Annotated in this window: 51 protein-coding genes (1 of these 51 running past the window's edge); 28 read left to right on the forward strand and 23 right to left on the reverse strand. The window is 67.7% G+C overall.

The window, feature by feature from the left end; genetic code table 11:
* The first annotated feature begins 58 nt into the window (after positions 1-58).
* From ACSUZJ_RS10175 to ACSUZJ_RS10235, 13 genes are all read left to right on the forward strand, one after another.
* Complete coding sequence (locus ACSUZJ_RS10175; protein ID WP_499415721.1) at positions 59-742, forward strand: TorD/DmsD family molecular chaperone; 684 nt, start codon at positions 59-61, stop codon at positions 740-742.
* Positions 735-1,019, forward strand: a complete 285-nt coding sequence (locus tag ACSUZJ_RS10180) for a twin-arginine translocation signal domain-containing protein (protein ID WP_499415723.1) — start codon at positions 735-737, stop codon at positions 1,017-1,019. Before ACSUZJ_RS10175 ends, ACSUZJ_RS10180 begins: the two co-directional genes overlap by 8 nt.
* Positions 1,020-1,038: 19 nt before the next feature.
* Entirely contained in the window at positions 1,039-3,873 is a 2,835-nt protein-coding gene (locus ACSUZJ_RS10185; RefSeq protein ID WP_499415725.1) for a formate dehydrogenase subunit alpha, read from the forward strand.
* A gap of 36 nt (positions 3,874-3,909) precedes the next feature.
* Positions 3,910-4,593 (forward strand): formate dehydrogenase FDH3 subunit beta, encoded by a 684-nt coding sequence (gene fdh3B, locus ACSUZJ_RS10190; protein ID WP_499415727.1) that lies wholly within the window; start codon positions 3,910-3,912, stop codon positions 4,591-4,593.
* Positions 4,590-4,805 (forward strand): hypothetical protein, encoded by a 216-nt coding sequence (locus ACSUZJ_RS10195; RefSeq protein ID WP_499415729.1) that lies wholly within the window; start codon positions 4,590-4,592, stop codon positions 4,803-4,805. Before fdh3B ends, ACSUZJ_RS10195 begins: the two co-directional genes overlap by 4 nt.
* Positions 4,806-4,818: 13 nt before the next feature.
* The gene (locus ACSUZJ_RS10200; protein ID WP_499415731.1) at positions 4,819-5,940 is read left to right on the forward strand and encodes a formate dehydrogenase subunit gamma; all 1,122 of its coding nucleotides are present in this window, start codon (positions 4,819-4,821) and stop codon (positions 5,938-5,940) included.
* Positions 5,941-5,948: 8 nt separating this feature from the next.
* Complete coding sequence (locus tag ACSUZJ_RS10205) at positions 5,949-6,401, forward strand: hypothetical protein (RefSeq protein WP_499415733.1); 453 nt, start codon at positions 5,949-5,951, stop codon at positions 6,399-6,401.
* Positions 6,402-6,409: 8 nt separating this feature from the next.
* Entirely contained in the window at positions 6,410-6,994 is a 585-nt protein-coding gene (locus tag ACSUZJ_RS10210; RefSeq protein WP_499415735.1) for a hypothetical protein, read from the forward strand.
* On the forward strand, positions 6,991-7,431 hold the full coding sequence (locus tag ACSUZJ_RS10215) for a DUF3305 domain-containing protein (RefSeq protein WP_499415737.1): 441 nt from the start codon (positions 6,991-6,993) through the stop codon (positions 7,429-7,431). The genes ACSUZJ_RS10210 and ACSUZJ_RS10215 overlap by 4 nt, the downstream gene beginning before the upstream one ends.
* A 9-nt stretch (positions 7,432-7,440) precedes the next feature.
* Positions 7,441-8,145, forward strand: a complete 705-nt coding sequence (locus tag ACSUZJ_RS10220) for a DUF3306 domain-containing protein (RefSeq protein ID WP_499415739.1) — start codon at positions 7,441-7,443, stop codon at positions 8,143-8,145.
* Positions 8,142-9,818, forward strand: a complete 1,677-nt coding sequence (locus ACSUZJ_RS10225) for a 4Fe-4S binding protein (RefSeq protein WP_499415741.1) — start codon at positions 8,142-8,144, stop codon at positions 9,816-9,818. The genes ACSUZJ_RS10220 and ACSUZJ_RS10225 overlap by 4 nt, the downstream gene beginning before the upstream one ends.
* A gap of 374 nt (positions 9,819-10,192) precedes the next feature.
* Positions 10,193-11,872, forward strand: a complete 1,680-nt coding sequence (locus tag ACSUZJ_RS10230) for an AMP-binding protein (RefSeq protein WP_499415743.1) — start codon at positions 10,193-10,195, stop codon at positions 11,870-11,872.
* Between the two features lie 156 nt (positions 11,873-12,028).
* Positions 12,029-12,523: a VOC family protein gene (locus tag ACSUZJ_RS10235; protein ID WP_499415745.1), complete on the forward strand. Its 495-nt coding sequence runs from the start codon at positions 12,029-12,031 to the stop codon at positions 12,521-12,523.
* A gap of 82 nt (positions 12,524-12,605) precedes the next feature.
* Here ACSUZJ_RS10235 and ACSUZJ_RS10240 read toward each other — a convergent pair whose 3' ends face one another.
* The 3 genes from ACSUZJ_RS10240 to ACSUZJ_RS10250 are packed head-to-tail and all read right to left on the reverse strand — an operon-like array spanning position 12,606 to position 14,705.
* Positions 12,606-13,460: a helix-turn-helix domain-containing protein gene (locus ACSUZJ_RS10240; RefSeq protein WP_499415747.1), complete on the reverse strand. Its 855-nt coding sequence runs from the start codon at positions 13,458-13,460 to the stop codon at positions 12,606-12,608.
* Positions 13,457-14,335 carry an alpha/beta fold hydrolase gene (locus ACSUZJ_RS10245; protein ID WP_499415749.1) on the reverse strand — a complete coding sequence of 293 codons (879 nt, stop codon included), beginning with the start codon at positions 14,333-14,335 and terminating at the stop codon, positions 13,457-13,459. The genes ACSUZJ_RS10240 and ACSUZJ_RS10245 overlap by 4 nt, the downstream gene beginning before the upstream one ends.
* Before the next feature lie 10 nt (positions 14,336-14,345).
* Positions 14,346-14,705: a nuclear transport factor 2 family protein gene (locus tag ACSUZJ_RS10250; protein ID WP_499415751.1), complete on the reverse strand. Its 360-nt coding sequence runs from the start codon at positions 14,703-14,705 to the stop codon at positions 14,346-14,348.
* 220 nt (positions 14,706-14,925) lie between these two features.
* On the opposite strand from ACSUZJ_RS10250, the gene ACSUZJ_RS10255 reads away from it, so the two are divergent.
* From ACSUZJ_RS10255 to ACSUZJ_RS10270, 4 genes are all read left to right on the forward strand, one after another.
* Positions 14,926-15,414 carry an SET domain-containing protein gene (locus ACSUZJ_RS10255; RefSeq protein WP_499415753.1) on the forward strand — a complete coding sequence of 163 codons (489 nt, stop codon included), beginning with the start codon at positions 14,926-14,928 and terminating at the stop codon, positions 15,412-15,414.
* A 22-nt stretch (positions 15,415-15,436) separates the two neighbouring features.
* Complete coding sequence (gene pncB / locus ACSUZJ_RS10260) at positions 15,437-16,642, forward strand: nicotinate phosphoribosyltransferase (RefSeq protein WP_499415755.1); 1,206 nt, start codon at positions 15,437-15,439, stop codon at positions 16,640-16,642.
* Positions 16,639-17,193 carry a hypothetical protein gene (locus ACSUZJ_RS10265; protein ID WP_499415757.1) on the forward strand — a complete coding sequence of 185 codons (555 nt, stop codon included), beginning with the start codon at positions 16,639-16,641 and terminating at the stop codon, positions 17,191-17,193. The genes pncB and ACSUZJ_RS10265 overlap by 4 nt, the downstream gene beginning before the upstream one ends.
* 85 nt (positions 17,194-17,278) lie before the next feature.
* Positions 17,279-17,731 carry a DUF4019 domain-containing protein gene (locus tag ACSUZJ_RS10270; protein WP_499415759.1) on the forward strand — a complete coding sequence of 151 codons (453 nt, stop codon included), beginning with the start codon at positions 17,279-17,281 and terminating at the stop codon, positions 17,729-17,731.
* Here the strand turns inward: ACSUZJ_RS10270 and ACSUZJ_RS10275 are convergent.
* The 5 genes from ACSUZJ_RS10275 to ACSUZJ_RS10295 form a co-directional block, all read right to left on the reverse strand.
* Positions 17,721-18,809 (reverse strand): L-dopachrome tautomerase-related protein, encoded by a 1,089-nt coding sequence (locus ACSUZJ_RS10275; protein ID WP_499415761.1) that lies wholly within the window; start codon positions 18,807-18,809, stop codon positions 17,721-17,723. The genes ACSUZJ_RS10270 and ACSUZJ_RS10275 overlap by 11 nt on opposite strands.
* Before the next feature lie 22 nt (positions 18,810-18,831).
* Positions 18,832-19,974: a DNA topoisomerase IB gene (locus ACSUZJ_RS10280; protein ID WP_499415763.1), complete on the reverse strand. Its 1,143-nt coding sequence runs from the start codon at positions 19,972-19,974 to the stop codon at positions 18,832-18,834.
* Between the two features lie 83 nt (positions 19,975-20,057).
* On the reverse strand, positions 20,058-21,689 hold the full coding sequence (locus ACSUZJ_RS10285; RefSeq protein WP_499415765.1) for a Na+/H+ antiporter: 1,632 nt from the start codon (positions 21,687-21,689) through the stop codon (positions 20,058-20,060).
* A gap of 131 nt (positions 21,690-21,820) precedes the next feature.
* Positions 21,821-24,055, reverse strand: a complete 2,235-nt coding sequence (locus ACSUZJ_RS10290) for a hybrid sensor histidine kinase/response regulator (protein ID WP_499415767.1) — start codon at positions 24,053-24,055, stop codon at positions 21,821-21,823.
* Positions 24,052-25,206: a pyridoxal phosphate-dependent aminotransferase gene (locus ACSUZJ_RS10295; RefSeq protein ID WP_499415769.1), complete on the reverse strand. Its 1,155-nt coding sequence runs from the start codon at positions 25,204-25,206 to the stop codon at positions 24,052-24,054. The genes ACSUZJ_RS10290 and ACSUZJ_RS10295 overlap by 4 nt, the downstream gene beginning before the upstream one ends.
* 192 nt (positions 25,207-25,398) lie before the next feature.
* Between ACSUZJ_RS10295 and ACSUZJ_RS10300 the strand changes: the two genes are divergently transcribed.
* The 5 genes from ACSUZJ_RS10300 to ACSUZJ_RS10320 are packed head-to-tail and all read left to right on the forward strand — an operon-like array spanning position 25,399 to position 30,682.
* Positions 25,399-27,780 carry a bifunctional salicylyl-CoA 5-hydroxylase/oxidoreductase gene (locus ACSUZJ_RS10300; RefSeq protein ID WP_499415771.1) on the forward strand — a complete coding sequence of 794 codons (2,382 nt, stop codon included), beginning with the start codon at positions 25,399-25,401 and terminating at the stop codon, positions 27,778-27,780.
* Between the two features lie 20 nt (positions 27,781-27,800).
* Entirely contained in the window at positions 27,801-28,655 is an 855-nt protein-coding gene (locus ACSUZJ_RS10305) for an enoyl-CoA hydratase family protein (RefSeq protein WP_499415773.1), read from the forward strand.
* Positions 28,656-29,870 carry an acyl-CoA dehydrogenase family protein gene (locus ACSUZJ_RS10310; protein ID WP_499415775.1) on the forward strand — a complete coding sequence of 405 codons (1,215 nt, stop codon included), beginning with the start codon at positions 28,656-28,658 and terminating at the stop codon, positions 29,868-29,870.
* 8 nt (positions 29,871-29,878) lie between these two features.
* A complete protein-coding gene (locus ACSUZJ_RS10315) occupies positions 29,879-30,283 on the forward strand; it encodes a RidA family protein (RefSeq protein WP_499416501.1) in 405 nt (134 codons plus the stop codon).
* A gap of 57 nt (positions 30,284-30,340) precedes the next feature.
* Positions 30,341-30,682, forward strand: coding sequence for a hypothetical protein (locus ACSUZJ_RS10320; RefSeq protein ID WP_499415777.1), 342 nt, complete (start codon positions 30,341-30,343; stop codon positions 30,680-30,682).
* A gap of 307 nt (positions 30,683-30,989) precedes the next feature.
* Here ACSUZJ_RS10320 and ACSUZJ_RS10325 read toward each other — a convergent pair whose 3' ends face one another.
* Both ACSUZJ_RS10325 and ACSUZJ_RS10330 read right to left on the reverse strand, forming a co-directional pair.
* Complete coding sequence (locus ACSUZJ_RS10325) at positions 30,990-33,230, reverse strand: xanthine dehydrogenase family protein molybdopterin-binding subunit (RefSeq protein ID WP_499415779.1); 2,241 nt, start codon at positions 33,228-33,230, stop codon at positions 30,990-30,992.
* Positions 33,227-33,706, reverse strand: coding sequence for a (2Fe-2S)-binding protein (locus tag ACSUZJ_RS10330; RefSeq protein WP_499415781.1), 480 nt, complete (start codon positions 33,704-33,706; stop codon positions 33,227-33,229). The genes ACSUZJ_RS10325 and ACSUZJ_RS10330 overlap by 4 nt, the downstream gene beginning before the upstream one ends.
* A gap of 212 nt (positions 33,707-33,918) precedes the next feature.
* Here ACSUZJ_RS10330 and ACSUZJ_RS10335 point away from each other — a divergent pair, with 212 nt between their 5' ends.
* Entirely contained in the window at positions 33,919-34,566 is a 648-nt protein-coding gene (locus ACSUZJ_RS10335) for a zinc ribbon domain-containing protein (RefSeq protein ID WP_499415783.1), read from the forward strand.
* Positions 34,567-34,593: 27 nt separating this feature from the next.
* On the opposite strand, the gene ACSUZJ_RS10340 is transcribed toward ACSUZJ_RS10335, so the two are convergent.
* The 8 genes from ACSUZJ_RS10340 to ACSUZJ_RS10375 form a co-directional block, all read right to left on the reverse strand.
* Positions 34,594-35,934: an erythromycin esterase family protein gene (locus tag ACSUZJ_RS10340; RefSeq protein WP_499415785.1), complete on the reverse strand. Its 1,341-nt coding sequence runs from the start codon at positions 35,932-35,934 to the stop codon at positions 34,594-34,596.
* 13 nt (positions 35,935-35,947) lie between these two features.
* The gene (locus tag ACSUZJ_RS10345) at positions 35,948-37,084 is read right to left on the reverse strand and encodes an SRPBCC family protein (protein ID WP_499415787.1); all 1,137 of its coding nucleotides are present in this window, start codon (positions 37,082-37,084) and stop codon (positions 35,948-35,950) included.
* Complete coding sequence (locus ACSUZJ_RS10350; RefSeq protein WP_499415789.1) at positions 37,081-37,812, reverse strand: phosphoribosyltransferase; 732 nt, start codon at positions 37,810-37,812, stop codon at positions 37,081-37,083. The genes ACSUZJ_RS10345 and ACSUZJ_RS10350 overlap by 4 nt, the downstream gene beginning before the upstream one ends.
* A gap of 127 nt (positions 37,813-37,939) precedes the next feature.
* The gene (locus ACSUZJ_RS10355; RefSeq protein WP_499415791.1) at positions 37,940-38,413 is read right to left on the reverse strand and encodes an Hsp20/alpha crystallin family protein; all 474 of its coding nucleotides are present in this window, start codon (positions 38,411-38,413) and stop codon (positions 37,940-37,942) included.
* Positions 38,414-38,625: 212 nt separating this feature from the next.
* Positions 38,626-39,465: an S-formylglutathione hydrolase gene (gene fghA, locus ACSUZJ_RS10360; RefSeq protein ID WP_499415793.1), complete on the reverse strand. Its 840-nt coding sequence runs from the start codon at positions 39,463-39,465 to the stop codon at positions 38,626-38,628.
* 221 nt (positions 39,466-39,686) lie between these two features.
* Positions 39,687-40,274: a chromate transporter gene (locus ACSUZJ_RS10365; RefSeq protein ID WP_499415795.1), complete on the reverse strand. Its 588-nt coding sequence runs from the start codon at positions 40,272-40,274 to the stop codon at positions 39,687-39,689.
* Positions 40,271-40,846 (reverse strand): chromate transporter, encoded by a 576-nt coding sequence (locus ACSUZJ_RS10370; protein ID WP_499415797.1) that lies wholly within the window; start codon positions 40,844-40,846, stop codon positions 40,271-40,273. Before ACSUZJ_RS10370 ends, ACSUZJ_RS10365 begins: the two co-directional genes overlap by 4 nt.
* A 35-nt stretch (positions 40,847-40,881) precedes the next feature.
* The gene (locus ACSUZJ_RS10375) at positions 40,882-41,058 is read right to left on the reverse strand and encodes a hypothetical protein (protein ID WP_499415799.1); all 177 of its coding nucleotides are present in this window, start codon (positions 41,056-41,058) and stop codon (positions 40,882-40,884) included.
* A gap of 191 nt (positions 41,059-41,249) precedes the next feature.
* Between ACSUZJ_RS10375 and ACSUZJ_RS10380 the strand changes: the two genes are divergently transcribed.
* From ACSUZJ_RS10380 to ACSUZJ_RS10390, 3 genes are all read left to right on the forward strand, one after another.
* On the forward strand, positions 41,250-41,468 hold the full coding sequence (locus tag ACSUZJ_RS10380) for a hypothetical protein (RefSeq protein ID WP_499415801.1): 219 nt from the start codon (positions 41,250-41,252) through the stop codon (positions 41,466-41,468).
* A 454-nt stretch (positions 41,469-41,922) separates the two neighbouring features.
* A complete protein-coding gene (locus tag ACSUZJ_RS10385) occupies positions 41,923-44,025 on the forward strand; it encodes an ATP-dependent helicase (protein WP_499415803.1) in 2,103 nt (700 codons plus the stop codon).
* 386 nt (positions 44,026-44,411) lie between these two features.
* A complete protein-coding gene (locus ACSUZJ_RS10390) occupies positions 44,412-44,729 on the forward strand; it encodes a Dabb family protein (RefSeq protein ID WP_499415805.1) in 318 nt (105 codons plus the stop codon).
* A 4-nt stretch (positions 44,730-44,733) separates the two neighbouring features.
* Here the strand turns inward: ACSUZJ_RS10390 and ACSUZJ_RS10395 are convergent, their stop codons facing one another.
* Both ACSUZJ_RS10395 and ACSUZJ_RS10400 read right to left on the reverse strand, forming a co-directional pair.
* A complete protein-coding gene (locus ACSUZJ_RS10395) occupies positions 44,734-45,564 on the reverse strand; it encodes an SIR2 family NAD-dependent protein deacylase (RefSeq protein WP_499415807.1) in 831 nt (276 codons plus the stop codon).
* Complete coding sequence (locus ACSUZJ_RS10400) at positions 45,557-46,192, reverse strand: phosphohydrolase (RefSeq protein WP_499415809.1); 636 nt, start codon at positions 46,190-46,192, stop codon at positions 45,557-45,559. Before ACSUZJ_RS10400 ends, ACSUZJ_RS10395 begins: the two co-directional genes overlap by 8 nt.
* A gap of 232 nt (positions 46,193-46,424) precedes the next feature.
* On the opposite strand from ACSUZJ_RS10400, the gene glpD reads away from it, so the two are divergent.
* Positions 46,425-47,963 carry a glycerol-3-phosphate dehydrogenase gene (gene glpD / locus ACSUZJ_RS10405; protein WP_499415811.1) on the forward strand — a complete coding sequence of 513 codons (1,539 nt, stop codon included), beginning with the start codon at positions 46,425-46,427 and terminating at the stop codon, positions 47,961-47,963.
* A gap of 25 nt (positions 47,964-47,988) precedes the next feature.
* Here glpD and ACSUZJ_RS10410 read toward each other — a convergent pair whose 3' ends face one another.
* Positions 47,989-50,670, reverse strand: coding sequence for a M1 family metallopeptidase (locus ACSUZJ_RS10410; RefSeq protein WP_499415813.1), 2,682 nt, complete (start codon positions 50,668-50,670; stop codon positions 47,989-47,991).
* A gap of 187 nt (positions 50,671-50,857) precedes the next feature.
* On the opposite strand from ACSUZJ_RS10410, the gene ACSUZJ_RS10415 reads away from it, so the two are divergent.
* Positions 50,858-51,484: a glutathione S-transferase family protein gene (locus ACSUZJ_RS10415; RefSeq protein ID WP_499415815.1), complete on the forward strand. Its 627-nt coding sequence runs from the start codon at positions 50,858-50,860 to the stop codon at positions 51,482-51,484.
* A 153-nt stretch (positions 51,485-51,637) separates the two neighbouring features.
* On the opposite strand, the gene ACSUZJ_RS10420 is transcribed toward ACSUZJ_RS10415, so the two are convergent.
* On the reverse strand, positions 51,638-52,504 hold the full coding sequence (locus tag ACSUZJ_RS10420; RefSeq protein WP_499415817.1) for a CheR family methyltransferase: 867 nt from the start codon (positions 52,502-52,504) through the stop codon (positions 51,638-51,640).
* Positions 52,492-55,308 carry the 3' portion of a response regulator gene (locus ACSUZJ_RS10425; protein WP_499415819.1) on the reverse strand. 2,100 nt of this gene lie beyond the right edge of the window, so the window shows 2,817 of its 4,917 coding nt (coding positions 2,101-4,917); its start codon lies beyond the right edge, outside the window; its stop codon occupies positions 52,492-52,494. Before ACSUZJ_RS10425 ends, ACSUZJ_RS10420 begins: the two co-directional genes overlap by 13 nt.

A 55,308-nucleotide genomic window follows, 5' to 3' on the forward strand; every position in this document is an offset into this window, starting at 1 on the left:
TGCGGGGTGAGGGTCTACACTTTCGATAAAGATTTATTAACGGAGCGCCTCAGTGTCCATGCAGTCTGCATTACCCGAACACACCTCCACTCCGGCTAATGACGCCGTCAGCGCCCTGATCGCCGTGGTGCATCCTTTGTCCAGCGAAGACCAGGCCCGTGCCGACCTGTATGCCCTGGCCGCGCGACTGCTGCTGGCGGCGCCGGGCGAAGTCCTGCTGGGGCAGCTTGCCGCGGCCGACCCCATCCTCGCCGAAGGCGGCGAGCCGGGCCTGGAGCGAGCCTGGGAGAAGCTGGTGCTGGCCTCCGGCGTGATGGATGCCCAGGGCGTGGCCGAGGAGTTCGACACCCTGTTCGTCAGCGACGGCACGCCGACCCTGAATCCCTACGGTTCGCTCTACCTGTCCGGCTTCATGAACGACACCCCGCTGGCGGAGCTGCGCAGCGACCTGGCGCGCTTCGGCATTGGCCGGGTGCGCGGCGTCGCCGAATTCGAGGACCATCTCGGCGCGCTGTGCGAGACCATGCGCGTGCTGATCGCGGGCGGTCCGGGCATCCGGCGCCAGCCCCTGCACGAGCAGAAGGCCTTCTTCGATGCGCGCATCGCGCCCTGGTACGAGCGCTGCCTGGACGACATCCGCAATGCGCAAGGCGCGAATTTCTACAAGGTGGTGGCCGACTTCGTGGAGGCCCTGCTGGAGATCGAAGCCGTGGGCTTCGCGGTGGAAGAACTCGATGATTAACCCAACCCAGCGAACCGAGGACGATGCGATGGAACGCGATCACGCAGACGTACAAGCACACGCACAAGCGGTGCAGCACGCGGCCGATGGAAAGCCCGACCCGGCGCGCCGCAATTTCCTGAAGGCCGCGCCGCTGGGCGCGCTGGCCGCGGTGGCCGGCGGCGCCGAGGCCAAGCCCGAAATGAAACCTGCCGAGGCCGCCAAGCCCCAGGTCAAGCGCGGCTACCACGAGACCGAGCACATTCGCCGTTACTACCAAACCGCCGCCTACTGGTGAGCGATCCCGGAGAGCAGACATGTCGTTAGTGAAGAGTTCGAGCAAGGAAGGCGCCGTTCGGGGCCTGAAGCGGCGCAAGTTCCTGGTCGGCGCCGGTGTCGCGGCCGGGGCCGGCGCACTGGCGCGCCAGCTGCCGTTGAACGTCATCGAACCGGCCCAGGCCGCCGATCCGGTGGCCGACGCGCCGGTCAAGACCGAGATCAAGCACACCGTCTGCAGCCACTGCTCGGTCGGCTGCTCGGTCGAGGCGGTGGTGGCCAACGGCGTCTGGGTGCGCCAGGAAGCGGCCTTCGATTCGCCCATCAACATGGGCGCCCACTGCGCCAAGGGCGCCTCGGTGCGCGAGCACGGCTTCGGCGAACACCGCCTGCGCTACCCGATGAAGCTGGTGAACGGCAAGTACACCCGCATCTCCTGGGACCAGGCGATCAACGAGATCGGTGACAAGCTGCTCGAGCTGCGCCAGAAGTCCGGCCCCGACGCCCTGATGGTGATCGGCAGCTCGAAGCACAACAACGAGCAGGCTTACCTGCTACGCAAATGGGTCTCGTTCTGGGGCTCGAACAACTGCGACCACCAGGCGCGCATCTGCCACTCGACCACCGTCGCCGGCGTGGCCCAGACCTTCGGCTACGGCGCGATGACGAACTCCTTCAACGACCTGCACTACAGCAAGGCCGTGCTCTTCATCGGCTCGAATCCGGCCGAAGCCCACCCGATCTCGATGCTGCACTTCCTGCACGCCAAGGAACTGGGCGCGAAGATGATCGTGATCGACCCGCGCTTCACGCGCACGGCGCGCTTCGCCCACCACTACGTGCGCGTGCGTCCGGGTACCGACATCCCGCTGGTCTGGGGCATCCTCTGGCACATCTTCAATAACGGCTGGGAAGACAAGAAATTCATCGCCGAGCGCACCTACGGCATGGACGACGTGCGCAAGGAAGTGGCCAAGTGGACGCCGGACAAGGTATCCGACATCACCGGCGTGCCGGAAGCGACGGTGCGCACTGCGGCCGAGATGCTGGCCACGAACCGTCCTTCGTCCGTGGTCTGGTGCATGGGCATTACCCAGCACCACGTCGGCACCGCCAACGTGCGTGCGCTCTCGATCCTGCAGCTGGCACTGGGTAACATTGGCGTGCCCGGCGGCGGCGCCAACATCTACCGCGGCCACGACAACGTGCAGGGCGCCACCGACGTCGGCCCGAACGGCGACTCGCTGCCCGGCTACTATGGCCTGGCCGAAGGCGCCTGGAAGCACTTCGCGAACGTCTGGGGCGTCGACTACAACTGGATCATGTCGCGCTTCGGTTCCAAGGAACTGATGGAGAAGCCAGGCATCACGGTGTCGCGCTGGTTCGACGCGGTAAACGAGCAGAACCAGTACATCGACCAGCCGAGCAACCTGCGCGCCGTGTTCTACTGGGGCCACGCGCCGAACAGCCAGACCCGCCTGCCCGACATGAAGGCGGCCATGCAGAAACTCGACATGCTGGTCGTGATCGATCCCTATCCGAGCATGACCGCGTCGATGCACGGCCGCACCGACGGCGTCTACCTGCTGCCGGCCGCCTCGCAGTTCGAAACGCAGGGCTCGTGCACGGCCTCGAACCGCTCGATCCAGTGGCGCGAGCGCGTCATCATGCCGCTCTTCGAGTGCAAGACCGACCACGAGATCATGTACCTGTTCGCGAAGAAGCTCGGCTTCCACAACGAACTGTGCAAGAACATCAAGGTCGTGCACAACGAGCCGGTGGTCGAGGACATCCTGCGCGAGATCAACCGCTCGTGCTGGACCATCGGCTACACGGGCTGCTCGCCCGAGCGCCTGAAGCTCCACATGGAGAACAAGCACACCTTCAATCCGACCACGCTGCGCGCCGACCATGGCCCGTGCAAGGGCGACTATTACGGCCTGCCGTGGCCGTGCTGGGGCACGCCGGAAATGAAGCACCCCGGCACCCCCATCCTGTACGACCTGAACAAGAGCGTGGCCGAGGGCGGCCTGCCGTTCCGCGCCAACTGGGGCGTGGAGCACAATGGCGTGAGCCTGCTGGCGGCCGACGGCTCGACCAACAAGGACAGCCAGCTCGACGTCGGCTACCCCGAGTTCGACCATGTGTTCCTGAAGAAGCTGGGCTGGTGGAACGAGCTCACGCCGGCCGAGCAGGCCATGGCCGAAGGCAAGAACTGGAAGACCGACCTGTCCGGCGGCATCATCCGCGTGGTCATCTCCCACGGCTGCGCGCCCTACGGCAATGCCCGGGCCCGCTGCAACGTGTGGAACTTCCCGGACCCCGTGCCGACCCACCGCGAGCCGCTGATGTCGCCGCGCCGCGACCTGGTCGCCAAGTACCCGACCTACGACGACAAGGCCAACTTCCTGCGCCTGCCTACGCTCTACAAGTCGGTCCAGGCGATGGATTACTCGAAGGACTTCCCGCTGATCATGACCTCGGGCCGCCTGGTCGAGTACGAGGGCGGCGGCGAGGAAACCCGCTCCAACCCATGGCTGGCCGAGCTGCAGCAGAACATGTTCGTCGAGATCAACCCGAAGGACGCGGCCCAGATCGGCGCCCATATCGGCGACTTCGTCTGGGTCGAGACCCCGACCGGGGCGCGCCTGAAGATGATGGCGATGGTCACCGAACGCGTACCGATCGGCCTGGTATGGGCGCCGTTCCACTTCGGCGGCTGGTGGATGGGCGAGGATCTGGAAAAACACTACCCCGAGGACGGCGCGCCGACGGTGCGCGGCGAAGCCATCAACACCGGCTGGACCTATGGTTACGACGCCGTGACGATGATGCAGGAAACCAAGGTATCGATGTGCCGCGTGGTGCGGGCATGACAGGCAAACCAGGAAATCAGAGCAGAGGAGGCTGACATGGCCGCGAGGATGAAGTTCATTTGCGATACCGAGCGTTGCATCGACTGCAACGGCTGCGTTACCGCCTGCAAGAACGAACACGAAACGCCCTGGGGCGTGAACCGCCGCCGCGTGGTCACGATCAACGACGGGGTGCCCGGTGAGCGCTCGGTGTCGGTCGCCTGCATGCACTGCACCGACGCGCCCTGCCTGGCGGTGTGCCCGACCAACTGCATCTACCACACCGAAGACGGCATCGTCCTGCACAGCAAGGACCAGTGCATCGGCTGCGGCTACTGCTATTACGCCTGCCCCTTCGGCGCGCCCCAGTTCGCCGGCAGCGGCCTGTTCAACCACCGCGGCAAGATGGACAAGTGCACCTTCTGCGCCGGCGGCCCGGAGCCGGACACCTCGGAAGCCGAGTTCAAGAAATACGGCCGCAACCGCATCGCCGAAGGCAAGCTCCCGGCCTGCGCCGAAATGTGCGGCACCAAGGCCCTGCTCGGCGGCGAAGCCAACCTGATCGCCGACATCTACCGCCAGCGCGTGGAAACGCGCGGTTACGGTCCCGAACTGTGGGGCTGGAAGATCGCCTACGGCCGCCCGAAACGCGGCGGCGAGATCAAGGCCAAGGGCGACCTGCCGCGCGAGAACCAGGATTCCGGCGACTTCCAGAACGGCGGCGGGAGGTTCAAGCAATGAAGAAAGCGACCTACCTCATCCTGTTGCTGCCGCTGCTGCTGACGGGCTGCCTGGAAGTCGACCAGCACCCCGAGTGGATCCGCGGCGAATACGCCGGCAAGGACGACAACCGCCATTTCCAGACGCATTTCCACAATGACCGCCTGGCCTGGTCGGCGACGATCCAGAACCGCAACCAGAAGCAGAACGAGTATAACCGCGCCAACCCTTGAGGAGCCACATTCCATGCGAGCGAACCTGTTTCACCTGCGCGCCAGGCTGGCCCCGTTGCTGGCGCTGCCGCTGCTGATCCTTCTCTTCGCGCTGACCCTGTCCAGCGCCTGGGCCGCGGTGCCGAACGAGCGCGCCCAGCCCGCGTATGCCGAAGAACAGACGATGCTCCAGATCGAGGGCGATGCACGGGCACGCGAACCGGGCCTGATGTCCCCGGAATCCGGACGTGTGCACATGGACCGCCATTACCTCGGCCAGTACGGCCAGAGCGAGGGCAACGTCATCGTCCAGCGCGGCGGCAATACCTGGCGCGTCCTGCGTAACGGTCCAATCGCTTCGATCGCCGGCACCATCCTGATCGTCGTGCCACTCCTGATCATCCTGTTCTACAAGACCATCGGGCCGGCGCGCGAGGAGCCGCAGTCCGGGCGCAAGCTGCAGCGCTTTACCAGGTGGGAACGCCAGGTGCACTGGGCCACGGCAATCAGCTTCATCCTGCTGGCCATTTCCGGACTGATTCTCACCTTCGGCAAGAAAATCATGCTGCCCTGGATGGGTCACGATTTTTACTCCTGGGTCGCCTACATCCTGAAGTACGTGCACAACTTCATCGGACCGCTGTTCGTCCTGTGCTCGATCGTGATGTTCATCACCTTCGTGCGCCGCAACTTCTACAACCGGACCGACTGGCAGTGGGTGAAGGAGGGCGGCGGGCTGATCTCCCATAAACACGTGCCGGCCGGCTACTTCAACGCCGGCGAGAAGAGCTGGTTCTGGTTCGGCGTGACCCTGCTGGGCCTGGTGATGTCGATTACCGGCCTGGTCTTGAACTTCGTGAATTTCGGCCAGACCCGCTACATCCTGCAGGTTGCCAACTACCTGCACATCATCGGCGCCACCCTGTATGTCGCGGCGGCGATGGGCCACATCTACATCGGCACCTGGGGCACGCCGGGCGCCTACGAGGCGATGCGCCATGGCACCGTCGACGAGAACTGGGCCAAGGCCCACCACGGCCTGTGGTACGAGGACCTGAAAGCGGGTGTTCCGGGAACCCCGGGACTGGCCCCGGATGCCGCGCCAGGCGCGCCGCGTACGCCGCCGCCGGCGCCTCGTCCAGGTCCCGCACATTGAGGATTGCAATGAAACGACACATTTTCCTGACTCCCTGCATGCTGGCGGCAGCGGTGCTGCTGGCGGCAGGTTGCAGCCGCCACAACGCACCCGCCAGCAATGGCGTGATCCAGACCAAGTTCCCCGGGCAAGTCACCTCCGGTGGCGGCACCAGCGGCGAAGTCATCGCCCGCACCTCGCGTCCGGTGACCGACGCCACCTATGCCGGCGGCACCCCGGGCATTGCCGGGGGCTCCGGCGGCAACACCTCGGGCGCCGAGACCGGCGGCACCACGCGCGAAACCGGCCAGGGGCCGACCTCGGGCGTGACGGCGCCCTCGGGCGCGATGCAGGGAACGCAGACGCAGCCGGGCGATACGGGCCAGCCGAGCGGACCGTCGGCACAGGACCTGAACAAGGGCTCGGCCACGAACGCGGCGCCGCAAGGCCCGGCGGCACCGGACAAGATGGGGAACAAATGATGAAACGTATGATCTTGCTGAACAGTGCGCTTGCGCTCAGCCTCGGGCTGGGGCAGGGTGCCTGGGCGGCGCTGCCGAAACCGGCGCTCACGCCCGAGCAGCAGCAGGCAGCCGCCGCCAAGAAAGCCGACGCTGACGCCAAGGCGGCCAAGGACAAGGAAGCCCTGGCCGCTTCGATGGACGCGGTCAGCGCGCGCTGGCGTTCGCAGGCGGCCAGCCACGGCTGGAAGCTCAATCCGCCGACGGCCATCGCGGCCCAGGCCCCCGCACCCGGCATCCAGGCGCCCGGCACCGCCGCGCCCGCGGCGGGTGCGCCCGGCGTCGGCTCGTCCGGCGTGACCCCGCCGAGTGCCGGCGTGGCCGCGGCGGCCCCGGCGGGCGCCGCCCCAGGTACCTCCGCGGCTGCCCCGGGCCGTGGCGCCGCGCCGCTCAGCCCGCAGGCCCTGCAGTCGGCGAACGTGCCGATCAAGAGCGAGAAGCTGGGCACCGCGGCGCCGAGCGCGGACGTCAAGCAGGGACCGACGAAATCGGTGCCGAAAGGCGCTTCGCCGGCCGTGGACAAGGGCAACGCCGACGCGGCGCAGAACCGATGAAGATGGCCAGCATGCCGATCGCGGTGATCATGCAGCGCCGCGCCGTCCAGCACCGCTGGGTGGACGAAGCCTGGGCCGCCGTGGGCGTCGTGCCCGACCGCGGCAAGCTGCCGCGGCTGCAGGTGCTCAGCGAAAGCCCGGAGCGCGACTACTACCTCGTTTCCGGCCTGGAGCTCGAGCTCTACACCGACGAGAACGAAGGCTACTACGAGAACGCCATGGCGCCCGAATCGAAGGTGTTCGTGCTGTGGCGTATGGAAGAGGGCCGCGCGATGCCGGTGCGCGCCTCGGTCAGCTACGTCGAGGGCACGCGCATGTTCGACTCCGGCGAGTCCGCCGACGGCGTGACCATGCCGGCCGAGATCTACGCCTGGGTCGCCAGCTACCTGCGCGAGCACTACCAACCGAAGCCGCGCCGCGGGCGCCAGCACGGCTGAGGGGGGCGGATGGCCGAAGAAGGATTCCTGCGGCGCTGGGCGCGCATGAAGGCGAGCGGAGGCGAGGTGGCCGAGGCGCCGCCGCGCCGGCCCACGCTTGCGCCGCCCGCTGCGCCGACGCCCGCTACGTCCACTGCGACGCCTGGGACGGCGCCGGCACACGCGGCTGCACCTCAGAACAAGACGCCGCCGCCGACGCTGGAAGACGTGGCGCGCCTGACACCCGAATCCGATTTCTCCGCCTTCGTCGCCCAGGGCGTCGATAAATCGGTCCAGCGCCTGGCGCTCAAGAAGCTGTTCGCCGATCCTCACTTCCGCGTGATGGACGGCCTGGACATGTACATGGACGACTACAACAAGCCCAGCCCGATGTCGGCGGCCATGCTGGCCGCGCTCGAGCACGCGAAAAGCGCGCTGCGCCCGTCGGAACCGCACAAGCCGCAGGCGCAGGTAGTAGCGGCGCAGGTCCCCGACGCCGCGGCCGCGCCGGAGCCGGCTGCAACCGATGGGGTGGACGCCACCCCGGCGCCGGAGCCGCAGGCCGAGCCGGAGACCGTGGCCGCAGGCGAAGCCACTTCCGCCGGCGAAACCGCTCCCGGCATCGGCGCGCCGCGCTCCGCCCCCGAAGAAACCGGCGACCCATACGCCCCATCAGCCCCACCAGCCTGCATCCAGACAGGCATACACCCGCAATCCCTGCAAGGACAAGCATGAACATCCGATTCCTAGAAGGGCAGGCCGGCGATCCGCTGCAGGAACGCCGCAATGCCCTCGCCAAGACCGCCGCGATCCTGGCGGCCGACGCCATTGCTCCCATCGACGCCGTCAGCTCGGTGAGTTACCGCTCGCTCGGCCGCACCCTGGTCGTCGGCAGCGCCGCCCAGGCCCTGCCATGGGCCGACCACCTGGCGGCCAGCCTGCCCGTCACCGTGCTCCTGCTCGACGGCATCGAGGCCGCCGGTGCACGCGCCTATCCCGTCTTCGCGGCCCCATCGGTGGCGGTGGCCGGCTGGCTGGGCGCTTTCGAAGCGCGCTGGCAGGGTCCCGGCCAGGCGCCGCAGCAGGCGAAGTTCGACCTCGTGCTCGACCTGTGCCCGAGCCCCCTGATCGGCAGCCACCAGAGCCCGCACGGCTATTACGCGCCCGGCCCTGACGAGGCCGCGCGCCGCGCCGCCGCGGCCGAACTGGTCGAGATGATCGGCGAATTCGAGAAGCCGAAGTATTTCAGCTACAAGGAGCGCCTGTGCGCCCACAGCCGCAACGGCCAGACCGGCTGCAACGCCTGCATCCAGATCTGCTCGGCCAAGGCGATCGCCGGCGCCGGCGACAAGATCCGCGTCAACCCCTACCTGTGCGCCGGCTGCGGCGCCTGCACCACCGTCTGCCCGACGGGCGCGCTCGGCTATGCCTATCCACCCGCAAGCCATACCGGCAGCCGCATCAAGGCCGCCCTGAACGCCTACCGCGAAGCGGGCGGCGAGGACCCGGTCCTGTTGTTCCATAGCGAAGCCGGCGCCGGCCTGCTCGAAGCGCTGCAGGCGGAAGCGGTCGACGCCATCCCGGGGCGGGTGATCCCGATGGCCCTGCACCACACGGCCTCGACCGGCATCGACGTCTGGTTCTCGGCGCTGGCCTATGGCGCCGCCGGCGTCACGGTCCTGATGACCGGCGAAGAGGCGCCGCAGTACACGGCCGCGCTCGACCACCAGATGGGCATCGCGCACACCGTGCTCGATGGCCTGGGCTACGCCGGTCCGCACTTCCAGCTGTTGCGTGTCAGTAACCCCGAGGAACTCGGCCTGGCCCTGCGTCACGCGCCGCGCGGCGAGGCGCCTGCCCAGGCGGCGACCTTCAACCTGGCGCAGGACAAGCGCAACACCCTGGATTACGCGCTCGAGCACCTGCAGCGCCATGCGCCGCAGCAGCCGCAGCAGGTAGCGCTGCCGACCGGGGCGCCGTTTGGTGCGATCGCGGTGGATACGAAGAAGTGCAGCCTGTGCATGGCCTGCGTCGGCGCCTGTCCGTCCTCGGCCGTGATGGACACGCCGGACCTGCCACAACTGCGCTTCGTCGAGCAGAACTGCGTGCAGTGCGGCCTGTGCGCCAACACCTGCCCGGAGAATGCGATCGCGCTGGTGCCGCGCATGACTTTCGGCGAGGCGCGCCGCAAGACCGTGATCCTGAACGAATCCCAGCCTTTCCATTGCATCCGCTGCAGCAAGCCCTTCGGCACCCTGCACATGGTCGAGAACATGCTCTCGCGCCTGTCGCAGCACAGCGCCTTCGCCGGCAACCTCGACCGGCTGCGCATGTGCGGCGACTGCCGCGTGATCGACATGATGCAGCCGGAAGGCGAGTTCGCGGTCCCGCTGCGCAGGCCGAAGTAATCAACCAGCCTGAACCGTAGCGTGGGCACTCTGTGCCCACGCCGGAACGTTGCGTCCCGTTGGCAAAGTTTGACGCGGCGGCGGGGAATGGTCGACACATTCCGAATGCTCATCCGGAAACGCCAACACTTGCCCGCGGACCGGGTCCGGGAGACGTGAACGCGACGCAGGTTTCCGCGTGGGCACGGAGTGCCCACCCTACGGTCCTCGCCATTACTTATCCACGATGTGCATGCCCGTGTTGTGCTGCACGATCACCACGACCGCAAACCGAACACCTGCGCACACCCTCGCGACCCATGGCACAATGTGCGCAAACAGACAACAAACGGCCGCTACACGGCCATCACCAGCAACAGCGCACAGGAGACACCATGACGCCATACCAGCGCTTCGCCCAAGCGCGCGACTTCCTGCAACAGCACCGTACCGACTACGACACCGCCTACGCCGGCTACCAGCCGCCCCAGCTCGACGAGTTCAACTGGGCGCTCGATTTCTTCGACGTCGAAGCGAAGGACAACCACGCGCCTGCGCTGTGGGTGGTCGAGGAAGACGGGCGCGAGCAGAAGATCTCGTTCGCCGACATGGCTTCGCGTTCGAACCAGGTTGCGCAATACCTGCAGCAATGCGGCGTCGAGCGCGGCGACCGCGTGTTGCTGATGCTGCCGAACCGCGTCGAACTGTGGGAGATCATGCTGGCCTGTATCAAGCTCGGCGCCGTGCTGGTGCCGACCACCATGCTGGTCTCGAACGCCGACCTGCAGGACCGCATGGATCGCGGCGGAATAAGCCATGTGATCGCCCAGGTCTCGGAAGCCCACAAGTTCGAGGGACTGTCCGGCAACTTCACCCGCATCGCCGTCGGCGGCAGCCTCGACGGCTGGCACGACTTCGACGACTGCCGCCGCGTGCTCTCGGTGTTCACGCCGAAGGGCATCACGCGCGCCAGCGACCCGCTGCTCCTGTACTTCACCTCGGGCACGACCGCGCGTCCTAAGCTGGTGCTGCACAGCCACCAGAGCTACCCTGCCGGCCACCTGTCGACCATGTACTGGATCGGCCTGCAGAAGGGCGACGTCCACTGGAACATCAGCTCGCCCGGCTGGGCCAAGCACGCCTGGAGCTGCTTCTTCGCGCCCTGGAATGCCGGCGCCACCGTATTCGTCTACAACTACGAGCGCTTTTCCGCCAAGGCGGCGCTGGAAACGGTGATGCGTTGCGGCGTCACCTCGCTGTGCGCGCCGCCCACGGTCTGGCGCATGCTGATCAAGGAAGACCTGGCGCAGTGGAAACCGCCGCTGCGCGAGCTGGTCGGCGCCGGCGAGCCACTCAACCCCGAGGTGATCGAGCAGGTCGAGCGGGCCTGGGGCATCCGCATCCGCGACGGCTTCGGCCAGACCGAGACCACGGCCCAGATCGGCAATCCCCCGGGCCAGCTGGTGAAACCCGGCTCGATGGGCCGCCCGCTGCCGGGCTACCGCATCGCGCTGCTCGACCTCGACGACCAGCCGGCACAGGAAGGCGAGATCTCGGTGCGTCTCGACGCAAAACCGATCGCCCTGATGCTGGGCTACGAGGGCGACGAGGACAAGACTGCCGAGGTCATGCGCGCCGGCCACTACCACACCGGCGACACCGCCACCGTCGACGAGGACGGCTACTACTTCTACGTCGGCCGCAACGACGACGTCTTCAAATCCTCGGACTACCGCATCAGTCCCTTCGAGCTGGAGAGCGTCCTGATCGAGCACGAGCAGGTGCTGGAAGCGGCGATCGTCCCGAGCCCCGATCCGGTGCGCCTGTCGGTGCCGAAGGCCTTCATCACCCTGCGCCAGGGGGTCGAACCTTCGCGCGAGCTGGCGCGAGACATCTTCGCCTTCGCCCGCGAGCGCCTGGCGCCCTACAAGCGCATCCGCCGCATCGAATTCCGCGAACTGCCCAAGACCATCTCGGGCAAGATCCGCCGCGTCGAGCTGCGCAAGGAAGAAGCGGGACGGAACGACGCCGCGCCGTCGGGTATTGAGTTCCGCGAAGAGGACGTCGGCAACTGAAGGCGGGAAGCCGCGGTCGAATCGGGATAATCCAGAGCGGCCGAGGAGGCCGCCAGGGCAAGGCGCGTCGTCGAAGACAGTACGAGCGTACGGTGAGACGATGCAACGCCGCCATGGCGGTTTTGTCAGCCGCTCGTCACCCGAGGAGACCGCAGCATGACTACTTTGTCGAGAATCACTCCCTGCCTCTGGTTCGACCAGCAGGCCGAGGAAGCGGCCAACTACTATGTCGGCATTTTCCCGAACTCGCGCATCACCGGCCTTTCCCGTTATGGCGAGGCCGGGCGCGAGGTGCACGGCATGGCGCCCGGCACCGTGCTGACGGTCGCCTTCGAGCTCGACGGCCAGGCCTTCACGGCGCTCAATGGCGGCCCGGTCTTCACCTTCAACGAGGCGGTGTCCTTCCAGGTGCTGTGCGACACCCAGGAGCAGATCGACTTCTACTGGGACCGCCTGGGCTCCCAGGGCGACCCGGCCGCCCAGCAGTGCGGCTGGCTGAAGGACCGCTATGGCGTATCCTGGCAGATCGTGCCGCGCCAGCTGAACAGCCTGATGACGAGCCCCGACCAGGCGCGCGTGGACCGCGTGATGACGGCCTTGCTCCGGATGAAGAAGCTGGATGTCGACGCGCTCGTCCATGCGGCCGGCTGAGAGGCCGGTTGAGCGCGCGTAGGAAAGGCTCGCTCTTGCCCGAAAGACGAGGCGGGTGATTGTCCAGGAGCCGGCCCGATCCTCAGGCCGTCGACAGGAACCACTGCCTGCTTGCCTCGTCCGCCGGAAAGAAGCTTTCCAGCCGCAGTTCGTGCACAGTCACGTCGTGCGGCGTCCCCAGCGTCGTAATCGTCGTGAACAAATTCAGTTCGACCCCGTCCTTGCTCAGCTTCATCGGCAGGAAGGGCAGGGCGGCGCGCTCCAGGTTGGGCTGGCGCGCCGCCGCGTCGATGCCGGGCAGGGCCATCAATTCGTCCAGCAGCCGCGTCGCTTCGCTGCCGGGACCGTCGCCCATGGCTTCGCGCTGCACCCATTGCAGCAAATCGGCCGCGACATCTTCCCAGTTGCGCAGCCAGGGGCGCAGGCCGTTCGGAGCCAGCGTCAGTTTGAGGACATTTACCGAGCCGTCGCGCGGGATGGCCGCATCGCGCGGCATGTCCAGCAACCAGCGCATCATGCGCGCCGCGGGGGCGTTGTGCATGACCAGGTTCCACAGGCGGTCGACCACCAGCGCCGGGTAGGGCGCCTGCTGGGCCAGCATGAAGTCCAGCGCCTGCTTCACCGCGCCCATCTCCGGGTCGGACAGGGCGCGCTCGCGGTAGGCCGGCGCGAAGCCGGCCGCGAGCAGCATCGCGTTGCGCTGGCGTAGCGGGATGTCGAGCACGATGCCGAGCCTGAGGATCAGGTCGCGCCCCGGCTGGGCGCGTCCGGTCTCGAGAAAGCTCAGGTGGCGCTGCGAAATACCGCTGTCCACCGACAGCCGCAGCTGGCTGATCCCGCGCTTGCCGCGCCAGTAACGCAGTGCCGCGGCGAAGTCGCTGAAATAATGACTGCCTGCCGCGCCCGCCTCGACCTCGGTCATGCCTTTGTCCATCATGCCTCCTTCGCCCATTGCTGGCGATTCTGCGCGATCGTCCCCACGAACTCAAGCAGGTCGCGCTTGACCCGGGCCATGTCGGTGATGAACATGCCGTGCGGCGCACCGTCGTACACGCGCAAGGTCGCGTTCGGAATCAGACGCGCAGTGGGGCGCGCGGTCAGCTCGAGCGGCGCGCTGGCGTCGTTCTCGCCCGCGATCAGCAGGGTCGGTACATCGATGCGTGCCAGCTCCTGCCGGAAATCCGTGTTCGCCAGCGAGCGGTTGCATGCGACCAGTGCCTGCAGCGAAGCGCCGAGCGCCATCTGCCTGACCCAGGCCTTCATGCCTGTCGGCGTCTCGGGATGGACGAAGGGAACCATGTTGTCATCGATCCACTGCGGGAAGTCGCGCATGAGCTGCTCGCGAAAGGCCTCGAAGAAGCTGGCATCGATGCCGTCCGGGTTGTCCTGCGTCTTGAGCACGAAGGGCCTCACCGTCCCCAGCAGCACGGCGCCGGCCACCCGCGCGCTGCCATGCCGGGTGAGGTAGCGCACGATCTCGTTGCAGCCCATCGAGTGGCCGACCAGTACGGCGTCATGCAGGTCGAGGGCCGCGAGCACGGCCGCGATGTCGTCGGCCAGGGTGTCGAAGTCGTAGCCGCCGCCGGGGTCGGTCGAGCGGCCGTGGCCGCGCCGGTCGAAGGCGATCGCCCGGTAGCCGGCTTCAAGCAGGGCCAGCATCTGGTAGCCCCAGGAATCCGAGGGCAGGGACCAGCTCGCGACGAAGACCACCGGACGGCCCGCGCCCCAGTCGCGGTAGAACAGCTCGACGCCGCCGGCGCTGTGGATGAAACCGGGCCGGGCGATCGTGGCCTGGTGAGTGGACGCGTGCATGACGTCCTCCTCAGGCGGCGTGGTCGAGGAAGCCGGTGACGCTGGCCAGGCGTCCGTCGCCGGCGACCGTGGCGACGTCCAGCCCGCGCGCAACCTGCTGGCCGTCCGGCGCATGCAGGGTCCACGAAAAACGCAGCACCTCGTGGTGGCCGTCGGGCGTGCCGGCCAGCTCGAAGCGGTGGCCGGGAAAATGCTGCTGGGCGGCGGCGATCAGGGCATCGATGCCGTCGTGGCCGGCGCCGCCCATCATCGGGTCGAGGTAGCGTGCGTCGAGCGTGAACAGGCGCGCCACCAGGGCGCGGCGTGCGGGGGCATGGCGTTCGTTCCAGGCTGCGAGGTACTGGCGGGCGAGCGAATCAGCGCGTTCCATGATGTTCTCCGTTTCGGTTGGGGTGGATGACGGAACCCATTCTGCGCCGCGCAAGCGGAGGCGGCGATTACCAGCCAGGTAATGGAGGCACGGCGGAAGGCAGGGCGCACTTGCCATGACACGCGCTCAAGTGCGGCACGCAAGGTAAAATCGTAGAATAATGGTAATCATGCAATGCCCGTAACATGCACCGATCCGCCGTCAGACTCTCGAAACCTACATGCCCACCACGACTGCAGCCAAGGCCGACCCGGCCTATGAAGTGAAGAAGTCTCCGATCCACGGCAACGGCGTCTTCGCCCGGCGCCACATCGACGCCGGCGAGCGCATCATCGAATACCGCGGCGAGCGCATCAGCTGGGATGAGGCGACCGAGCGCGCGGCCAGGGTCGGGGGGCCGGTCAACCACACTTTCTACTTCAGCCTGAACGACGGCCGCGTGATCGACGGCGGGCGCCGCGGCAACGACGCGCGCTGGATCAACCATGCCTGCACGCCGAACTGCGAAGCGTACGAGGAAGACGGGCGCGTCTACATCCACGCGCTGCATCCGATCGAACCGGGCGAGGAGCTGAACTACAATTACGCCCTCATCTATGATGAGCGCCACACGCCGGCACTGAAGAAACTGTTCGCCTGCCGTTGCGGCACGCCGGGGTGCACCGGCACCATGCTCGCACCCAAGCGCCGCCAGAAGAAAAAGGCCTGAAGCCAAGGAAACAAGCACAACCATGAAGCCCATCGTCCGCAGTCTGCTCGAAACCGATCTTTATAAATTCACGATGTGGCAGGCGCTGCTGCACCGCCATCCGAACGCCCACGGCGAATACGAATTCCGCTGCCGGAACGAGCCGGCCTATCCGCTCGCCGAGCTGAAAGAGGAGGTCGAGCGCGAACTCGACCACCTGTGCGAGATGCTGTTCACCGAGGAGGAGGTCGACTACCTGCGCAGCCTGCGTTTCATCAAGAGCGACTTCGCCGACTTTCTCACGGTGTTCCGCTTCCAGCGCAAGTTCATCACGGTGGAAACCGACGGCCCCCACCTGCGCATCCGCGCCGTGGGCCCGGTGGTCCACGTGATGGGCTTCGAGATCTACGTGCTCTACATCGTCAATGAACTTTACTTCCGCCGCTTCGACCAGCAGTATGCGTTGACCGAGGCCAGGAAGCGCCTTGCCGACAAGATCGAGCAGTTCCGCGCCTTCGACCTGGAGCCGAAGCGCGCCAATTCCTTCGCCTTCTTCGACTTCGGCGTGCGGCGCCGCTTCTCCGGCGAGTGGCAGGACGAGGTGGTCGCGACCCTGGCGCGCGAGCTGCCCCAGTTCTTCAAGGGCACCTCGAACGTCTACCTGGCGCGCAAGTACAACCTGGTACCGATCGGGACCATGGCGCACGAATACATGCAGGCCTTCCAGTCCTTCGGCGTGCGCCTGCGCGACTTCCAGAAGGCGGCGCTGGAAGACTGGGTACAGGAATACCGCGGCGACCTCGGCACCGCCCTCACCGACGTGGTCGGCATGGACGCCTTCCTGAACGATTTCGACCTGTATTTCGCCAAGCTCTTCGACGGCCTGCGCCACGACTCGGGCGACCCGCTCGAATGGGGCGAAAAGGCGCTGGCGCACTACGCCAAGCTGCGCATCGACGCGCGCACCAAGCGCCTGGTGTTTTCCGACGCGCTCACGGTGCCGAAGGCGCTGGCCCTGTACCGCCACTTCGCCGACCGCGTGATGCTGGGCTTTGGCATCGGCACCCAGCTGACCAACGACACGCCCTACAAGGCCCTGAACATCGTCATGAAGCTGGTGCGCTGCAACGGCCAGCCGGTCGCCAAGCTGTCCGACACGCCGGGCAAGTCGCAATGCACGGACGAGACCTTCCTGGCCTACCTGCGCCAGGTGTTCAACCATCCGGAGCAGAAGGAGGTGAAGGCATGAAGCGCGCGCTCCTGCTGTTCTCCGTGGTGCTGGCGCTGCCGGCCCTCGCAGCCCCCGCGGCCGACGATCCAGCCGGCGCCATCGAGGGCGTCTACAAGCGCCGTTTCATGAACACCATCAATGCCGGTCCCGACCGCCCGGCCGAGCGCTACCTGGCCGAGGACGTGGTCGAGTTCGTGCGCGAGGACGCCGACCACGTCTACCTGCGTGCCCACCTCGAGTTCGCCAACGGCCACATGTGCGGCGTCTGGGGCATCGCCCAGCGCGAGGGCGAGGACTTCGTCTACCGCCAGCAGAACAGCGTGGTGCCGGGCGAAGCGGCGTGCACGCTGCGCGTCAAGGTCACGCCGGGGAACATCCTGCTCGACGACCGCGACGCGGCCGGCACGGCCACCTGCCGCGCCCAGTGCGGCGCGCGCGGCAGCCTGAGCGGCTACACCATCGAGCGCAAGGCGCGCCGGCCGATCCGCTACATGAACCGGCTGAAGGAATCGCGCCAGTACCGCGAGGCGGTGCATGAATTCCAGGGGATGCAGCCTCCGCGCTACTGAGCGCAACAAGCGCAACATGCGCATGCGCGGGCCGGGGGCGCAGGTCTGCTATGCTTGAGCATTGCAATGCCTGCAAAGCCGGCGCATGTCGCCGGCAATCACCGACAAGGAGATCGTCTTGAAAGCCATCGCCGCACTCGTGTTTTCCGCCGCCGCCATCGCGGCCCCCGTCCTGCACGCGCAGGAAGCGCCGCAAGTCGCCCCCGCCACTGAAGCCGCCACCCGCTGGCTGGCCGTGATGGATGCCGGCAAGACCGCCGAGGCCTGGGACCAGGGCGCGCCGGTCATGCAGGCTGCCATCACGCGCGAGACCTGGAACCAGGTCGGCACCCAGGCCCGGGCGCCGCTCGGCGCGGTCAAGTCGCGCAAGCAGACTTCGGCCACCTTCACCAAGACCCTGCCGGGCGTGCCGGAAGGCGAATACGTGGTGATCCAGTACGCCACCGACTTCGCCAACAAGGCCGGCATGACGGAAACCGTCGTGCCGATGCGCCTACCCGGCGGCAGCTGGAAGGTGACGACCTACCTCATTCGCTGACCGGAACCAGCTTCCACAGCTGGGTCGGCAACGCCGCCGGGGCGTCGGGCTTGAAGAAGGCCGAATCCTGGATGTGCGAGGTCGTCACGTAGACGGTGCCATCCGGCCCTTGCGCAAAGGTGTCCGGCCAGCGCAGGCGTTCGTCCTGCACCACAGTGCGGATCGGGGCCTGCGGGCCTTCGTCGAGATTGCGTGCACGCACGGAATCGACTTCGACCGAGGTGAGCAGCATCGTATTGCTCCCGCGCGGGATCAGCAGCCCGTCCGCCACTTCGTTCAGGCCGTAGGGCTCGACGCTGCCCGACACGTCTTCGCCGCGCATGCCGGTTCCTTGCAGGACCTCGGTCGGAATGCGGTACAGGGTGTCGCCCTTGATCGCCTGCCAGTACAGCCAGGCGCCGTCGCCCGACAGCTCGATGCCGTCGGCCGAGAACTCGACGCCCCGCCCGTCGGGACGGCGCAGTTCCTTGCCGTCCGCCTTCACGTTCAGGCCCTTCTTCATCTGGGTCGACTCGTCGCCGTCGAGCAGGCGCACGGCCTTGCCGCTGGCCAGGTCGACCACCACGATGGCGCCGACCACGCCGGAATCGGTAATGTAGGCAAAGCCGCCGTCCGGCGAAAAGCGCACGTCGTTCAGGTAGGAGCCCTGCGGCGCCACGTCCTCGTCGAACGCGATGGTGCGCGCCACCCTGTCGCTGGCGAGGTCGATCTGCACCAGCTTGGCGCCGCCCGAGACCAGGTGGGCCTGCGCCGGCGCGGCCGGATCGAGCACCCACAGGCTGCCGCGCCCATCGGCGACGATGCTCTGCACGCAGACCCAGTGGTCTGCGGGGCTGACCTCATCCTTCTTCGCATTGCGCCAGGCATTCCATTCCTCGTCGGGATAGGGCCGCAGGCCGCCGTCGGGCAGCAGCTCGGCGACCGACACCGCCGTGTCCTCGGTCCAGCGCGGGAAGTTGACGAAGATGCGCCCGGTTTCCGAGACCGATACGCCGGTCACCTGGTGCGCGAAGGCGGCCACCTGTTCGATCGTGAATTGTCCTTGCTTGAAGTCCGGCGCGGATGCCTGGTCGGTCATGGGATTCCTTTCGAATATGGGTTCATGCCGCCTTGCGCAGCTTGCGCTGGCTGGATGCGGGCGGCGTCGGGTTTTCCTGTTCGTGTTTCAGGCGCTGCTGCAGCATGGCCAGCACCGCCGCCTCCTCGGGCTGCAGCGCGTGCAGGTCTTCGGTCAGCTCCTGCTCGGTGCGCTCGCGCAGGGCTTCGAGCACGCTGCCTTCGAGATAGGCGTCGAGCACGGCCGGGTGCACGTAGCACTTGCGGCAGACCGAGGGCGTGTTGCCGAGCCTTTCGGCCACCGACTCGATGGCGCGCACGATGTTCTTCTTGGCCTGGGTCTCGGAATCGAACTTCTCGAATTCCTGCAGGGCCAGGGCCGCCAGCACCGTGCCCGACCAGGTCCGGAAATCCTTGGCCGTGTAGTCTTCGCCGGTAATGGTGCGCAGGTAGTCGTTGACGTCGCTCGAATCGATGCTGTGGGTTTCGCCGTCCTCGTCGATGTACTGGAACAGTTCCTGGCCGGGCAGGTCGCGCGCGCTGCGGATGATGCGCGCCAGGCGCCGGTCATGCACGTGGATCTTGTGGTAGACCCCGCTCTTGCCGCGGAAGCGGAACTCGACGTCGCTGCCGTCGACCTTCACGTGGCGGTTGCGCAGCGTGGTCAGGCCGAAGGATTTGTTGGTGCGGGCATATTCCTCGTTACCGACCCGCATCATCGTCGCTTCCAGCAGGTAGACGATGGTGGCCAGCACTTTCTCGCGCGGCAGGCCGGGCAGTTTCAGGGCGCGGTCGACCTCGGCGCGGATCGTGGGCAGGGCCTTGCCGAAGTTGATCATGCGCTCGTACTTCACCTCGTCGCGCACGTTGCGCCATTTGGCGTGGTAGCGGTACTGCTTGCGGCCTTTGGCGTCGCGCCCGGTGGCCTGCAGGTGGCCGTTGGCCTGGGGGCAGATCCAGACGTCGGTCCAGGCTGGGGGGATGACGAGCGCCTTGATGCGCTTGAGCGTGGCCTCGTCCTCGACCGGCTCGCCTTTCGCGTCGATATAGCGAAAGCCTTCGCCGTCGCGCTCGCGCCGGATGCCCGGCTTGTGGTCGGTGACGTAGCGCAAGCCGGCGGCCTTGGCGGCGGCGGGCGGGTCGCTCAGCGGTACCGGGTCGTCCGGCGCAGGGGTGTCGAGGGTCATCGCATTGACTCGGAAGTGATGCACACGAGCCGATCTTACGCTTCCCAGGCCAGCGCTCCGTACGGGACCTAACGTTCGCAGGCCTAGCGGTAGCGCGCCTCGACCAGGTCGATCTCGCGCAGCAGCTTCCTGGCGATGTCGTCGGACACCTTGCGCTGGTGCGTCAGCGCCAGGATGGCCTTGCGCTCCGCCTGCAGCGCGGCCAGGCGGTATTCGCGCTCGGCCTGCTCGGCAACCCGGATGCGCGAGGGTTCGTTCGGCCCGGTGCTGCCGCCCAGCCGGTGCTCGTACACGCCGCGCACGTGGTCGACGGCGCTGGCGTGGATGTCGGCGTGCTCGCTGTCGCCCAGGTGGCTGTGGCCGGCGCGCTCGATGGCCTCGATCGCCGCCACCGCCGCGTTGTGGCGCGCCAGGTCTTCCTGGGCCGCCTCGGTGGTTTCCTCGGGCACCTCGAGGCCGCGCAGCACGCGCGGCAGGCCGACGCTGGCCACGATCAGGGAGACGATGATCACCGCGCTGGCGAAGAAGATGACCAGGTCGCGCGCCGGGAAGGGTGCGCCGCCGGGCAGGGCCAGCGGCAGGGTCAGCACGCCGGCCATGGTGATGGCGCCGCGCACGCCGGCGAGCGAGGTGGCCAGCACCAGGCGGAAGTTCGGCTTGTAGACCTTCTGGCCCTGGAGGCGGGCGGTAAGCAGGGTCAGGCGCAGCGAGACCCAGACCCACAGCAGGCGAAGCACGATCAACGCCAGGCTGATGAGGAGCGCGATGCCGAACAGGGTCCACGGGGTCAGCGCCGCTTCGGGGCCGGCATAGCGCAGCGCGCGCTCGATGATCTCGGGCAGCTGCTCGCCCAGCAGCACGAACATCACGCCGTTGAGCGAGAACTGCACCGTGTCCCAGACCACCGCGCGGCGCACGCGGGTGGTGGCCAGCGCCCGGCCGGACAGTTCGACGTAGCTCATCGTGACGCCGGCCGCGACCGCGGCCAGGATGCCCGAGGCTTCCAGGTGCTCGGCGGCGAGATAGGCGCCGAAGGGCAGCAGCAGGTTGACCAGGATGGGCGAGCCGGGTTCCTCGCCGAAACGCTGGCCGATCACGCGCTGCACGAACGAGACCGCGACCGTGATCGCGACGCCGCAGGCGATGCCGGCCAGCGCCACCCACAGGAAGGTGACCGAGGCCGAGGCCAGCGAAAAGGCGCCCGTCATGGCGGCGGCCACGGCAAAGCGGAAGCACACCAGGCCGCTGGCGTCGTTGAGCAGCGATTCGCCCTCGAGGATGTGCATCAGGCGGTGCGGCACGTGGATCCGCGCGGTAATGGCCGACACCGCCACCGGGTCGGTCGGCGCGACGATGGCCGCCAGGGCAAAGGCGACCGGCAGCGGAATGGCCGGTACGAGCCAGTGGATCAGGAAGCCGGCGCCGACCACGGTGAAGACCACCAGGCCCAGGGCCAGTTCGAGGATGGTGCCCTTGTCGCGGAACAAGCCGATCTTGGGGATGCGCCAGCCGTCCAGGAACAGCAGCGGGGGCAGGAACAGCAGGAAGAAGATTTCGGGGTCGAGGGTCACGCCATGCCCGAACACGCCCGAGATCACGGCGCCCAGGCCGATCTGCACCAGCGGCAGGGGCACCCCGAAAGGCAGCATGCGCACCAGGTAGCCGCTACCGATTACCGCCAGCAGCATCGCCAGCACCACACCTACCGAATCCATCCAGCTCTCCTCAATGTCGAGCCTCGATGATACGGCATTGTCGGTCTGGCATGCTTCACGCTGCGTGTCGGGGGAGGACAGCGCCCGGCCGGTGGGTCCCGGCCGGGCAGGAAGCGCGTCCCTGGCGACGGTCAGCGCGGGTGGTGCTGGGCCGCCGCCTCGGCCAGCAGGTCGGACAGCTCGACCGTGTTGACCGGCTTGACCATGTAGTGGTCGAAGCCGGCGGCGAGCGAGGCCTGGCGGTCCTGCTGGCGTCCGTAGCCGGTCATGGCGACCAGGGTCGCGCCGGTCGCCTGCGGCAGGCGGCGCAGGCGGCGCGCCAGTTCGTTGCCGTCGAAGTCGGGCAGGCCGATGTCGAGCAGGCAGACGTCGGGCGCGAACACGCGCGCGACGTCGACCGCGTCGGCGGCGCAATAGGCGATCTCCACGGTGTGGCCGGCCGCGCCCAGGAACAGCTGCAGGGTGTGGACGGCGTCGAGGTTGTCGTCCACCAGCAGCACCTTGAGCGGCGTCGCCGCCTTGGCCTGGCTGCGGGTCTGGGCCACCGTCAGCGGCAGTTCCTGGGTGTGGCGCGGCAGGCGCACGGTGAAGGTGCTGCCCTTGCCCAGGCCCGGGCTCTCGGCCTTGACGGTGCCGCCATGCAGCTCGACCAGGCTCTTGGCCAGCGCCAGGCCCAGGCCCAGGCCGCCTTGCGAGCGGTCCGGGGTGCGCTCGGCCTGGGTAAAGAGGTCGAACACCCGCGCCACCAGCTGCGGCTCCATGCCGATGCCGTCGTCGAGCACGGTCAGCACGTAGTCGGGGCCGTCCTGGAACAGGCGCAGTTCGATGCGTCCGCCCTCGGGCGTGTACTTGTTGGCGTTGTTCAGCAGGTTCGCCACCACCTGCACCAGGCGCTTGTGGTCGCCCTTGACGGTGGCCGCCTCGTGCGGCAGGTCGAGCACCACGGTGTGGCGGCGCGTCGAGATCAGGGGGCGGATCTGCTCGGCGGCGTCGTCCACCACCTTGCGCAGGTCCAGCACCTGGGTCGACAGCGAGACCAGGCCGCGCGTGACGCGCGAGACGTCGAGCAGGTCGTCGACCAGGCCGGTCATGTGCTCGACCTGGCGCGCGATGATGGCGCAGGTCTGGGTGATCTGGGCGTTGTCCGAGTGCAGCAGCTTGAGCAGGTGGGCGCCGGTGCTGATCGGCGCCAGCGGATTGCGCAGCTCGTGCGCCAGCATCGCCAGGAATTCGTCCTTGCGCTGGTCGGCCGCGCGCAGCTCGCGCTCGGCCAGGCCGCGCGCCGCTTCCTTCTTCTGCAGGGTGGCCGCCATCTCGTCCAGGGCCTCGGCCAGCTGGCCGATTTCCTCGCGCTCGTAGGCGATGCCGGAACGGGCGTCGAGGTCGCCGGCCGCGATGCGGGTGGCGGTGTCCTTCAGCTTGCGCACGCGCTGCACGATCAGCACGTCGCCGGCCAGCCAGGCGGCCAGCAGGGCCAGCATGGTGGTGGCGGCCAGGCCGACCAGCGACATCAGCTGGGCGCGGCGGGCGCCGGCGGTCACGGTCTCGGTCGGGATCCCGATCGTCACCGTGTAGTCGGTCAGGGCCGGCCCGCCCACGCGCGCAAAGGTATGCAGGCGCTCGACGCCGTCGTCGTCGCGGATCACGAGCGCGCGCCGGCCGGCGCTGTGCATGGCCTCGCGCATGCGGCCCGATACCCGCGTGCCGAACCAGCGCTCGGGGTCGGGACGGCGCGAAATGATGGTGCCGTTGGCGTCGGTCGTCACCAGCACCGAGCCCGGAGGCAGGTTGATGTCGTTGACGAAGGTGTCCAGGCCCGCCAGGTCCATCGCCGCGAACACCACCGCGACCACGTTGCCGGAGCGGTCGATCACGGGGTAGGTCAGGTTGATGGTGTGGCGCCGGATCACGCGGCCGAAGACGTAGTCGCCGGCGATGAAGCGGCGCTCGGAAATCGCGCGCTTGAAGTGGCTGCGGTCGCCCAGGTTCACCGGATGCAGCATCGGCACCGCGCTGCAGCTGATTTCGCCGTTCAGCTGGATCAGGCCGAAGTTGACATAGCCTTCGTTGCGGTCGAGGACGTCCGCGAGCAGGGCGTTGCAGCCGCTCGTGGGGCCGAGCAGGTCGGGCACGCTGGCCAGGTCGACCAGGATCTGGCGCGCGCGCTCGATCGACTGCGCCTCGTTGGCGGCGGCCAGGTTGGTCAGGCGCCGCAGGTTTTCTTCGGACGCCTGGACCGCCTGCTCGCGCTCACGCAGGCCGCCGACGATCGTCATCACGGCCAGCGGCAGGATTGCCAGCGCGACCAGCAGCATCAGCCTGCTGCGCAGGCTGTTGAGCCGGAAGAAACCGCCGGGCTGGCTCATTTGCCGGCAGCGAACCTGTCGCCGAAAGCGATCACGCGCCGCACGCCTTCCATCAGCGTGGCGACATCGTCCGAGATATAGCCGATCCGGATGTAGCCCGGCACGCCAAGCGCGTCGCCCGGCATGATCGCCACTTTCTCTTCCTCGATCAGCGCTTCGGAGAACGCGACCGTGTCATGGGTGATGGCGCGGATGTCGCCCCACAGGTAGGGGCCGGAATCCGGGCTCGCCATGACGATCCAGGGCACCTCGGCGAAACGGCGCACCACCATGTCGCGGCGTGCGCGGTAGTCGTCGATCATGTGCTGCTGCACGCCGGCCTCGAACGCGGCGACGGTGGCGACCTGGGACAGGTGCGAGGCGGCGGCCGTGATCGGGCCTTGCAGGGTCTGCATGGCGCCGACCAGCGCGCCGGGCGCCAGCGCGAAGCCGATGCGCCAGCCCATCATGGCGTAGCTCTGCGAGGCCGAGAAGATGGTCACCACGCCCAGCGCGCGCCAGTCGCACAGCGCGGCGAAGCTGGTGTGCACCGGGGCGAAGGACAGGTGTTCGTAGCTTTCGTCGACGATGACCTGGGCGCCGGTTGTCGCGACCCAGTCGCGGATGTGTTCCAGTTCGGCCCGGGTGTAGACCTTGCCGGTCGGGTTGTGCGGGTTGTTGATGATGACGATGCGCGCCGGCTCGTAGCTGGCCAGGATCTCGGGCGTGATCGCGTCGGGCAGGTCGACCAGCACCGGGCGCAGGCCCAGCAGCTGGCAGGTGGCGACATAGGCCGGCCAGTGCGGCTTGAAGATCAGCACGCTGTCGCCCGGGTCGCTCATCGCGTACAGCGCCTCGTACAGCGCCTGCTTGGCGCCGTTGGTGACGATGACTTCGTCGGGCTGCGCCTCCACGCCGTTTTCGCGGCGCAGCTTGCCGCACAGGCGTTCGCGCACGTCGAGTGCGCCCACTACGCTGGTGTAGGGCATGGTGCGCACCTGTTCGAGGGCGCCGCCGACGGCGTCGAGCACGGTTGCGGGGGCAGGGAAGTGCGAGATCGCGATCGAGAAATCGATCACTTCCTGGCCCTCGTTACGCATGGTTTCGACGCGGCCGTGCATGGCGGTGGTCGCGAGGGGCCGTGAATTGGCAATCCGTTGTGAAATCTTCATCGTTCTTGTCGAGTAGGTTATCGGTTGCAAATGTGTCTCCGAAGTGTCGGCCCGGCACAACATTTCCTGATTGTACTAAATTATGGAGCGCGCACGACAGCCAATCGAACCGTCGGGTACGGGAGGGGAAGTATTTGACATATAAACTATTTGCTCATCTAATATGCTGTAGAAAAGACAAGCGGAGCCGCAATGAAGATCGTGTGCGTGGGAGGGGGACCGGCCGGCCTGTACGCCGCACTGCTGCTCAAGCAGGGCAATCCTGCGCACGAGGTGACGGTGGTCGAACGCAACGGCCGCGGCGATACCTTCGGCTGGGGCGTGGTGTTCTCGGACCAGACGCTGGGCAACCTGGAGGCGGCCGATCCGCCGACCGCGCGCGCCATTCTGAAAGCGTTCAATCACTGGGACGATATCGCCATCCATTTCAAGGGCCGCAGCGTCGTGTCGAGCGGCCACGGTTTCTGCGGCATCGCGCGCAAGCGCCTGCTCGCCATCCTGCAGGCGCGCTGCGAGGAACTGGGCGTGCGGCTGCTGTTCGATACACCGGTGGAGGACGCACTGGCGCTGGCGCGGCGCTTCCAGGCCGACCTGGTGCTGGCCGGCGACGGCATCCACAGCCGCATCCGCACCCGGCACGCCGCCACCTATCAGCCCCAGCTCGAACAGCGCCACTGCCGCTATGTGTGGCTGGGCACCACGAAAAAGTTCGACGCCTTCACTTTTGCGTTCGAGCATACGCCTCACGGCTGGTTCCAGGCGCACGCCTACCAGTACGACGGCGAGACCTCGACCTTCATCGTCGAGACGCCGGAACCGGTCTGGCGCGCCAGCGGGCTGGAAGAACTCGGCGTCGACGCCACGCTCGCCTTCTGCGAGCGCCTGTTCGCGCGCCATCTCGACGGCCACCGCCTGATGGCGGCATCCGGTCATGTGCGCGGTTCCGCCATGTGGACGCGCTTTCCGCGCATCGTCTGCCGCGAATGGGTGCACTGGGAAGAGATCGACGGCCGGCGCGTCCCCATGGTCCTGATCGGCGACGCCGCCCACAGCGCGCACTTCTCGATCGGCTCGGGCACCAAGCTGGCGCTGGAAGACGCGATCGAGCTGGCGCGCCGCTGCGCCGGCTGCGACGTCGCCGCGCTGCCCGCGGTGCTCGACGGCTACCGTGAGGCGCGGGCGGTCGAGGTGCTCAAGCTCCAGAGCGCCGCCCGCAATTCGATGGAGTGGTTCGAGAACGTCGGGCGCTACAGCGCCATGGAGGCCGAGCAGTTCGCCTATTCCCTGCTCACGCGCAGCCAGCGCCTGTCGCACGAGAACCTGCGCCTGCGCGACCCGGCTTATGTCGCCGGCTTCGAGCGCTGGCTGGCCGACCGCGCCTGTGTCCAGGCCGGGGTGGCGCCCTCTGCCGAGGGGCCGGCGCCGCCGCCGATGTTCACGCCCTACAGGGTGCGCAGCGTGACACTGAAGAACCGCATCATCGTGTCCCCGATGGCCCAGTACTCGGCCGTCGACGGCCTGGTGGGCGACTACCACCTGGCGCACCTCGGCGCGCGCGCCCTCGGCGGCGCGGCCCTGGTGATGGCCGAGATGACCTGCGTCTCGGCCGATGCGCGCATCACGCCGGGCTGCCCGGGCCTGTATTCGCCGGCGCACACGGCGGCCTGGCGGCGCATCGTCGACTTCGTGCATGTCAACAGCGATGCGAAGATCGGCGTGCAGCTCGGCCACGCCGGCGCCAAGGGCTCGACCCGGCGCGGCTGGGACGGCATCGACCTGCCGCTGGAAGAGGGCAACTGGCCGCTGGTGTCGGCTTCCAGCCAGCAGTACATCGCCGGGGTATCGCAGTGGGCGCGCGAAGCCAGCCGGATCGACATGGTGCGCATCCGCGCCGATTTCGTGCGCGCCGCCATGGCCGCGCGCGACGCCGGCTTCGACTGGCTGGAGCTGCACTGCGCCCACGGCTACCTGCTGTCGAGCTTCATCTCGCCGCTGACCAACCGGCGCGAGGACGACTACGGCGGCAGCATCGAGAACCGCTGCCGCTTCCCGCTCGAAGTGTTCGCGGCGCTGCGCGCGGTGTGGCCGCGCCAGCTGCCGATCAGCGTGCGCATCTCGGCGCACGACTGGACGCCCGGCGGCCTGACGCCCGACGATGCCGTGATCGTCGCGCGCCTGTTCCGCGACGCCGGCGCCGACATGATCGACTGCTCCTCGGGCCAGGTCAGCCGCGAGGAAAGCCCGCAGTACGGGCGCATGTACCAGACGCCGTTCGCCGACCGCATCCGCAACGAGGCCCACATTCCCACCATCGCGGTGGGCGCCATCTATGAAGCCGACCACGCCAACGGCATCATCGCCTCGGGCCGGGCCGACCTGTGCGCGGTGGCGCGTCCGCACCTGGCCAACCCGGCCTGGACCCTGATGGAGGCCGCGCGCATCGGCTACACGGGCGCGGCCTGGCCGAAGCAGTACCGCGCCGGCAAGGCCCAGCTCGAGCGCAAGCTCGAGCGCGAACGCCAGCTGGCCGCCGCTGCAGCCGCGGCGCCGCGCCTTTCGAATCCCGAGATCTGAATGCCAACCTGGAGTACACCATGCGATACCTGAAGGGCGAGCCGCACGAGCTCCCCGGCCACCGCGGCAGCCTGGCCGGCTATCCTGCCCAGCACTTCCTGTTCGAGGTCGAGAACGGCGTGGCCACGCTGACCCTGCACCGTCCCGACCGCAAGAACCCGCTGACCTTCGATTCCTATGCCGAGCTGCGCGAGTTGTTCCGGGCGTTTGCACGCGCCGACGACATCCAGGCCGTGGTGCTGACGGGTGCCGGCGGCAATTTCTGTTCGGGCGGCGACGTGCACGAGATCATCGGGCCGCTTACCAGGCTCGACATGCCTGGCCTGCTGGCCTTTACCCGCATGACCGGCGACGTGGTGAAGGCCATGCGCGCCTGTCCCCAGCCCATCATCGCCGCGATCGACGGCGTCTGCGCCGGCGCCGGCGCGATGCTGGCCCTCGGTTCCGACATCCGCTACGGCACGGCGCGCAGCAAGACCGCCTTCCTCTTCACCCGGGTCGGCCTGGCCGGCTGCGACATGGGCGCCTGCGCGCTGCTGCCGCGCGTGATCGGACAGGGCAGGGCGGCCGAGCTGCTCTACACCGGGCGCAGCATGGGCGGCGAGGAGGCCGAGCGCTGGGGCTTCCTGAACCGCCTGTGCGCGCCGGAAGACGTGCTCACCGAAGCGCAGGCCTTCGCCGCCGCGCTCGCAGCCGGCCCGACCTTCGCCCATGGCATGACCAAGAAGATGCTGCAGCAGGAGTGGAACATGGGTGTCGACGAGGCCATCGAGGCCGAAGCCCAGGCGCAGGCGATCTGCATGGCGACCAACGACTTCCACCGCGCCTACCACGCGTTCGTCGCGCGCGAGACGCCGCGCTTCGAGGGGGACTGAATGAGCGACACGAGCTATCTGGACTGGCCGTTCTTCGAGCCGCGCCATGCGGCGCTGGCGCAGGAGCTCGATGCCTGGGCCGGGCAGCACCTGGCTGCCGCGCATGGAACGGACGTCGACGCAGCCTGCCGTTCCCTGGTCGCGCAACTCGGCGGGGCCGGCTGGCTGCGCCATGCGGTCGGCGGGCGCGACTACGGCGGGGCGCTCGACGCCATCGACACGCGCGCCATCTGCCTGATCCGCGAGACGCTGGCGCGCCACGCCGGCCTGGCGGACTTCGCCTTTGCCATGCAGGGCCTGGGCAGCGGCGCCATTGCGCTCTTCGGCAGCGAGGAGCAGAAGGCGCGCTACCTGCCGCGCGTGGCGGCGGGCGAGGCGATCGCGGCGTTTGCGCTGTCGGAGCCCGAGGTCGGATCGGACGTCGCGGCCATGGCCTGCGCCGCCAGGCAGGACGGGGACGCGGACGGGGACGACTACGTACTCGATGGCGAAAAGACCTGGATCTCGAACGGCGGCATCGCCGACTTCTACGTCGTCTTCGCCCGTACCGGCGAGGCCGAAGGGGCGCGCGGCATCTCGGCCTTCATCGTCGACGCCGACACGCCGGGCTTGCGCATCGCCGAGCGCATCGAGGTGATCGCCCCGCATCCGCTGGCGCGCCTGCGTTTCGAAGGCTGCCGGGTGCCGGCGTCGCGCCGCATCGGCGCAGGCGGGCAGGGCTTCAAGGTGGCGATGGCCACGCTCGACGTGTTCCGCACCTCGGTCGCGGCCGCCGCGCTCGGGTTTGCCCGGCGCGCCCTGGACGAGGCGCTGGAGCGCGCCGCGTCGCGCCGCATGTTCGGCAAGACCCTGGCCGACTTCCAGCTGACCCAGGCGAAGCTGGCCGACATGGCCACCAGGATCGACGCCGCCGCGCTCCTTACTTACCGCGCCGCCTGGGAGCGCGACCGCGGCCGGCGCGTCACGCGCGCGGCCGCCATGGCCAAGCTCACCGCCACCGAGAACGCGCAGCAGGTGATCGACGCGGCCGTCCAGGTGTTCGGCGGACTCGGCGTGGTCAGCGGCCAGCCGGTGGAAACGCTCTACCGCGAGATCCGGGCCCTGCGCATCTACGAGGGCGCCAGTGAAGTGCAGCAGCTGATCATTGCGCGCGAGCTGCTCGGCGAACATGCCGCTCAGGAGCATCAACAAGGACAAGGACTGGGGCAGGCATGAGCGACCTGATGCGGATACTGCAGCCGCCCGGCTGGCCGCGCCCGAAGGGCTATGCGAACGGTGTCGCCGCGCGCGGCCTGCAGGTGCACGTGAGCGGCATGGTCGGCTGGGATGCCGAAGGGCGCTTCCATACCGACGACTTTGTCGGGCAGACGCGCCAGGCCCTGAGCAACATCCTCGCCGTGCTGGCCGAGGCCGGCGCCGGGCCCCAGCACATCGTGCGCATGACCTGGTACGTGGTCGACAAGCGCGAATACCTCGGGGCCGGACCGGCGCTGGGTGCGGCCTACCGCGAGCTGATCGGGCGCCACTACCCGGCGATGAGCGCGGTGCAGGTGGCCGGGCTGATGGAAGAGCGGGCGCGGGTGGAGATCGAAGTCACCGCCGTGGTTCCCCACAAGCCCGCCGACTGAGCGCCGCCGGAGGGACGTTTCTGGTACGGTTGTTTTAACCGTAACAATGGAGCGACCATGAACCAGATCGTACGAGTGGTAGAGAAAATCGAAGACGCCGAGGCCGCACGCCAGGCGCTGCTGGCGGAGGGATTCGACGCGAACGGGATCGAGGTCAGCCACACCGGCGATGAGGCAGGACCGTCCGAGGCCAACTTCACGGTGGGCGATTCACCGGCGGTGAAGGGCGGCACCGATTACAAGGACGTGTACACGCCGGGGCTGGAAATCAGCAAGTGCATCATCACCGTGACCGCGGCGGACGCCGCCCAGCTCGAGCGCGCCGCGGCGATCCTCGAGCACCACGGGGCGAAGGACAACGATCCGGCGCACGCGGCGGCGCGGCGTAGCGGGATGTAAGGCAAAGGCTACCGCAGGGACGTAGGGTGGACGGGGTAATTCAGGCCAGTGGCCTGGATGACGAACGCCACACGTTCAAGCATCGCGTGATTCGTCGGGGTGTTTCGCTGCGGCCTTGATACGTGCGTTGAACGCGTCAGGTGCACGCAGGACCGTAGGGTGGGCGCCCCGTGCCCACCGAATGTCTGAATCGCGCTGACCTCGTATGGAGCTTTTCCCGCTGTGGAATCGGCTGCGCACCGTTCTGGTGGGCACGGGGGCGCCCACCCTACCTATCAACCGCCGCCTGCGACTCAAGCAGGAGCACTCAGCTCCAGCTCAGGTCCGTCTTGCTCAACGGCAGCTCACGCACCCGCTTGCCGGTCGCGGCGAAGATCGCATTGCACACGGCCGGCGCCAGCGGCGGCAGCACCGGTTCGCCCAGGCCCGTCACCGGATAATCCGTCTTCAGGAAGTGGATGTCGATCTTTGTCGGCGTATCCGGCATGCGCAGCAGGTTGTAGTCGTGGAAGTTGCTCTGCACGACGCGGCCCTTCTCGATGTTCAGCTCCGGATACATCAGCGTCGACAAACCGTCGATCACCGAACCCTGCACCTGGTTCTCGGCGCCGCTCAGGTTGACGATCTGGGCGCCAATGTCGCTCACCACCACGACGCGGTCGACCTTCAACTGCCCGCTCTTCGACACCGTCACCTCGGCCACTTCGGCCACATAGCCGCGGTGGCTGAAGTGGAAGGCGACGCCCGCGCCCTGGCCGGGCCCGAACTTGCGCTTGCCCCAGTCCGCCCTCTCGGCCACGGCCTTCAGCACATTGCGCATGCGCGCCACGCTGTAAGGCTGGCCGCGTTCGCCCGTGCCCGGCATGATGTCCTTGTCGCCCAGCAGTTCCAGACGGAACTCGACCGGATCGCGGCCGGCGGCATGGGCCAGTTCGTCGATGAAGCTGTGGAAGACCCAGGAGAACACGCTGCTGCCCGGCGCGCGCCATGGCCCCATGGGGATGCGGCATTCGAGCGCGGTCTGTTCCAGCAGGCAGTTGGCCAGCCAGCGGCCCGGGAATTCGTCGCCGGACAGGCTGCCGCCGCTGCCCGGCTGCAGGATGGACTTGCCTTCGCGTTCGACGCGGTTGGCGAAGGTGACGAAGTGGTTGTGCCAGCCGACCAGCTTGCCATTGGCATCGACGCCGCCGCGCAGGTGGTGGAAGCCGCCCGGACGGAAGTGGTCGTGCTGCAGGTCGTCCTCGCGGGTCCAGGTCAGCTTGACCGGCGCGCCGGTCTTTTGCGCGATGGCGGTCGCCTCGACGATGAAGTCCGAGCTCAGGCGCCGGCCGAAGCCGCCGCCGCTGCGGATGATGTGCAGCGTGATTTTCTCTTTCGGGATGCCGAAGGTCGTGGTCACCAGGGCCTGGCCGGCGCCCGGGTTCTGGGTCGGCGCCCACAGCTCCAGCGTGGCATCAAGCGGCTTGAACCAGGCGGTGCAGTTCTGCGGTTCCATGCTCGCGTGCGAGATGAAGGGATAGCTGTAGCTGGCCTCTACGGTCCTGGCCGCGCCGGCGAACGCCTGGGCCACGTCGCCATCCTTGCGCAGCGTTGTCGTTCCCGGCTTGCCCGCGGCGGCCCTGGCCTGTGCGGCGAAGTCAACCCAGCTGTGGTTCGCACCGACGCCTTCATCCCATTTCACTTCCAGCGCGCGGCGCGCCTTGAAGGCGGCCCAGGTCGAGGTGGCGACGATCGCCACGCCGGGGCGCAGGCCGTTCAGGTTCTCGGTGCCCTCGATGATGAAGGCGTCCTTTATGCCGGACATCGCCTTGACGGCGTCGAGGTTGGCGCTCACCGGCTTGCCGCCGAACACCGGGCACTTGACGTAGACCGCGTACAGCATGCCCGGCAACTGGATGTCGATGCCGAACAGCGGCTTGCCGCTGACGATGGCCGCATTGTCGACACCGCCGATGCGCGTGCCCAGCAGCCTGTAGCTGGCCGGGTCCTTCAGCTGGACCGTCGCCGCGTCCGGGACCGGCAGGGTCGCGGCGAGCGGCACCAGGGCGCCGTAGCCGAGCTTGCGTTTCGTGGGGCCATGCACGACGGCGCCGTGAGCTGCGCTGCACTCGCTGGCCGGCACGCCCCAGGTCTGGGCTGCGGCCTGCACCAGCATGGTGCGCGCGGTCGCGCCCAGGCGGTGGAAGTTCTCGTAGTTGGTAGGCGTCGAGGTCGAGCCGCCCGCGCCCTGGCTGCCGTAGGCCGGGTTCAGGTCGCCCTGATTGACACGCACATCCTTCCAGTCGATCTCGAGTTCCTCGGCGATGACCATCGGCAGCGAGGTCTTGATGCCCTGGCCGATTTCCGGCTGCTTCGACACCAGGGTGACGATGCCCTTGCGGTCGATGCGGATGAAGACGTTCGGCGTGAAGGCGTCGGCAGCCGGGGTCGCGCCAGCGGCGGGCGCGGCCAGCGCGCCGCCCGCGCCCATGCCGATGACGAGGGCGCCGGCGCCCATGGCGCCCGTGCGCAGGAAGCTGCGGCGCGAAGGAGAAACGGGTGCGCTCATTTCTTGCCCTTTCCGTTGGCGGCGATCTCGGCGGCGCGGTGGATGCCGGCGCGGATGCGGGTATAGGTGGCGCAGCGGCACAGGTTGCCGGCCATCGCCTCGTCGATCTGGGCGTCGGTCGGTTTCGGATGCTGCTTCAGCAGGGCGCAGGCGCTCATGATCTGGCCCGACTGGCAGTAGCCGCACTGGGGAACGTCGAGTTCCTGCCAGGCCTGCTGCAGCGGGTGCTGGTGATGCTTGTCCAGGCCCTCGATGGTGGTGATCTTCTGGTTGCCGAGGCTTGACACCGGCATCAGGCAGGAACGCGTCGGCACGCCGTCGATGTGCACCGTGCAGGCGCCGCACTGGCCGGCGCCGCAGCCGTATTTCGCTCCGACCAGGCCGAGCGAGTCGCGCAGTGCCCACAGCAGCGGGGTGTCGGCGTCGACATCGACCTGCTGCCGCTTGCCGTTGATATTCAGCGTGTATGTACTCATGGACCAATCCTTGCCTGGCAATAAACCTGAGCATGCTACCAAAACCCGGCAATAAAAAATCAGGCCTCGGCCAGTTTATTGTTAGCAAATTGTTGCAGCCGCCACGACGTCGCAAAGCCGCGACGCCCAAGCGTTCGCTATGCGCATCGCATGGTGCTTTTTTGTTAACTGCATATAATCGCCGCTGTGTTGACTAACAGGCGATCCCATCCATGGCCGAAATGCAGTTTGCGAACAATGTCCGTGACCTGAGCAACGCTTCAGGTGTCGACGCGGGCTTCCAGTTCGAGTTCTATTGCGAGCGCTGCAGCGACCGCTGGCGCACCCACTTCAAGCCCTACCGCAGCGCCCAGGCGTCCGGCTGGCTGCAGAAGGGCGCCAGCATGTTCGGCGGCATTCTCGGCAATGCGAGCAGCGTGCTCTCAGGCATGGCCCAGGCCGGCTGGCACAGTGCGCGCGACGCGGCCTTCACCGAGGCGATCGCCGCCGGCAAGGCCCACTTCAACCGCTGCGGCAACTGCCACGATTATGTGTGCGGGACCTGCTTCGACGCCGCGAACGGCCTGTGTTTCGACTGCGCGCCCAACGTCCAGGTGAAGATCACGCAGGCGCGGGCGGCGGGTGAAGTCTCCGCCGCCTCCGAACGCGCAGCGGCGGAGGGCAAGGTGCGCGGCGGCCGCCATGACGTACGCCAGGAGATGCAGCTGGTCTGCCCGCAGTGCCGGGCCGAGACCCATGGCGCCAAGTTTTGCCCGGAATGCGGGTTCAAGATGGTGCAGCAGGTCGCCTGCACGAGCTGTGCGACGATGCTGCAGCCAGGTACGAAGTTTTGTACGGAGTGCGGAACGCGCCAGGCCTGAGCCGGCCTGGGCAGGAAAGCGGCGCGATCAGATCCCTTCCGGATAGGTCTCCGGCGGTTCGCCCGAATGCCAGCCGCTGGTGGCGTCGAGCGGGACCAGGGCTTCGGTACGGTCGATGTGGATGATGGCGTCGAACTGCTGGGCCATCTGGGCGTTGAAATAATGGCTCTGGCGTTCGGTGCGCGGCAGGTAGAGCACGCCAATGGCGCGTTCCAGGCGGCGCTCGAGCATCAGGCGGCGCACCGGGGTGTCGTCGCGCAGGTTCAGGTAGTAGCGCGGCAGACCTACGTGGTGCAGCAATTCCTCGTAGCTGCCGTGCAGGGCAGGGCGCACGCGCTTGCGCTCGGCCGGGCCATCCCATTCCGAGGCCGCCGTGACGTGACCGTCGTAGGTGGAAAACCCGATCAGGCAGGTCTGGCCGGGGTAGGCCTTGCGCGCCAGTTCCCCGACATTCCATTCGCCCAGTCCGCCTACTTCGGTGGCGCGGGCGTCGCCGATGTGCGAGTTGTGTTCCCAGACGACGATCTTGGCCGGCTCGCCGTCGCGCGAGAGGTGGCGCGCCAGCGCATCCAGGGTCTCGGCCATGTGGCTGTCGCGCAGGTTCCATGAAGATATGCGGCCACGGAACATGGTTCGGTAGTATTCCTCGGCATTCTTGACCAGTCGCGCATTCTGCTGGGCGTAGAAGAAGGCGTCCTCGCTTGACGCGCCATCGGCCTGCATGTAGTCGAAAGCGCGCTGCTGCAGTTCCTGCAGCTGGGTGAGGACGCCCTGCTGGCAGGATTCGGACAGGCCGACGCCGGTAGCGTAGCCGTACTGCTGGCTGTCCTCGCCATAGTGGTCGAAGCAGGCATAGCGCCGGCGCGCCTCCGCGGCCGCGGTCGGATCCACCTTGTCGAGGTAGTTCAGCACTTCCTTCACCGAAGTGAACAGGCTGTACAGGTCGAGCCCGTAGAACCCGACCTTCGGGCCGGCGCGCACGTTCTCGTTGTGCGTGCGCAGCCAGTCCACGAAGGCGGACACGTCGGTATTGCGCCACATCCAGGCCGGGAAGCGCTCGAAGCCGGACAGCGCCGCATCGGCCGTGCTGTCCTGGCCTTCGCCGCGCACATAACGGTTGACGCGATAGGCATCTGGCCAGTCGGCCTCGACGGCCACCGTCGTGAAGCCCTTTTCGCGGATCAGGCGCTGGGTGATGCGCGCCCGTTCCTCGTAGAACTCGTGGGTGCCGTGGGTCGCTTCGCCGATCAGCACGAAGCGGGCGTCGCCCACGAGGTTCATGAGGGCGTCGTAGTCGCCCGGCCCGCCGTCGAGCGGGTGGGCGGCGTCCGCCAGGGCGGCGGCGCTGATGTCTGTCGCGCTAACCATGTGCAACTTGTCCTTAATGCAGGAAGCGGCTGCCCGACTTTTCGCGCGAGGCGGCGTCGCGCGGGATGACGCCGCGCTCGATGAAGTGCTTCATGCGTGCGAGGTCGTCGTCCATCTGGCGTTTCGGGTCCGAGCCGAGCAGCACCGCCAGGCCGTGGCCGACCACGCCGGCCGGCGGCGTGTAGGACAGGCGCACCGTGGCAAGGGTGCCGCCGCGGTAGGGCTCGAAGGTGACCGAGCCGGCGTTGGCGATCTGGGCGCCCGGTTCGCTGCGCCATGCCAGGCGCTTGCCCCGCGATTGTTCGGTCAGCACCGCATCCCATTCGAACTGGCTGCCCGCGGGACCCTGCACCACCCAGTGCGAGCGGCGCCGGCCGAGGTCGCGCACCTCGACCACGTGCGACATGAAGCGCGGGAAGTTCTCGTAGTTGCTCCACAGTTCGTAGACGTCCTCGGGCGAGGCATCGATGCGGATCGATTTCTCCAGTTCGATGCTGCGGCCGCGGCCGCTGCTGCTGCTCAGCAGGTTCGACAGACCCTGGCCGCCCGAGCTGCGCGCGGCCAGCGCCAGGCCGGCCAGGCCCAGCGCGCCGGCCAGCGGCGAACGGCGCATCAGGCCCAGCAGGCCGAGCAGGCCGCCGCCGACCACCGCCGGATTGCGCAGCAGCGCATTCAGGTCGTCGCGACCGTGCAGGTTGAGCGCGCCCATCACGCTGTCGCCGGCCTGGCTGGCCAGGCGGCTCAGGCGCGAGCCGGCGACGTCAAGGTTGGAGCCGGCCGTATCGGCCATGCGCGAGACACCGTTCACGGTATCGTTCCAGACGCGGGTGGCGGCGCCGTCGGGCTTGGCCGACTCGAGCATGCGGTTGGCGCGCGTGCCTGCGTCGTCGATCATGTCGCCGGCGGCATCGGCCGCGCCGTGCGTCATCGCGCCGACGCGTTCGCCGATGCCATGCCAGACATTGCCCAGTGCGCTGCCGGTGCGCGAGCCGGCGTTGCGGATCGCTGCGGTCGACATCGAGCGGCGTGCGCTGCCGCGGTCGGGGTCGAGCATGTACATCAGCAGGGCGCCGGCGGCGGCGCCACCCAGCAGCTTGGCAAGATCGCCCGCTTCGAATTCGAATCCGGTCTCGGTGCTCGTCTGTTTCATGTTCTATCCTCTCGGTTGGGTTGCTGATCAAGCCGGCGATCGTCCTGGTTGCGCCAGGCCATCGCCAGCAAATCCTGTACTTCCTCGTCGCTCGTCTGGTCGAACGTCTCGTACCACTGGCTCACCGCGCGAAAGCGCGGCGGCGCGGACAGGCAGACCAGTTCGTCCACCTGCGTTTCCAGCGCGCGCAGGGTTTCCGGCGGCGCCACCGGCACCGCGACCACCACGCGCGCGGCCTGCCTGCGACGCGCCACCTGGACCGCCGCCGCCATCGTCGAGCCGGTCGCGATGCCGTCGTCGACGATGATCGCCGTGCGCCCGGCCAGCACGGGTTCGGGCCGCCCGCCCCGGTACACGCGGCTGCGGCGGTCGATCTCGGCCAGCTCGCGCGCGGCGATCGCATCGACTTCCTCGCGCGTGACGCCCATCAGGCCGGGCACGCCCGCCTGCAGCACCTGCACGCCGCCGCTGCCGACGGCGCCGATCGCATACTCGGGCTGTTGGGGCAAGCCGAGCTTGCGCACCAGCAGCAGGTCGAGTTCCAGCTCCAGCGTCATCGCTACCGCAAAGGCGACCGGCACGCCGCCGCGCGGCAGGGCCAGCACGATGGCGCCGCGCCCGTCGTGTCCGGGCGCGTGCGCCTCGGGGCGGTGCGCATAGCCGGCGAGCTCCCTGGCCAGCATCTTCCCGGCCTGGGCACGGTTCCTGAAACGCTGAACGTCCGACATGTCGATGTACTCGGCCCCATCAAAACGACGACCTTGCCCGCCGGGCGCGCAAGGCCCGGGCGGGAATCATGCGCAAACGGCCTTGCCGGTGCCGTGGATGCCGGGGCCAGGCCCGGCTGGGGCAGGCTTACTGGATGGTCAGGCGACGCGCCTCGCTGCCCTGTTTCTTGGGCAGCGTGAGGTGCAGGACGCCGTTCTCGAGTTTCGCCTGCGCCGCCGTATCGTCGACCTCGGTCGGCAAGGTAAAGCTGCGCATGAACTTGCGTGCTGAACGTTCAGAATACACCACGTTTTCGCCCTCGCGCCGCTCGTTTGCCTTGCGGCATTCTCCCTCGATGGTGATGCGGTTATGGTCGATGGCGACCTTCACGTCTTCCTTGTCGACGCCCGGCATATCGGCCTGGATTTCATAGGCCTGCTCGGTTTCGCTCATGTCCAGCCGCGGCACTGCGGCGCTGGTGTCGCTCAGGCGGCTGCCGCCTTGCGCCAGCGGCGCGAAGAAGTCTTCGAACATGCTTTCGACGAGGCGGCCGAACTGGTCCTCGACCGAACCGGGACGATAAGCCGACAGTGGCGTACTGCCTCTCCTGATGAGATTCATGGTATGCCTCCTTTCCTCATGATGAACATGCGCGGCGCGTTCGCCGCACCTTTTTTATAGGGCAGCGGCGCGGCGTTTTCAAGGCGCGCAGGACAGGAAAAGCGGGGCCAGGGCGCGAGCAATTGCGCCAGGCCAGCGGACATGCGGAAAGAGGGAACCAGCGGCGTTCCGGACGGTCTGAACCATCCGGAGCGCGCGCCGGTGGAACAGGGTCAGCCGAGCTGGCGGCGGTGGAAGCGCAGGTGGTCTTCCACGAAGGTCGAGATGAAGTAATAGCCGTGGTCGTAGCCGGCATGACGGCGCAGTTCGAGCGGCTGGCCGGCGGCGCGGCAGGCGGCCTCGAAGGCGTCCGGATTCAGCTGGTCGGGCAGGAACTTGTCGGCCAGGCCCTGGTCGACCAGGATTCCTTGCGGGAAGCGCACCGGGCCGCCAGCCACCAGCTCGGTCGCGTCCCAGGCGCTCCAGGCCGCGCGGTCGTCGCCCAGGTAGCCGCCGAAGGCCTTTTCGCCCCAGGGGCAGCGCGAGGGCGCGGCGATCGGTGCGAAGGCCGAGACCGAGCGGAACAGCTCGGGATTGCGCAGCGCCATCACCAGCGCGCCATGGCCGCCCATCGAGTGGCCGAAGATGCCGCAGCGGGCCGGGTCGGCGCCGAATTCGCGCATCACCAGTTCGCGCAGCTCCAGGATGTAGCTGTACATGCGGTAGCGCTGGGCCCAGGGCTCCCGGGTTGCGTCAAGATAGAAGCCGGCGCCGGCGCCGAAGTCCCAGCTGTCGGTTTCGCCAGGCACGCCGGCGCCGCGCGGGCTGGTGTCGGGGGCGACCAGGATCAGGCCTTCCTCGGCGGCGACGCGCTGGGCGCCGGCCTTGATCATGAAGGTCTCTTCGGTGCAGGTCAGGCCGGCCAGGTAGAACAGCACCGGCAGCTGCTTGTCCTGCGCGCCGGGCGGCAGGTAGACCGAGAACTTCATCGGCAGGCCGATGGCGGTCGAGTCGTGCTGATAAAAACGCTGGGTGCCGCCGAAGCAGGCGTGTTCGCTCAGGAGTTGTGCCATGTTGTTATCCGTTGTTGGGTGACGGTGCAAGTATGCCAGTTTGGCAGGCTTTGGGTCGAGCATTGGCAATGATTCACGCGCGCTGCGCGTTGCGTTTCGACTGATCGGCCGCCGTACCGCGTGGACACAGGTGTCCACCCTACAACCCCGTCTTTCGTAGGGTTGACACCCGTGTCCACGCTGTACAAAGCCCGATTTGCCGCACACTCGCGCGCCAGCGCTTACACCAAGCCGAACGCCCCCAGCAGCGCGCCCGCGCCCAGCATCCACAGCAGGTGAATCTTCGTACGCCAGATCACCACGCAGCTCGCCACCGCCAGCAGCCACAGCGGCCAGTCGGCCGACCCGCGCGCACCCGAGCTGGCGAGGACCCAGGCGGTCGACAGCAGCATCGCGATCACCATCGGCGCCATGCCCTGCTTGAAGGCGCGCACGGCGCGCAGTTCGCGGTTGCGGTGGCCCCATTGCGCCACCTGGTAGGTGAAGATGGTCGAGGGCAGCATGATGCCGACCATCGTGATCGCCACGCCGAGGAAGGCGGCCGTGGTGCTGCCGGCGTTCATGCCGACGTGCCAGCCCATCAGCGCGACGAACAGCACGTTCGGTCCGGGCGCGGCCTGGGCCAGGGCGATCGAATCGTTGAACTGGGCCTGGGTCAGCCAGCCGTGCTGCTCGACCAGGAAGCGGTGCATTTCCGTGGTGGTCGAGATCGCGCCGCCGAGCGACATCAGGGACAGCATCAGGTAATGCGCGAACAGATTGAGCCAGTCGTGCCACGACAGGCTCAGTTCGATCGCCTGGGTGCTCATGCCTTGAGCTTCCGGTAGGTCAGGAAGCAGCCGAGGCCGCCAAGGGCCGGCAACACGTAGACCAGCGGCGCCTTGACCAGGGCGAGCAGCACGAAGGCGAGCGCGCCGATGGCGATGCACCAGACCAGCGGCATCGGGTTGCGCGTCAGCGTGCCGGACAGTTTCAGGCCGGTGGCCGCGATCAGGCCGGCGGATACCGCCGCCATGCCGCGCAGGGCGCCGGCGACGTGGGGGTTGCCGGCGAAGCGCGCGTGCAGGGTGGCCAGCAACAGGATCAGCACCATCGGCGCCGCCAGCAGCCCACCCAGCGCGGTCATGGCGCCGGCCAGGCCGAAGTAGCGCGCGCCGATCATCATCGACAGGTTGACGACGTTCGGCCCGGGCATGATCTGCGCCACCGCCCAGTCCTCGATGAATTCGTCCTGGGTCAGCCAGCGTTTGCGGTCGACGAGTTCGCGCTGGACGACAGCCATCACGCCGCCAAAGCCCTGCAAGGCAAGCAGCGTGAAGGCGATGAACAGGTCGGGCAGGGAAGAGGGGCGCGGGCGATCGCTGGATGGTTCAGGTTTCATCCCGCGATTATCACCCTGATATTGCTACTATGCAACTAACCCCCTCCGATCCCGCGCATGACCTTGCCGCTGCCGCCGCACTGGGGGCAGGGCTTGCCGTCGGCCAGTTTGCCGCTGCCGGAGCAGGCGTCGCAAATGTCTTCGCCGGCGCCGGGGGTGCCGGGAGCAGCTTCGTCGCCAGGGTTCATATCCGGTTGAGATGTCGTGCTCATGGATGCCTCGCTGGTGGGTTGAAGGGAATCAGCGCGGCCATTTTGTACGTGTTGCGAAATGGATGGCGCAACGCTGCCGTCGGGCATGCCTGCCTTTTCTTGTTTTTCGATGGGAAAATGACATTGACATTACCGGTTCTTGATCAATACTCCTTACGCAAGGAGTTTAACCACGACAAGGCGGGGGAAGGATGGAGCATATATCAGCAGAGCTGCGCGGCATGGCCGCGGATGGCGGGGGCGACGCCCGCAGGGATGTCCGGCAGCGCGTCATCGTCGACGACGGGATCGCGGTCCAGTTCAGCGCCAACACGATGTCTGCCGTGGAGTACCTTCGCTCACGCGACATCGCGCGCGCCGTGATCGAGCGCGTGCTGCTGGAACCGTCCCGACGTCGATCCCGGCAGTAAAAAAAGTTGCTCTGCAGTTCTGGTTTGCGATATCAAAATTGTATTTTTGTGGCGTTCTATGAGGTCTGGTTATACACAAAAATTTCTTTTTGTTCATTCGGACCTTCCTCCAGGCCTGCCTGCACAGATGCGTGCAAGTCATTGATTTATCTGGTTTTCGGCTTTGCCCGCCGTTTGGGCATTTTGTTGAAAGCCGCTTCCCGCCGCGCTTTCGGGCTGTCAAGCCCTCCCTTTTCCACAAAGTTATTCACAGAGTTTGTGGATATCCAGAAAACCCGTTTATTTTCGGCGACTTAGCACAGCTTGTTCGGAAAACGTTTGAAGTGGTCGCGAAGCGAGCGCAGCCTTTTTACGACAGGTTCGTCGATTTCGAGTGCAAAATGCACTTGCGAAAGCTTACTGGACAAATGTACAGTTGAGCTGTCCGCCTTTTGCCCTTCCTTGCCATCCTTTCATGACCGCTGCCGCCGCTGCCGCAACTTCCGCTCCCTCTTCAGCCCCTTGCGCCGACGACCCCTTTGCCGGCCTCAATCCGGCGCAGCGCGCCGCCGTCGAGCACGACATCGGGGCGCAGGCGACGCGCCCGCTGCTGGTGGTAGCCGGCGCCGGGTCCGGCAAGACCAATACGCTGGCGCACCGCGTGGCGCGCCTGATCATGCGTGGCGCCGACCCGCAGCGCATCCTGCTGCTGACCTTCTCGCGGCGCGCGGCCAATGAAATGACCCAACGCGCCGGCAATGTCCTGCAGCGCATCATGGCCACGGCCACCCAGGTGACGACACTGCCCTGGGCCGGCACCTTCCACAGCATCGGCGCGCGCCTGCTGCGCGAATTCGCCGGGCGTATCGGCCTGGACGAATCCTTCACCATCCACGACCGCGGCGATTCCGAAGACCTGATGGGCCTGGTGCGCCACGAGATCGGCCTGACCCAGACCCAGAAGCGCTTCCCGCTGAAGGGCACCTGCCTGTCCATTTATTCGCGGGTGGTCAATTCGCGCGAGCCGCTCGACCTGGTCTTGCAGGGCACCTTCCCCTGGTGCACGGAATGGGAAGCGGAGCTCAAGCGCCTGTTCGGCGCCTATGTCGACGCCAAGCAGGAGCAGAACGTGCTCGACTACGACGACCTGCTGCTGTTCTGGGCCGAGATGGCATCCGACCCCGAGCTGGGTCCTGAACTGGGCGCCCTGTTCGACCACGTGCTGGTCGACGAATACCAGGACACCAACCGCCTGCAGGCGGCGATCATCACCGGCATGAAGCCCGATGGGCAGGGTGTGATGGTGGTGGGCGACGACGCCCAGTCGATCTATTCGTTCCGCGGCGCGACGGTGCGCAACATCCTCGATTTCCCGAAGCAGTTCTCGCAGCCGGCCGAGGTGATCACGCTGGACCGCAATTACCGCTCGACCCAGCCCATCCTGGACGCCTCGAACGCCGTGATCGGGGCCGCCCTCGAGCGCCATGCCAAGACCCTGTGGACCGACAAGGCGGCGAGCAGCCTGCCGCAGTTGGTCCTGATTCCCGACGAGGCCGAACAGGCGCGCTGGGTCTGCAACCGCATCCTCGAGCACCGCGAAGCCGGCATCAAGCTCACTTCCCAGGCGGTGCTGTTCCGCGCCGCCAGCCACAGCGCGGCGCTGGAACTCGAACTTATGCGCCGGAACATCCCTTTCGTCAAGTTCGGCGGCCTGAAATTCCTGGAAGCCTCGCACATCAAGGACGTGCTGGCGGTGCTGCGCTTCGCCCAGAACCCGAGCGGGCGGCTGGCCGGCTTCCGGGTGGCCCAGCTCATCCCCGGCATCGGCCCGGCCACCGCCACGCGCCTGCTCGACGCCGTCGCCGAGGCGCCGGAAGCCGCGCAAGCGGTCGAAGCCTTCGCGGCGCCGGCCAAGGCCCAGGGCGACTGGCAGGCTTTCGTGGCGCTGTACCGCCGCCTGCGCACGCCCGGCCTGCGCTGGCCGGCGGACCTGGAGCTGGCCAGGGACTGGTATTTGCCCCACCTCGAACGCCTGCACGACGATGCGCAAGTGCGCGCGGCCGACCTCGAACAACTGACCCAGCTTGCAGGCGGCTATGGCAGCCGCGAGAGCTTCCTGGCCGAGATCACGCTCGATCCGCCCGAAGCGACCAGCGACCGCGCCGGTCCCCCGCTGCTCGACGAGGACTATGTCATCCTGTCGACCATCCACTCGGCCAAGGGCCAGGAGTGGAAGTCGGTGCACGTGCTCAACGTGGTCGACGGCTGCATCCCTTCGGACATGAGCACCGGCAATGCCGAGGAAATCGAGGAAGAGCGGCGCCTGCTGTATGTGGCGATGACGCGCGCCAAGGAACACCTGCACCTGGTGGTGCCGAACCGCTTCTTCATCAAGCAGCAGGCCCAGATGGGCGACCGCCATGTGTACGCGGCGCGCACGCGCTTCGTCACGCCGGCCATGCTCAGGCATTTCGAGGAGTGCGTCTGGATCACGGCCGACAAGGCGCAATCGAAGAAGCCGATGCCTGACAGCGTGCGGATGCTGGTGCGAGAAAGAGCGAGGAATAGCTGGAAATAAGGCGGGGAAATATGCCTGGAGCTGGGGCCGCCGGGCACCTGATTGGTTGACTTATCCCCCGCGCAGCTTTTTTGTAGGAATCTTCCGATAAAGTCTTACAACAGCGCACAAGCGTTTGTGCAAGTCCTTGATTTTTAAGGTGCTTATTTTTGCCTCTGGAACGGGCATTTTGTTGAAACCCGCATCAATACTGCCCTCGCGGCTTGTCAAGTGGTGCTTTTCCACATAGTTATCCACATTTCTTGTGGATATCGGATTTATCCCAATCAAATCAAGGACTTACAGCGCCAGATCAAAGGATGTATTGACGCTTGTCAATTCTAGCGAAAACGGTGCGCGTGGCCGTTTGTGTAAGATGTCACATCCTCATCTCACTGTCGAGTGCCATGCCTGCCAATTCCACCTGCCTGCGTCACGTCGTGCTGTTTGCCTTCAAGGAGTCCGCCACTGCCGAGGACGTCGATGCCGTCGTGGCCGACTTCGCCACGCTGCCGCAAGCCATTCCCGGCATCGTGTCCTGCGAGTGGGGCACGAACGTCAGCCCGGAAGGCCTGAACGACGGTTTCACCCACTGCTTTACGCTGACCTTCGCCAGCGCCCAGGACCGCGACAGCTACCTGGTGCACCAGGCGCACGAGCGTTTCGTCGGCACGCTGGGCAAGAGCCTGGCGCGCTCGCTGGTGGTCGATTACTGGACCCAGTAAGCGTTCAGCCGGCAGCGCCGGCGTCGATCAGCACGCGGATCCGCTGCAGGGCGTCCAGCGCGCCGAGCGGCAGGGCGACGCCCTCGCAGCCCTCGAGTTGCGGCGCGCGCGGGTTGATGCGGACGAGTGGCGCGCGTTGCAGCGCGCTCATCCGGCGTACCGAGGGAATGTCCACGCCCGCGCCCAGTTCGATCACCACCAGTTTGCCTGCCGCTGCGCGCCAGGCCCGCAGGCGTTCGAACTGGACGTCGGTGCGCGTGTCGATCCAACCGCCGTCGTTGAACATCAGGATGTTCGGCCGCGCCAGCGCGCCGCAGTGAGGGCAGCGCGGCGGCTCGCCGCGCAGGCGGCAGGCGGCGGTGTCGACCTCCGGAACGAAGGCATCGGCGGGCCAGGTCGCGTCGAGGCAGGGCCGGACGCATTGCAGGTGATGGATGGAGCCGTGGCATTCGACGATGCCGTCCTCGTCGAAGCCGGCGCGCTGGAACTGGCCATCGACATTGCTCGTGAACACGAAGGCGCCCTGCGCCTTGGCGCGCGCCCAGTCGCGCAGGATGGCGAAGCCCGCGTGCGGCCGGGTGGCGCGGTACAAGTCCAGGCGGTGGCCGTAGAAGCCCCAGGCCAGGGCCGGGTCGGCCTCGAAGCTGGCCGGGTTGGCGATCTCGTGGAAGGGCAGGCGGGCCTGGCCGAGCGCGGGGTAGGCGCGCCAGAAGCCAGTGTTGCCGCGAAAGTCGGGCAGGCCGGAATCGACGCCCATGCCGGCGCCGGCGCAGATCATCAGGGCATCGGCCTCGTCGATCAGCCGCGCCGCCCGCAGCAGGTTCGCCTCAAGCATGCTCTTTCTCCCTGACCAGCCGCGTCAGCCGTTCGAGTTCGGCCAGGAAGCGCTCGCAGGCCAGCGCCGGCGGCCAGGGTTCCCAGGGCGTGCCGCCGTAGATGGCGGCCACCGGATCATCCTGCAGCACGGCGGCGCGGATCTTCAGGGTGCGCCGCACCTCCTCGCGCGACCAGCCGGCCACGTGCACCGCCTCGCTGGCGGCGGCCAGGCGGTCGGCGCGCTTGTGGCGGGCGTGCTCGGCCGCGGTCCAGGAGGGCAGGCCGTAGCGCAGGAAGACCACGTGCTCGAGGCGCCTGGTCAGGGCGCGGAAGCCCTCGCCCAGGAAGGGCTTGATGACGGACAGGGCATCGAAGCCCAGCAGGCCTTCCTCGGCGTCGTGCAGCAGCTCGCGCAGCTCGGTCAGCGGGTCGACCCGGCCGCCGATCGCCGCGCGCTGCAGCAGCATCACCGTGATCGAGTGCTGGGCCACCGACAGCGGCAGCGGCCAGGCCGAGTGCCCGCCCCAGCGGTAGGTACGCGCCAGGCCGAGGGCAAGGTCGGCATCGTCCCAGTCGAAGGGCGTTGGATTGAGCAGGTCGAGACGCTTGCCGGAAGGCATGCGCACCCAGGCGCGTTGCTGCACCATCAGGCGCGATCTGCGTCGACAGGGGTGTTGCCGCGGCCAGGGCGGGGGCAACTGCGGGCGCAGGCGATCGGCGCGTGGGACATGCTTTCTCCGTGAATCTCGTCGTATTGATGTCTCGATTCTACACATTGGCGCCGAAAACCGGGTTCACACGGTCCGCATTGATCCATGCGAACATGGAGGCACCTGAGGGACCTACACTGGTTTGGGTTGCGACTTTCGGGAGAACGACGTGGATGGTGCGCAAGGACGGATCGACTGCGACGTGCTGGTCGTCGGCGGCGGGATCAACGGCGCGGCGATCGCGCGCGACGCCGCCGGGCGCGGCCTGCGTGTGGTGCTGTGCGAAAAGGACGACCTGGCCCAGCACACCTCGTCGGCTTCGAGCAAGCTGATCCACGGCGGCCTGCGCTACCTCGAGCACTACGAGTTCGGCCTGGTGCGCAAGGCGCTGACCGAACGCGAAGTGCTGCTGCGCAGCGCGCCGCACATCATGCGCCCGCTGCGCTTCGTGATGCCGCAGGACGAAGGCGCGCGGCCGGCCTGGCTGATCCGCGCCGGCCTTTTCCTCTACGACCGGCTGGCGCGGCGCGAATTCCTGCCGGGTTCCCATGCGCTCGACCTGCGCAGCCATCCGGCCGGCGCGCCGCTGCAGGACCGCTACACCCGCGCCTTCATGTATTCCGACGGCTGGGTCGACGACGCCCGCCTGGTCGTGCTCAATGCGCTCGACGCGCACGAGCACGGCGCGTCCATCCTCACGCGCACGCGCTGCCTGGCGCCGCAGCGCCACCCCACGCACTGGAGCGTCACCCTGGACGGGGGCGATGGCCGGCTGCGGCTGCAGGCGCGCTGCCTGGTGAACGCCGCCGGGCCCTGGGCCGCGCGCTTCCTCGACGGCTTGCCGGACCTGCACGGGCAACGGATGCTGCGCCTGATCAAGGGTAGCCACATCGTTGTGCCGCGGCTGTTCGAGCATCCGCATGCCTACATCTTCCAGCACCCGGACAGGCGCATCGTGTTCGCGCTGCCGTATGAGGGCGCATTCACCCTGATCGGCACCACCGACGTCGATTACCAGGGCGACCTCGACAAGGTGGCGATCAGCCCCGAGGAAGTGGCCTACCTCTGCCAGCTGGCGAACCGCTATTTCCGGCGCGCGGTCACGCCCAGCGACGTCGTGTGGAGCTACGCCGGCGTGCGGCCGCTGGTCGAGGATGCAGCGGCCAGCGCCCAGGCCGCCACGCGCGATTTCCGGCTCGAGACCGACAGCGCCGGCGCGCCGCTGCTCTCGGTCTTCGGCGGCAAGATCACCACCTGCCGCAAGCTGGCCGAACAGGCCGTGGACTGGATCGCGCCGATGCTCGGCAAGGCAGGCCCGGCCTGGACCGGCCAGGCCTGCCTGCCAGGCGGGGACGTGGCCGGGAACCGTCCGGACAAGCGCGGCGTGCTGGAATTCGGCGCCTGGACCGCCGTTCAGGCCGCGCGCTACCCCTGGCTGCCGGCCAGCCTGCTGCAGCGCTATGCGCGCGCCTACGGCACCCGCATCGACACGCTGCTGGCGCGGCGCAACAACCTGGCCGACCTCGGGCAGGAAGTCCTGCCCGGCCTGTACGCGGCCGAGATCGAATACCTGGTGACCCACGAATGGGCGCGCAGCGCCGCCGACATTCTCTGGCGGCGCAGCAAGCTCGGGCTGCACGTGGCGCCGGGCAGCGCCAGCCGCCTCGACGAGTGGCTGGTCTCCCGCCAGCCCGCCATGGTCTTTTGAACCCGGCCGGCGTCGCGCCGGCGCATCAGATCCCGTTGCGTTCCAGCCAGCCGTCGATTTCCGGCACGCGCTGGGCGCGTACCTTGAGGCGGTCCTGGATGGCAGCCACCGCGGTCTGGGCGTCGCGCCGCGCCTCGGGCGCGAGGTGCGCCTCGGCGTACGCCCGCACCTTGGCCACCATGTCCGGACTGGAGGAGCCGCGCGCCAGCATCGGGAAGTAGCGGCTGCGCGAGGTGGCGTCGATGCGTTTGTCGACCGCGGCCATGTTGGCGATCGCGAAATCGAAGGCCATGTCGGGATGGTTCCCGGCCACGGCGGCGATCATCTCGGCGCCGATGGTCACGCCCGGCTCGTCGGTGATCGCCAGCGCCAGCGCGCGGCGCGCGAGCGCCGGGTCGTTCGCAGTGGCGAGCAGGCCGTACATCGTGTCCTTGACCAGCGGCGAGCTTTCCGCGCGCGCGGCCGCGCGCAGCGCCTCCCAGGTCGGCGTGTCGGCGTGCTGGGCCACGACCGCCATGATGCTCTTGCGCAGCGCCGGCGGCACCGCCTGGGCGTCGGCGGCCATGGCCGCATGGCGGCGGCGCGCCTCGTCGATCGTGGCGCGGTCGCCCAGCTGGCCGAGAATCTCGATCAGGTCGGCGCGCAGGTTGACGCGCGCGCTGGTGTCGCCCGGCTGGGCGTTCCAGCCGATCCGCGCCATGACCGGCGCCAGGCGCGCCACCGCATAGTCGGCGAAACGCTGGCCATGGGCATCGCCGTGTTCGTATTGCGCGTGGATCTGGGCGAAGGTCGAGGCGATCCGGCCCCAGACCTGCGGGTCGGCGTCCAGCGGCGTGGCGCGCGCCAGGTCGAGGAAGCTGGAGGCCGGCTGCAGCCCGGCCATGCCCAGCGCCCAGCTGTCCGACAGCAGGCCGAGCTGGTCGATAGGTGGCAAGGCGGCAAAGCCCTCGGCCAGCCGGGCGAAGGACTTCGGCGCATACAGGGTGCGGTAGTAGCCGCTCTGGCCGGCATTCACGATGACCGCGCCGCAGCCGGGGAGCTGTAGCGTGCCCTTGCCGCCGGCCACCAGCGTGCTGGCTTGCCCGCCCGCGCCCGCGATCCGCGCGATGACCGGCACGCGCCAGGACAGGGGTTTGCGCTCGGGCTGGTCGCGCGAGAACTCGCCCTGCGACAGCGCCACGCTGCTGCGTCCGTCCCTGCACACCGGCTCGGCGACGCGGATCAGCGGCACGCCCGGCTGCAGCGTGAAGTCATGGGCGATCGCCGTCACCGGCTTGCCGGCCGCGCGCTCGATCTGGCGCCACAGATCGTTCGATACCGTGTTGCCGTAGGCGTGCTGGCGCAGGTAGCTGCGTACGCCGCGGCGCCAGGCGTCCTCGCCGACATAGGCCTCGAGCATGCGGATCACCGCTTCGCCTTTCGAATAGGTGATCTCGTCGAAGGCCTGGCTCGCCTGCTCCACGGTCTCGACGTGTTGCACCACCGGATGCGTGGTCGCCACCGAGTCGCGCTGCATCGCGTGGTCGCGCCCCTTGACCGCGCCCAGCGCCGTATTCCACTCCGGGTGCAGGCGCGCCGTCATGCGGCCTTCCATCCAGGAGGCGAAGCCTTCGTTGAGCCAGAGGTCGTCCCACCAGCGCATCGTGACCAGGTTGCCGAACCACTGGTGCGCCATTTCGTGGGCGGCGGTGGCGAAGATTTCCTGCCTGTCGACCTGGGTCGAGATCGCCGGGTCGAGCAGCAGCGCGTATTCGAAGCTGAAGATCGCGCCCCAGTTTTCCATGGCCGAGAAAAACTGGCTGCGTCCGGGGCCGGCCACGTTGTCGAGTTTCGGCAGCGGATAGCGCACGCCGAAGTAGTCGTTGTACTCGCGCAGGATGGCCTGCGAGGAGTCGAGCGAGAACCGGGCCTGGGCCAGCGCGCCGCGCCGCGTGACCACGCCCAGCTCGGTGCCGTCGACGCTGGCCGTGGCGCGCTCGAAGTCGCCGAGCGCGAAGAACAGCAGGTAGGTCGACATCTTCGGGGTGTCGGCAAAGCGTACCCGCACCCGGCCGTCGGGCAGGAGCGTGGACTGGGTCACCGGCATGTTGCTGACCGCCAGCTCGCCGGCAGGGATCAATGCCTGCAGGGCGAAGCTGGCCTTGTAGGCCGGTTCGTCCCAGGACGGGATCATGCGGCGCGCGTCGGAATTCTCGAACTGGGTGAAGAGGCCGCGCTTCCTGCCCCCGGCGCTGTCGTAGTCGAGCGCGAACAGGCCGACGGCCTGGGTCTGGATGACGCCCGTGTAGTCGAGGGCGAGGCGGTAGCGGCCCTTCGCCAGCGGCTTCGGAAAGCTGAAGGTGGCCGTCTGCGCTTCCTCGTCGACGGCAATGCGCGCGTTCTGCTGCGCGGCTCCGGTGCCGCTGCCGCTGCCGATACGGGGCGTCAGGTTCGCGCTGGTGAACTTCAGCTCGGCGGCGTTCAGCGTGATGCTGCGGGTCGGCGCCAGCACCTCGACGTCGATCGCGCCCCGGGCCTGGAAGCTGCCGGCGCCCGCGTCCGGGGTGATGGCGATGTCGTAGTGCAGCGGGCGCACGCCGCGCGGGAGCTGGGTGGTCGCTTCGCTGGCGGCATGGATGGATGCCGGGGCGGCGCTGGCGGCGGTGGCGAGCGTCGCGCTGCCCGCCAGGGCCAGTGCGACGGCCGCGGCGATGAGGCTGTAGTGCATGTCGTTCTTTCGTCGAGTGGGTCTGCGACGGCGGCGCGGGCGGCGGCCATCGATGGCATCTTGGCGGCAAAGATCGAGGATGTCAATCTATCAACCTTGCCGACACGCGGCGCGGCCGATGCGCTATCATCGAGAGGCCACGCCCTGGTTTGCCAGGCGCCACGACAACGACAATCGAAGGAGACCCATGAAACTCTACATCAGCAGCTACGCGCCCAACCCGCGCCGCGTGAGCATGTTCATCGCCGAGAAGGGCATCGCCGGCATCGAGACCGTGATGGTCGACATCATGAAGGGCGAGCACCGCAGCGAAGACTACCTGGCCAAGAACCCGCTGGGCCGCGTACCGGCGCTGGAGCTGGACGACGGCCGCGTGCTGAGCGAGACCCGCGCGATCTGCACGTATCTCGAAGGCCTGCAGCCGGAACCGAACCTGATGGGCGCCGATTTCGAGGAACGCGCCTTCATCGAGATGGCCGACCGCCGCATGGAACTGCACCTGCTGCTGGAAACGGCGAGCTGCGCCCGCCACACCCATCCAGCGCTGGCGGCGCTCGAGCAGCCCCAGTTCGCCGACTTCGGCGCGGCCCAGGGCGACAAGATGCGCATCACCGCGCGCTGGCTCGACCAGGTGCTGGCGCGCCAGGAATTCGTGGCGGGCGAGCGCTTCACGATCGCCGACATCACGGCCTTCTGCGCGCTGGAGTTCGGTCGCGGGCTGTTGAAGTTCAAGCCGGGCGACGAGGGGATGGCGCACCTGCAGGCCTGGCGCGACCGGATCGCGGCAAGGCCGAGCGCGCAGGCGTCGAAGTAAACCGGGGGGATTGAGGCCAGCGGCCTCAATCACGAACGTGCCCGCCAGAACCCAGGAATTCGGGCAGCCGTAGGGTGGGCGCCCTGTGCCCACCAGAACGTATGCATTCCCGCAGCTGCATGGTGGGCACAAGCGCCCACCCTACGAGTCAGCTCACCCGACCCGCTTGTACCACGCCAGGTGCCCGAAAATCGGCAGGTAGGCCGCCGCGTTCGCGTCGCTGGCGACGAGCTCGCGGTCGATGCCGAGCACGCCGAAGCGCGACAGGCTGTCGTGGAACAGGCGCAGCACGCGCTGGCGCAGCATGGGGCCGAAGTCGGCCATGGCGCGGCAGCAGAGGATGGCCTGGAACTCGTTGAACGAGGCGTCCGTCACCAGGTTGTACTGCGCCCAGGTGATGCGCGCGCGCAGGCGCGGCTGCAGGGCCGCGCGGCCGTCCTTGACGTCGAAATAGTCGGCCAGCATGCCGGTCCCGCCGCTGCGCACGTAGTTCTCCTGCAGCGCAGGCAGCGTGGCCGCGTCGACGCTTGCCTCGCGCACCTCGGCCAGCAGTTCGTCGTTGGCCAGGGTCGCGAAGATCTCCGTGCGCGCGAGCAGGCCTTCCTCGGCCAGCAGGATCGCCAGCGACCAGGCTTCGCCTACGCCCGCGCACTCGGCCAGCCAGACTTTCGGCACGGCCACCGGACGCAGGCTGGCGCCCAGCGCGATGCGCGCCTGGCTGGCGCAGGCTGGACGGTCGAACAGGACAGCCGGGGGCACCGCCAGCGCGCGCAGCAGGTTCGATGCCGCGCCGGGTTCGTGCAGCACCTTTTCCTGCAGCGCCGACACGGTCCGCAAAACGCGCTGCTCCATCACGCCCAGGAGCTTACGCCGCAGCAGCGGACGGTCGTAGTCGCGGAAATCGTAGCCGTGGCGCTGGAACAAGGCCTCCAGCAGCAGCTCGATTTCCAGCTCCTCGACCGCCGGGTTGACAGTCGAACCTGTGGCCGCAAAGGTGGCGAACGCCGTCAATGCAGCCACACCCGCATCAGCGACAGCAGCTGGGCCACATCGACCGGCTTGGTGATGTAGTCGGAAGCGCCGGCGGCAATGCACTTGTCGCGGTCCCCCTTCATCGCCTTCGCGGTAAGGGTAATGATCGGCAGCGACTTGAACTTCGGAATGCGGCGGATCGCCCGCATGGTGTCGTAGCCGTCCATCTCCGGCATCATGATGTCCATCAGGACGATCTCGATGCCCGGGTCCTTCTCCAGCACCTCGATGCCGTCGCGGCCGTTCTCCGCGAACAGCACCTGCATCTGCTGGCGCTCGAGCAGGGACGACAAGGCAAAAATGTTGCGCAGATCGTCGTCGACGATCAGCACCTTGCGGCCGGCCAGGCCGCCGTCGAGCGCATGGATCTCTTCCAGCATCCTGCGCTGCAGCTCGGGGAGCGATGCGTGCGAACGGTGCAGGAATAGCGCGGTCTCGTCCAGCAGGCGTTCCGGCGAGCGGGCGTCCTTGATGACGATGGTCTTCGCATACTTCTTGAGCTTGGTGACCTCCTTGCGCGACAGTTCCTGCGCCGTGTAGATCACGATCGGCAGGTCGCGCAGTCCGGGCTTCGTGCCGATCTGGTCGAGCAGTTCGAAGCCCGAGATGTCCGGCAGCGTCAGGTCCAGCACCATGCAGTCGAAGTGGGCGCCGTCCAGCGCCTCGATCGCCGACTTGCCGTCGCGGGCGGTCACGATGTGCAGGTCGGCGTCGCCGATCAGCGAGACGATCGCGTCGCGTTGGGCCGGATCGTCCTCGACCACCAGCAGCGAACGCTTGCCGCCCATCAGGAACTTCTGGATGCGCGTGAATTCCTCTTGCAGCGCCTCGCGTCCCACCGGCTTGTGCAGGTAGGAGATGGCGCCCTGGCGCAGCGCGCGTTCGCGTTCGCGCAGGGCCGACACCACGTGCACCGGGATGTGGCGGGTGCTCGGGTCGCGTTTCAGGCGGTCGAGCACCGTGAAGCCGTCGATGTCCGGCAGGTCGATGTCGAGCAGGATCGCCGACGGCAGGTAGTCGCGCGCCAGCGACAGCGCCGAGTCGCCGCGGTGGGTGACGATGCCCTTGAAGTTCTTCTCGCGGGCGAATTCCAGCACGGCCTTGGCGAAGCGGTCGTCGTCCTCGACGATCAGCACCGAGGGGTCGCCCGGCGCGATCAGGCCGCGGTCGTCCAGCATCGAGGCATATTCGACCAGGCCGCCGGAGGAGGACGCCGGCACCTCGACGGTGGCCACGGCGCCGCCCTCGGCTGCGGCCGCGCTCAGCACCACGGGCGGGGCCGGCGGCGCGGACTTGGGCGGAGCCATGCGCGCCGGTTGCGGCTGGCGGGTCTGCTCGTAGTTGATGAAGCCGGCGCGGTTGTACGGCAGGTAGAGCGTGAAGGTCGAGCCGACGTTGACGATCGATTCGACGCGGATTTCGCCGCCCAGCAGGCGCGCCAGTTCGCGCGAAATCGACAGGCCGAGACCCGTGCCGCCGTACTTGCGGGCGGTCGAGCCGTCGGCCTGCTGGAAGGCTTCGAAGATCAGCTGCAGCTTGTCCTGCGGGATGCCCACGCCGGTGTCGCTGACCGAGAAGGCCAGCACGGCGTCGGCGTGCAGCAGGTGAGGGTGGTCGGCGGTCCAGCCGCTCGTCACCAGGCTGATGTTCAGCGACACCTGGCCATGGCTGGTGAACTTGAAGGCATTCGACAGCAGGTTCTTCAGGACCTGCTGCAGGCGCGTCGTATCCGTCATCAGCGCGGTCGGCAGGTTCTCGGCCAGCTCCACCTTGAAGCCCAGGTGCTTGGCCTCGGCCATGTGGCGGAAGGTGCGGTCGACGTAGTTGCGCAGGTTCGAGAAACGGTATTCCGAGACGTCCAGGGTCACCGTGCCCGACTCGATCTTCGACAGGTCGAGAATGTCGTTAATCAGGGTCAGCAGGTCGGAGCCCGAGCCGTGGATGGTCTTCGCGAATTCCACCTGTTTGCCCGACAGGTTGCCCTCGGGGTTATCCGAGAGCTGCTGTGCCAGGATCAGGAGCGAGTTCAGCGGGGTACGCAGTTCGTGCGACATGTTGGCCAGGAACTCGGACTTGTACTTCGAGGACAGGGCCAGCTGGGTCGCCTTTTCTTCCAGCGCCAGCTTGGCCTGTTCCACCTCGCGGTTCTTGCGTTCCACCTCGATGTTCTGCTCGGACAGCAGGCGCGCCTTTTCCGCCAGTTCCTGGTTGGTCTGCTGCAGTTCCTGGGCGAGCGACTGCGACTGGGTCAGCAGCGACTCGGTACGGCTGTTCGCCTCGATCGTGTTCAGGACCACGCCGATCGATTCCATCAGCTGGTCGAGGAAGGACAGGTGGGTCTCGGTGAAGCGGTCGAGCGAGGCAATCTCGATGACCGCCTTGACCTGCTGCTCGAACAGGATCGGCAGCACGACGATGTTGTTGGGTGGCGCCGAGCCCAGGCCCGAGGACACCACGATGTAGTCGCGCGGCACGTCGGTCAGCCAGATGCGGGTTTTTTCGACCGCGCACTGGCCCACCAGGCCTTCGCCCGGCAGGAAGGAGGTCGGCAGCTTGCGGCTGGAGCGGTAGCCGTAGGAGGCGATCATCCGCAGGCGCGGTTCAAGCTCCTGCGAGTCCATCATGTAGAACACGCCGTGGTGGGCCGACACCAGCGGGGCCAGTTCCGACAGGATCAGCTTGGTCACCGCCTGCAGGTCGCGCTGGCCCTGCAGCAGTCGGGTGAAGCGCGCCAGGTTGGTCTTGAGCCAGTCCTGCTGCGCATTCTTCTGCGTGGTTTCCTTCAGGTTGCG

Source organism: Telluria sp. B2 (assembly GCF_051789535.1).
Lineage (GTDB): Bacteria > Pseudomonadota > Gammaproteobacteria > Burkholderiales > Burkholderiaceae_D > Telluria.

What these genes read in the sequence shown, in the direction of transcription:
- ACSUZJ_RS10370 (WP_499415797.1), bottom strand. Translation starts at nt 40,846, where the DNA reads ATGAAACCTGAACCATCCAGCGATCGCCCGCGCCCCTCTTCCCTGCCC.
- ACSUZJ_RS10185 (WP_499415725.1), top strand. Translation starts at nt 1,039, where the DNA reads ATGTCGTTAGTGAAGAGTTCGAGCAAGGAAGGCGCCGTTCGGGGCCTG.
- ACSUZJ_RS10400 (WP_499415809.1), bottom strand. Translation starts at nt 46,192, where the DNA reads ATGGTGCAGCAACGCGCCTGGGTGCGCATGCCTTCCGGCAAGCGTCTC.
- ACSUZJ_RS10215 (WP_499415737.1), top strand. Translation starts at nt 6,991, where the DNA reads ATGAAGATGGCCAGCATGCCGATCGCGGTGATCATGCAGCGCCGCGCC.
- ACSUZJ_RS10200 (WP_499415731.1), top strand. Translation starts at nt 4,819, where the DNA reads ATGCGAGCGAACCTGTTTCACCTGCGCGCCAGGCTGGCCCCGTTGCTG.
- ACSUZJ_RS10300 (WP_499415771.1), top strand. Translation starts at nt 25,399, where the DNA reads ATGAAGATCGTGTGCGTGGGAGGGGGACCGGCCGGCCTGTACGCCGCA.
- ACSUZJ_RS10285 (WP_499415765.1), bottom strand. Translation starts at nt 21,689, where the DNA reads ATGGATTCGGTAGGTGTGGTGCTGGCGATGCTGCTGGCGGTAATCGGT.
- ACSUZJ_RS10255 (WP_499415753.1), top strand. Translation starts at nt 14,926, where the DNA reads ATGCCCACCACGACTGCAGCCAAGGCCGACCCGGCCTATGAAGTGAAG.
- ACSUZJ_RS10375 (WP_499415799.1), bottom strand. Translation starts at nt 41,058, where the DNA reads ATGAGCACGACATCTCAACCGGATATGAACCCTGGCGACGAAGCTGCT.
- fghA (WP_499415793.1), bottom strand. Translation starts at nt 39,465, where the DNA reads ATGGCACAACTCCTGAGCGAACACGCCTGCTTCGGCGGCACCCAGCGT.
- ACSUZJ_RS10220 (WP_499415739.1), top strand. Translation starts at nt 7,441, where the DNA reads ATGGCCGAAGAAGGATTCCTGCGGCGCTGGGCGCGCATGAAGGCGAGC.
- ACSUZJ_RS10240 (WP_499415747.1), bottom strand. Translation starts at nt 13,460, where the DNA reads ATGATGGACAAAGGCATGACCGAGGTCGAGGCGGGCGCGGCAGGCAGT.
- ACSUZJ_RS10280 (WP_499415763.1), bottom strand. Translation starts at nt 19,974, where the DNA reads ATGACCCTCGACACCCCTGCGCCGGACGACCCGGTACCGCTGAGCGAC.
- ACSUZJ_RS10230 (WP_499415743.1), top strand. Translation starts at nt 10,193, where the DNA reads ATGACGCCATACCAGCGCTTCGCCCAAGCGCGCGACTTCCTGCAACAG.
- ACSUZJ_RS10290 (WP_499415767.1), bottom strand. Translation starts at nt 24,055, where the DNA reads ATGAGCCAGCCCGGCGGTTTCTTCCGGCTCAACAGCCTGCGCAGCAGG.
- ACSUZJ_RS10390 (WP_499415805.1), top strand. Translation starts at nt 44,412, where the DNA reads ATGCCTGCCAATTCCACCTGCCTGCGTCACGTCGTGCTGTTTGCCTTC.
- ACSUZJ_RS10225 (WP_499415741.1), top strand. Translation starts at nt 8,142, where the DNA reads ATGAACATCCGATTCCTAGAAGGGCAGGCCGGCGATCCGCTGCAGGAA.
- ACSUZJ_RS10245 (WP_499415749.1), bottom strand. Translation starts at nt 14,335, where the DNA reads ATGCACGCGTCCACTCACCAGGCCACGATCGCCCGGCCCGGTTTCATC.
- ACSUZJ_RS10305 (WP_499415773.1), top strand. Translation starts at nt 27,801, where the DNA reads ATGCGATACCTGAAGGGCGAGCCGCACGAGCTCCCCGGCCACCGCGGC.
- ACSUZJ_RS10320 (WP_499415777.1), top strand. Translation starts at nt 30,341, where the DNA reads ATGAACCAGATCGTACGAGTGGTAGAGAAAATCGAAGACGCCGAGGCC.
- fdh3B (WP_499415727.1), top strand. Translation starts at nt 3,910, where the DNA reads ATGGCCGCGAGGATGAAGTTCATTTGCGATACCGAGCGTTGCATCGAC.
- ACSUZJ_RS10325 (WP_499415779.1), bottom strand. Translation starts at nt 33,230, where the DNA reads ATGAGCGCACCCGTTTCTCCTTCGCGCCGCAGCTTCCTGCGCACGGGC.
- ACSUZJ_RS10415 (WP_499415815.1), top strand. Translation starts at nt 50,858, where the DNA reads ATGAAACTCTACATCAGCAGCTACGCGCCCAACCCGCGCCGCGTGAGC.
- ACSUZJ_RS10195 (WP_499415729.1), top strand. Translation starts at nt 4,590, where the DNA reads ATGAAGAAAGCGACCTACCTCATCCTGTTGCTGCCGCTGCTGCTGACG.
- ACSUZJ_RS10335 (WP_499415783.1), top strand. Translation starts at nt 33,919, where the DNA reads ATGGCCGAAATGCAGTTTGCGAACAATGTCCGTGACCTGAGCAACGCT.
- ACSUZJ_RS10330 (WP_499415781.1), bottom strand. Translation starts at nt 33,706, where the DNA reads ATGAGTACATACACGCTGAATATCAACGGCAAGCGGCAGCAGGTCGAT.
- ACSUZJ_RS10180 (WP_499415723.1), top strand. Translation starts at nt 735, where the DNA reads ATGATTAACCCAACCCAGCGAACCGAGGACGATGCGATGGAACGCGAT.
- ACSUZJ_RS10385 (WP_499415803.1), top strand. Translation starts at nt 41,923, where the DNA reads ATGACCGCTGCCGCCGCTGCCGCAACTTCCGCTCCCTCTTCAGCCCCT.
- ACSUZJ_RS10295 (WP_499415769.1), bottom strand. Translation starts at nt 25,206, where the DNA reads ATGAAGATTTCACAACGGATTGCCAATTCACGGCCCCTCGCGACCACC.
- pncB (WP_499415755.1), top strand. Translation starts at nt 15,437, where the DNA reads ATGAAGCCCATCGTCCGCAGTCTGCTCGAAACCGATCTTTATAAATTC.
- ACSUZJ_RS10210 (WP_499415735.1), top strand. Translation starts at nt 6,410, where the DNA reads ATGATCTTGCTGAACAGTGCGCTTGCGCTCAGCCTCGGGCTGGGGCAG.
- ACSUZJ_RS10355 (WP_499415791.1), bottom strand. Translation starts at nt 38,413, where the DNA reads ATGAATCTCATCAGGAGAGGCAGTACGCCACTGTCGGCTTATCGTCCC.
- ACSUZJ_RS10395 (WP_499415807.1), bottom strand. Translation starts at nt 45,564, where the DNA reads ATGCTTGAGGCGAACCTGCTGCGGGCGGCGCGGCTGATCGACGAGGCC.
- ACSUZJ_RS10410 (WP_499415813.1), bottom strand. Translation starts at nt 50,670, where the DNA reads ATGCACTACAGCCTCATCGCCGCGGCCGTCGCACTGGCCCTGGCGGGC.
- ACSUZJ_RS10310 (WP_499415775.1), top strand. Translation starts at nt 28,656, where the DNA reads ATGAGCGACACGAGCTATCTGGACTGGCCGTTCTTCGAGCCGCGCCAT.
- ACSUZJ_RS10365 (WP_499415795.1), bottom strand. Translation starts at nt 40,274, where the DNA reads ATGAGCACCCAGGCGATCGAACTGAGCCTGTCGTGGCACGACTGGCTC.
- ACSUZJ_RS10350 (WP_499415789.1), bottom strand. Translation starts at nt 37,812, where the DNA reads ATGTCGGACGTTCAGCGTTTCAGGAACCGTGCCCAGGCCGGGAAGATG.
- ACSUZJ_RS10175 (WP_499415721.1), top strand. Translation starts at nt 59, where the DNA reads ATGCAGTCTGCATTACCCGAACACACCTCCACTCCGGCTAATGACGCC.
- ACSUZJ_RS10265 (WP_499415757.1), top strand. Translation starts at nt 16,639, where the DNA reads ATGAAGCGCGCGCTCCTGCTGTTCTCCGTGGTGCTGGCGCTGCCGGCC.
- ACSUZJ_RS10235 (WP_499415745.1), top strand. Translation starts at nt 12,029, where the DNA reads ATGACTACTTTGTCGAGAATCACTCCCTGCCTCTGGTTCGACCAGCAG.
- ACSUZJ_RS10250 (WP_499415751.1), bottom strand. Translation starts at nt 14,705, where the DNA reads ATGGAACGCGCTGATTCGCTCGCCCGCCAGTACCTCGCAGCCTGGAAC.
- ACSUZJ_RS10205 (WP_499415733.1), top strand. Translation starts at nt 5,949, where the DNA reads ATGAAACGACACATTTTCCTGACTCCCTGCATGCTGGCGGCAGCGGTG.
- ACSUZJ_RS10315 (WP_499416501.1), top strand. Translation starts at nt 29,879, where the DNA reads ATGCGGATACTGCAGCCGCCCGGCTGGCCGCGCCCGAAGGGCTATGCG.
- ACSUZJ_RS10270 (WP_499415759.1), top strand. Translation starts at nt 17,279, where the DNA reads ATGTCGCCGGCAATCACCGACAAGGAGATCGTCTTGAAAGCCATCGCC.
- ACSUZJ_RS10275 (WP_499415761.1), bottom strand. Translation starts at nt 18,809, where the DNA reads ATGACCGACCAGGCATCCGCGCCGGACTTCAAGCAAGGACAATTCACG.
- ACSUZJ_RS10345 (WP_499415787.1), bottom strand. Translation starts at nt 37,084, where the DNA reads ATGAAACAGACGAGCACCGAGACCGGATTCGAATTCGAAGCGGGCGAT.
- ACSUZJ_RS10340 (WP_499415785.1), bottom strand. Translation starts at nt 35,934, where the DNA reads ATGGTTAGCGCGACAGACATCAGCGCCGCCGCCCTGGCGGACGCCGCC.
- ACSUZJ_RS10380 (WP_499415801.1), top strand. Translation starts at nt 41,250, where the DNA reads ATGGAGCATATATCAGCAGAGCTGCGCGGCATGGCCGCGGATGGCGGG.